This window comes from Labrys sp. F242, from assembly GCF_057813875.1.
The window spans coordinates 57,672-112,042 of record NZ_JBVASG010000009.1; the positions used below are offsets into that span (position 1 = coordinate 57,672).

Annotated in this window: 60 protein-coding genes and 3 pseudogenes (2 of these 63 cut by a window edge); 29 read left to right on the forward strand and 34 right to left on the reverse strand. The window is 61.2% G+C overall.

Annotated elements, in window-relative coordinates:
- Together ACZYTC_RS32570 and ACZYTC_RS32575 are read left to right on the forward strand one after the other, a co-directional pair.
- Window positions 1-590, forward strand: the 3' portion of a protein-coding gene (locus ACZYTC_RS32570) for a homocysteine S-methyltransferase family protein (protein WP_434960206.1). Its footprint begins 340 nt before the window's first position; 590 of the gene's 930 nt are visible here — the last part of the coding sequence; its start codon lies off the left edge, out of view; the stop codon is at window positions 588-590.
- Window positions 591-699: 109 nt separating this feature from the next.
- Window positions 700-1,368: pseudogene (locus ACZYTC_RS32575) on the forward strand (IS6 family transposase).
- Between the two features lie 240 nt (window positions 1,369-1,608).
- On the opposite strand, the gene ACZYTC_RS32580 reads toward ACZYTC_RS32575, so the two are convergent.
- The 18 genes from ACZYTC_RS32580 to ACZYTC_RS32665 all read right to left on the reverse strand — a co-directional run bounded on the left by ACZYTC_RS32580 (window position 1,609) and on the right by ACZYTC_RS32665 (window position 16,291).
- The gene (locus ACZYTC_RS32580) at window positions 1,609-2,373 is read right to left on the reverse strand and encodes an outer membrane protein (protein ID WP_488991546.1); all 765 of its coding nucleotides are present in this window, start codon (window positions 2,371-2,373) and stop codon (window positions 1,609-1,611) included.
- Window positions 2,374-2,726: 353 nt separating this feature from the next.
- Window positions 2,727-3,170 carry a ribbon-helix-helix domain-containing protein gene (locus ACZYTC_RS32585; RefSeq protein ID WP_488991547.1) on the reverse strand — a complete coding sequence of 148 codons (444 nt, stop codon included), beginning with the start codon at window positions 3,168-3,170 and terminating at the stop codon, window positions 2,727-2,729.
- A 3-nt stretch (window positions 3,171-3,173) separates the two neighbouring features.
- Window positions 3,174-5,162 carry a conjugal transfer protein TraG gene (locus ACZYTC_RS32590; protein ID WP_488991548.1) on the reverse strand — a complete coding sequence of 663 codons (1,989 nt, stop codon included), beginning with the start codon at window positions 5,160-5,162 and terminating at the stop codon, window positions 3,174-3,176.
- Window positions 5,163-5,207: 45 nt separating this feature from the next.
- The gene (locus ACZYTC_RS32595) at window positions 5,208-6,986 is read right to left on the reverse strand and encodes a relaxase/mobilization nuclease domain-containing protein (RefSeq protein ID WP_488991549.1); all 1,779 of its coding nucleotides are present in this window, start codon (window positions 6,984-6,986) and stop codon (window positions 5,208-5,210) included.
- A gap of 256 nt (window positions 6,987-7,242) precedes the next feature.
- The gene (locus ACZYTC_RS32600) at window positions 7,243-8,016 is read right to left on the reverse strand and encodes a lytic transglycosylase domain-containing protein (protein ID WP_488991550.1); all 774 of its coding nucleotides are present in this window, start codon (window positions 8,014-8,016) and stop codon (window positions 7,243-7,245) included.
- A 3-nt stretch (window positions 8,017-8,019) separates the two neighbouring features.
- The gene (locus ACZYTC_RS32605) at window positions 8,020-8,355 is read right to left on the reverse strand and encodes a DUF736 domain-containing protein (protein ID WP_488991551.1); all 336 of its coding nucleotides are present in this window, start codon (window positions 8,353-8,355) and stop codon (window positions 8,020-8,022) included.
- A 66-nt stretch (window positions 8,356-8,421) separates the two neighbouring features.
- Entirely contained in the window at window positions 8,422-8,967 is a 546-nt protein-coding gene (locus ACZYTC_RS32610) for a S26 family signal peptidase (protein WP_488991552.1), read from the reverse strand.
- Window positions 8,964-9,482, reverse strand: a complete 519-nt coding sequence (locus ACZYTC_RS32615; protein ID WP_488991553.1) for a DUF2840 domain-containing protein — start codon at window positions 9,480-9,482, stop codon at window positions 8,964-8,966. The genes ACZYTC_RS32610 and ACZYTC_RS32615 overlap by 4 nt, the downstream gene beginning before the upstream one ends.
- A gap of 65 nt (window positions 9,483-9,547) precedes the next feature.
- Window positions 9,548-10,705: a replication initiator protein A gene (locus ACZYTC_RS32620; protein ID WP_488991554.1), complete on the reverse strand. Its 1,158-nt coding sequence runs from the start codon at window positions 10,703-10,705 to the stop codon at window positions 9,548-9,550.
- A gap of 14 nt (window positions 10,706-10,719) precedes the next feature.
- Window positions 10,720-10,992 carry a helix-turn-helix transcriptional regulator gene (locus ACZYTC_RS32625; protein ID WP_488991555.1) on the reverse strand — a complete coding sequence of 91 codons (273 nt, stop codon included), beginning with the start codon at window positions 10,990-10,992 and terminating at the stop codon, window positions 10,720-10,722.
- A gap of 143 nt (window positions 10,993-11,135) precedes the next feature.
- The gene (locus tag ACZYTC_RS32630; protein ID WP_488991556.1) at window positions 11,136-11,804 is read right to left on the reverse strand and encodes a DUF2285 domain-containing protein; all 669 of its coding nucleotides are present in this window, start codon (window positions 11,802-11,804) and stop codon (window positions 11,136-11,138) included.
- Complete coding sequence (locus ACZYTC_RS32635) at window positions 11,695-11,964, reverse strand: transcriptional regulator domain-containing protein (protein ID WP_441774186.1); 270 nt, start codon at window positions 11,962-11,964, stop codon at window positions 11,695-11,697. The genes ACZYTC_RS32630 and ACZYTC_RS32635 overlap by 110 nt, the downstream gene beginning before the upstream one ends.
- Window positions 11,965-12,269: 305 nt before the next feature.
- On the reverse strand, window positions 12,270-12,500 hold the full coding sequence (locus ACZYTC_RS32640) for an AbrB/MazE/SpoVT family DNA-binding domain-containing protein (RefSeq protein WP_441774138.1): 231 nt from the start codon (window positions 12,498-12,500) through the stop codon (window positions 12,270-12,272).
- 335 nt (window positions 12,501-12,835) lie between these two features.
- Window positions 12,836-13,039 (reverse strand): hypothetical protein, encoded by a 204-nt coding sequence (locus ACZYTC_RS32645; RefSeq protein ID WP_441774139.1) that lies wholly within the window; start codon window positions 13,037-13,039, stop codon window positions 12,836-12,838.
- Between the two features lie 361 nt (window positions 13,040-13,400).
- Window positions 13,401-13,556 carry a hypothetical protein gene (locus ACZYTC_RS32650; RefSeq protein WP_488991557.1) on the reverse strand — a complete coding sequence of 52 codons (156 nt, stop codon included), beginning with the start codon at window positions 13,554-13,556 and terminating at the stop codon, window positions 13,401-13,403.
- A 621-nt stretch (window positions 13,557-14,177) separates the two neighbouring features.
- A complete protein-coding gene (locus ACZYTC_RS32655) occupies window positions 14,178-14,579 on the reverse strand; it encodes a single-stranded DNA-binding protein (RefSeq protein ID WP_441774141.1) in 402 nt (133 codons plus the stop codon).
- Between the two features lie 433 nt (window positions 14,580-15,012).
- Window positions 15,013-15,234 (reverse strand): helix-turn-helix domain-containing protein, encoded by a 222-nt coding sequence (locus ACZYTC_RS32660; protein ID WP_488991558.1) that lies wholly within the window; start codon window positions 15,232-15,234, stop codon window positions 15,013-15,015.
- A 205-nt stretch (window positions 15,235-15,439) separates the two neighbouring features.
- A complete protein-coding gene (locus ACZYTC_RS32665; protein WP_488991559.1) occupies window positions 15,440-16,291 on the reverse strand; it encodes a class I SAM-dependent methyltransferase in 852 nt (283 codons plus the stop codon).
- Window positions 16,292-16,493: 202 nt separating this feature from the next.
- On the opposite strand from ACZYTC_RS32665, the gene ACZYTC_RS32670 reads away from it, so the two are divergent.
- The 7 genes from ACZYTC_RS32670 to ACZYTC_RS32700 are packed head-to-tail and all read left to right on the forward strand — an operon-like array spanning window position 16,494 to window position 23,040.
- Window positions 16,494-17,180: a GntR family transcriptional regulator gene (locus ACZYTC_RS32670; RefSeq protein ID WP_488991560.1), complete on the forward strand. Its 687-nt coding sequence runs from the start codon at window positions 16,494-16,496 to the stop codon at window positions 17,178-17,180.
- Window positions 17,181-17,211: 31 nt separating this feature from the next.
- Window positions 17,212-18,321, forward strand: coding sequence for an ABC transporter ATP-binding protein (locus tag ACZYTC_RS32675; RefSeq protein WP_488991561.1), 1,110 nt, complete (start codon window positions 17,212-17,214; stop codon window positions 18,319-18,321).
- A 28-nt stretch (window positions 18,322-18,349) separates the two neighbouring features.
- Entirely contained in the window at window positions 18,350-19,420 is a 1,071-nt protein-coding gene (locus tag ACZYTC_RS32680; RefSeq protein WP_488991562.1) for an ABC transporter substrate-binding protein, read from the forward strand.
- Window positions 19,417-20,592, forward strand: coding sequence for an ABC transporter permease (locus ACZYTC_RS32685; RefSeq protein ID WP_488991563.1), 1,176 nt, complete (start codon window positions 19,417-19,419; stop codon window positions 20,590-20,592). The genes ACZYTC_RS32680 and ACZYTC_RS32685 overlap by 4 nt, the downstream gene beginning before the upstream one ends.
- The gene (locus ACZYTC_RS32690) at window positions 20,589-21,404 is read left to right on the forward strand and encodes an ABC transporter permease (protein WP_488991564.1); all 816 of its coding nucleotides are present in this window, start codon (window positions 20,589-20,591) and stop codon (window positions 21,402-21,404) included. Before ACZYTC_RS32685 ends, ACZYTC_RS32690 begins: the two co-directional genes overlap by 4 nt.
- Window positions 21,401-21,634 carry a hypothetical protein gene (locus ACZYTC_RS32695; RefSeq protein WP_488991565.1) on the forward strand — a complete coding sequence of 78 codons (234 nt, stop codon included), beginning with the start codon at window positions 21,401-21,403 and terminating at the stop codon, window positions 21,632-21,634. The genes ACZYTC_RS32690 and ACZYTC_RS32695 overlap by 4 nt, the downstream gene beginning before the upstream one ends.
- Before the next feature lie 44 nt (window positions 21,635-21,678).
- A complete protein-coding gene (locus ACZYTC_RS32700; RefSeq protein WP_488991566.1) occupies window positions 21,679-23,040 on the forward strand; it encodes an amidase in 1,362 nt (453 codons plus the stop codon).
- A gap of 15 nt (window positions 23,041-23,055) precedes the next feature.
- On the opposite strand, the gene ACZYTC_RS32705 is transcribed toward ACZYTC_RS32700, so the two are convergent.
- Both ACZYTC_RS32705 and ACZYTC_RS32710 read right to left on the reverse strand, forming a co-directional pair.
- The gene (locus ACZYTC_RS32705) at window positions 23,056-23,811 is read right to left on the reverse strand and encodes a GntR family transcriptional regulator (RefSeq protein WP_488991567.1); all 756 of its coding nucleotides are present in this window, start codon (window positions 23,809-23,811) and stop codon (window positions 23,056-23,058) included.
- A gap of 13 nt (window positions 23,812-23,824) precedes the next feature.
- Window positions 23,825-25,030: a M24 family metallopeptidase gene (locus tag ACZYTC_RS32710; protein WP_488991568.1), complete on the reverse strand. Its 1,206-nt coding sequence runs from the start codon at window positions 25,028-25,030 to the stop codon at window positions 23,825-23,827.
- On the opposite strand from ACZYTC_RS32710, the gene ACZYTC_RS32715 reads away from it, so the two are divergent.
- From ACZYTC_RS32715 to ACZYTC_RS32735, 5 genes are all read left to right on the forward strand, one after another.
- Complete coding sequence (locus ACZYTC_RS32715; RefSeq protein ID WP_488991569.1) at window positions 25,029-25,838, forward strand: maleate cis-trans isomerase family protein; 810 nt, start codon at window positions 25,029-25,031, stop codon at window positions 25,836-25,838. The two genes, ACZYTC_RS32710 and ACZYTC_RS32715, sit on opposite strands and share 2 nt — an antisense overlap.
- 8 nt (window positions 25,839-25,846) lie before the next feature.
- On the forward strand, window positions 25,847-26,533 hold the full coding sequence (locus ACZYTC_RS32720) for a GntR family transcriptional regulator (protein WP_488991570.1): 687 nt from the start codon (window positions 25,847-25,849) through the stop codon (window positions 26,531-26,533).
- A gap of 74 nt (window positions 26,534-26,607) precedes the next feature.
- The gene (locus ACZYTC_RS32725; RefSeq protein WP_441774142.1) at window positions 26,608-26,850 is read left to right on the forward strand and encodes a helix-turn-helix domain-containing protein; all 243 of its coding nucleotides are present in this window, start codon (window positions 26,608-26,610) and stop codon (window positions 26,848-26,850) included.
- 86 nt (window positions 26,851-26,936) lie between these two features.
- Entirely contained in the window at window positions 26,937-28,118 is a 1,182-nt protein-coding gene (locus ACZYTC_RS32730) for an ATP-binding protein (RefSeq protein WP_488991571.1), read from the forward strand.
- Between the two features lie 115 nt (window positions 28,119-28,233).
- Window positions 28,234-29,349, forward strand: a complete 1,116-nt coding sequence (locus ACZYTC_RS32735) for a LysR family transcriptional regulator (RefSeq protein ID WP_488991572.1) — start codon at window positions 28,234-28,236, stop codon at window positions 29,347-29,349.
- Window positions 29,350-29,364: 15 nt separating this feature from the next.
- Here ACZYTC_RS32735 and ACZYTC_RS32740 read toward each other — a convergent pair whose 3' ends face one another.
- The 11 genes from ACZYTC_RS32740 to trbB are packed head-to-tail and all read right to left on the reverse strand — an operon-like array spanning window position 29,365 to window position 38,892.
- A complete protein-coding gene (locus tag ACZYTC_RS32740) occupies window positions 29,365-29,604 on the reverse strand; it encodes a DUF2274 domain-containing protein (RefSeq protein ID WP_488991573.1) in 240 nt (79 codons plus the stop codon).
- 2 nt (window positions 29,605-29,606) lie between these two features.
- The gene (locus tag ACZYTC_RS32745; RefSeq protein ID WP_488991574.1) at window positions 29,607-30,749 is read right to left on the reverse strand and encodes a TraB/TrbI/VirB10 family type IV secretion system protein; all 1,143 of its coding nucleotides are present in this window, start codon (window positions 30,747-30,749) and stop codon (window positions 29,607-29,609) included.
- Window positions 30,746-31,732: a P-type conjugative transfer protein TrbG gene (gene trbG, locus ACZYTC_RS32750; protein WP_488991575.1), complete on the reverse strand. Its 987-nt coding sequence runs from the start codon at window positions 31,730-31,732 to the stop codon at window positions 30,746-30,748. The genes ACZYTC_RS32745 and trbG overlap by 4 nt, the downstream gene beginning before the upstream one ends.
- Complete coding sequence (gene trbF, locus ACZYTC_RS32755) at window positions 31,729-32,418, reverse strand: conjugal transfer protein TrbF (protein ID WP_488991576.1); 690 nt, start codon at window positions 32,416-32,418, stop codon at window positions 31,729-31,731. The genes trbG and trbF overlap by 4 nt, the downstream gene beginning before the upstream one ends.
- Complete coding sequence (gene trbL / locus ACZYTC_RS32760) at window positions 32,415-33,773, reverse strand: P-type conjugative transfer protein TrbL (RefSeq protein WP_488991577.1); 1,359 nt, start codon at window positions 33,771-33,773, stop codon at window positions 32,415-32,417. Before trbL ends, trbF begins: the two co-directional genes overlap by 4 nt.
- A gap of 3 nt (window positions 33,774-33,776) precedes the next feature.
- Complete coding sequence (gene trbK-alt, locus ACZYTC_RS32765) at window positions 33,777-34,064, reverse strand: putative entry exclusion protein TrbK-alt (protein ID WP_488991578.1); 288 nt, start codon at window positions 34,062-34,064, stop codon at window positions 33,777-33,779.
- A 19-nt stretch (window positions 34,065-34,083) separates the two neighbouring features.
- The gene (gene trbJ / locus ACZYTC_RS32770; RefSeq protein WP_488991579.1) at window positions 34,084-34,848 is read right to left on the reverse strand and encodes a P-type conjugative transfer protein TrbJ; all 765 of its coding nucleotides are present in this window, start codon (window positions 34,846-34,848) and stop codon (window positions 34,084-34,086) included.
- Complete coding sequence (trbE, locus tag ACZYTC_RS32775; protein ID WP_488991580.1) at window positions 34,845-37,292, reverse strand: conjugal transfer protein TrbE; 2,448 nt, start codon at window positions 37,290-37,292, stop codon at window positions 34,845-34,847. Before trbE ends, trbJ begins: the two co-directional genes overlap by 4 nt.
- A 9-nt stretch (window positions 37,293-37,301) precedes the next feature.
- Window positions 37,302-37,583 (reverse strand): VirB3 family type IV secretion system protein, encoded by a 282-nt coding sequence (locus tag ACZYTC_RS32780; RefSeq protein WP_488991581.1) that lies wholly within the window; start codon window positions 37,581-37,583, stop codon window positions 37,302-37,304.
- A complete protein-coding gene (locus ACZYTC_RS32785) occupies window positions 37,583-37,915 on the reverse strand; it encodes a TrbC/VirB2 family type IV secretion system protein (RefSeq protein ID WP_488991582.1) in 333 nt (110 codons plus the stop codon). Before ACZYTC_RS32785 ends, ACZYTC_RS32780 begins: the two co-directional genes overlap by 1 nt.
- Window positions 37,912-38,892, reverse strand: coding sequence for a P-type conjugative transfer ATPase TrbB (gene trbB / locus ACZYTC_RS32790; protein WP_488991583.1), 981 nt, complete (start codon window positions 38,890-38,892; stop codon window positions 37,912-37,914). The genes ACZYTC_RS32785 and trbB overlap by 4 nt, the downstream gene beginning before the upstream one ends.
- 441 nt (window positions 38,893-39,333) lie before the next feature.
- Between trbB and ACZYTC_RS32795 the strand changes: the two genes are divergently transcribed.
- Both ACZYTC_RS32795 and ACZYTC_RS32800 read left to right on the forward strand, forming a co-directional pair.
- Entirely contained in the window at window positions 39,334-39,528 is a 195-nt protein-coding gene (locus tag ACZYTC_RS32795; RefSeq protein ID WP_488991584.1) for a hypothetical protein, read from the forward strand.
- A gap of 276 nt (window positions 39,529-39,804) precedes the next feature.
- Window positions 39,805-40,747, forward strand: a pseudogene (locus ACZYTC_RS32800) (IS30 family transposase).
- A gap of 502 nt (window positions 40,748-41,249) precedes the next feature.
- On the opposite strand, the gene ACZYTC_RS32805 reads toward ACZYTC_RS32800, so the two are convergent.
- Window positions 41,250-41,507: a hypothetical protein gene (locus tag ACZYTC_RS32805; RefSeq protein ID WP_488991585.1), complete on the reverse strand. Its 258-nt coding sequence runs from the start codon at window positions 41,505-41,507 to the stop codon at window positions 41,250-41,252.
- 115 nt (window positions 41,508-41,622) lie between these two features.
- Between ACZYTC_RS32805 and ACZYTC_RS32810 the strand changes: the two genes are divergently transcribed.
- From ACZYTC_RS32810 to ACZYTC_RS32865, 12 genes are all read left to right on the forward strand, one after another.
- On the forward strand, window positions 41,623-42,261 hold the full coding sequence (locus ACZYTC_RS32810) for a DedA family protein (RefSeq protein WP_488991586.1): 639 nt from the start codon (window positions 41,623-41,625) through the stop codon (window positions 42,259-42,261).
- 134 nt (window positions 42,262-42,395) lie between these two features.
- On the forward strand, window positions 42,396-42,644 hold the full coding sequence (locus tag ACZYTC_RS32815) for a hypothetical protein (protein WP_488991587.1): 249 nt from the start codon (window positions 42,396-42,398) through the stop codon (window positions 42,642-42,644).
- A 255-nt stretch (window positions 42,645-42,899) separates the two neighbouring features.
- Window positions 42,900-43,577, forward strand: coding sequence for a winged helix-turn-helix domain-containing protein (locus tag ACZYTC_RS32820; protein ID WP_488991588.1), 678 nt, complete (start codon window positions 42,900-42,902; stop codon window positions 43,575-43,577).
- The gene (locus ACZYTC_RS32825) at window positions 43,564-44,934 is read left to right on the forward strand and encodes a HAMP domain-containing sensor histidine kinase (protein ID WP_488991589.1); all 1,371 of its coding nucleotides are present in this window, start codon (window positions 43,564-43,566) and stop codon (window positions 44,932-44,934) included. Before ACZYTC_RS32820 ends, ACZYTC_RS32825 begins: the two co-directional genes overlap by 14 nt.
- A gap of 100 nt (window positions 44,935-45,034) precedes the next feature.
- Window positions 45,035-45,637: a hypothetical protein gene (locus ACZYTC_RS32830; RefSeq protein ID WP_488991590.1), complete on the forward strand. Its 603-nt coding sequence runs from the start codon at window positions 45,035-45,037 to the stop codon at window positions 45,635-45,637.
- A 1-nt stretch (window position 45,638) separates the two neighbouring features.
- Entirely contained in the window at window positions 45,639-46,301 is a 663-nt protein-coding gene (locus ACZYTC_RS32835) for an ABC transporter ATP-binding protein (protein ID WP_488991591.1), read from the forward strand.
- Window positions 46,294-46,947 (forward strand): ABC transporter ATP-binding protein, encoded by a 654-nt coding sequence (locus ACZYTC_RS32840; protein ID WP_488991592.1) that lies wholly within the window; start codon window positions 46,294-46,296, stop codon window positions 46,945-46,947. Before ACZYTC_RS32835 ends, ACZYTC_RS32840 begins: the two co-directional genes overlap by 8 nt.
- Window positions 46,948-46,968: 21 nt before the next feature.
- Window positions 46,969-49,620 (forward strand): ABC transporter permease, encoded by a 2,652-nt coding sequence (locus tag ACZYTC_RS32845; RefSeq protein ID WP_488991593.1) that lies wholly within the window; start codon window positions 46,969-46,971, stop codon window positions 49,618-49,620.
- A 192-nt stretch (window positions 49,621-49,812) separates the two neighbouring features.
- Window positions 49,813-50,064 carry a DUF1344 domain-containing protein gene (locus ACZYTC_RS32850; protein WP_488991594.1) on the forward strand — a complete coding sequence of 84 codons (252 nt, stop codon included), beginning with the start codon at window positions 49,813-49,815 and terminating at the stop codon, window positions 50,062-50,064.
- Window positions 50,065-50,256: 192 nt separating this feature from the next.
- Window positions 50,257-51,006 carry a COG4705 family protein gene (locus ACZYTC_RS32855; protein WP_488991595.1) on the forward strand — a complete coding sequence of 250 codons (750 nt, stop codon included), beginning with the start codon at window positions 50,257-50,259 and terminating at the stop codon, window positions 51,004-51,006.
- A 55-nt stretch (window positions 51,007-51,061) separates the two neighbouring features.
- On the forward strand, window positions 51,062-51,460 hold the full coding sequence (locus tag ACZYTC_RS32860; protein WP_488991596.1) for a histidine kinase: 399 nt from the start codon (window positions 51,062-51,064) through the stop codon (window positions 51,458-51,460).
- 96 nt (window positions 51,461-51,556) lie between these two features.
- Entirely contained in the window at window positions 51,557-52,243 is a 687-nt protein-coding gene (locus tag ACZYTC_RS32865; protein WP_488991597.1) for a tyrosine-protein phosphatase, read from the forward strand.
- A gap of 624 nt (window positions 52,244-52,867) precedes the next feature.
- Here ACZYTC_RS32865 and ACZYTC_RS32870 read toward each other — a convergent pair.
- The gene (locus tag ACZYTC_RS32870) at window positions 52,868-53,320 is read right to left on the reverse strand and encodes an IS110 family transposase (RefSeq protein ID WP_488991598.1); all 453 of its coding nucleotides are present in this window, start codon (window positions 53,318-53,320) and stop codon (window positions 52,868-52,870) included.
- A 68-nt stretch (window positions 53,321-53,388) separates the two neighbouring features.
- On the opposite strand from ACZYTC_RS32870, the pseudogene ACZYTC_RS32875 reads away from it, so the two are divergent.
- Window positions 53,389-54,016, forward strand: a pseudogene (locus ACZYTC_RS32875) (IS630 family transposase); the annotation flags it as partial.
- 12 nt (window positions 54,017-54,028) lie between these two features.
- Here ACZYTC_RS32875 and ACZYTC_RS32880 read toward each other — a convergent pair.
- Window positions 54,029-54,371, reverse strand: partial view of a sensor histidine kinase gene (locus ACZYTC_RS32880; RefSeq protein WP_488991599.1) — the 3' portion only. 1,028 nt of this gene lie beyond the right edge of the window; the window shows 343 of its 1,371 coding nt (coding positions 1,029-1,371); its start codon lies beyond the right edge, outside the window — the gene reads right to left on this strand; its stop codon occupies window positions 54,029-54,031.

Sequence of the window (54,371 nt, forward strand, 5' to 3'; positions counted from 1 at the left end):
ATCGCCCTTGCCGTTTCCAGCCCAGCCGCGCACCCGCGATCCTGAGCGCGCTGGTCGAGGGGCTTGCGCCTCATATCGACTTCTGGCTGATCGAGACGCAAAGCTCGACGGCGGAGGCCTTTGCTGCCATCGAAGCCGTGCGCCCGACCGGTCTTCCCTATTGGGTGTCCTATACGTTGCGCGACGAGGATGGCCGCGAGGGGCCACCGCAACTGCGCTCGGGTGAAGCCGTCGGGCAGGCTGTGGCACGGACACTGGAACAAGGTGCGGCCAGCATCCTGTTCAACTGCAGTCAACCCGAGGCCATGACGCAGGCCGTCGAAGAGGCGAGCGCCGCCATTTATGCTTCCGGGAAGCAGGATATCGGCCTGGGCGTCTATGCCAACGCCTTTCTGCCCGAACCTCCTTCCGATACGCCTTATGCCGGCATCTCACGGATCCGCGACGACCTCGCCCCCGACAATTATCTCAAATGGACGCAGCGCTGGGTCGATCGCGGCGCGACGATCGTCGGCGGTTGCTGCGGCATTGGCCCCGAGCATATCGAGGCCATCCATCGTTTTCGCCAACATCCGGAAGCTGCATACTGATCTTGCCGGCTAGGCGTTTGCCTCATGCCTTCAATTACTCCGAGACACAGACGGCGGGCGCTATCACCTTAACTCGCCCGTCAGCGATTTTCGGGATAGAGGCGATGGCATGAACATGCCCGCCGTCAGCGATAGGCGCCATCGCTTCCCGCCACAGATCATCGCACGGGCGCTCTGGCTATATTTCCGGTTTCGGCTCAGCCTGCGCCTGGTCGAGGAAATGCTGCCGGAGCAGGGCATGGTGGTTTGTTACGAAACGATCCGCCGTTGGGCGAAGAAGTTCGGCCCCCGACTATACCCGTCGCTTGCCTCGCAAGCAGCCCAGCCGAAACGATATCTGGCACCTGGATGAAGTCGTCATCAGTATAGCCGGCAGGAAGCGCCGGCTGTGGCGGGCCGTCGATCAGGACGGAGATGTGCTCGACGAGATCGTTCGGAACCGCCGCAACACCACGGCTGCCAAGCGATTGTTGATGCGGCTGTCGAAGAAGCAGGGCGTCGCGCCGAAGCGGATGATCACCGACAAGCTGGGTTCCTATGGCGCAGCACGGAGGCAGGTCATGCCGGACGTCGGGCACCGATCGCACAAGGGTTTGAACAATCGTGCCGAGAATTCGCATGTGCCACTACGAAAGAGGGAGCGGACGATGCAGGGCTTCCGATCGCCGGGTGGCCTGCAGCACTTCGTCCCGCCCAGCTCAAACCGCTCTGCCCTCGCCATCCACCTTCATCGTCTGCGGCCATGGCGGAATGCAAGGCCGTGACTGTCGTCAGCTGAGATCGGCGCAAAAGTCTCATTGCATTCATAGGCAGATAACGTGACGTCGCCGGCAGCAGATATGGCTATCGATCTGATCAACGCAACACTCCATGATCGGACACACAGGAGGGCGGCGGTTCGCCCCCTTAACTGCCTTCAACGTCGTGTGCGGTCGAATCCGTCGGTGTCTCGTGAAATTTATGTTCGCCGGTGGAGGTGCCGCCGTCTGCTGGGCAGGAGGCGCTCAGCCACGCGGGATCAGAACTTGTAGTTGACGCCGAGACGTACCAATTGCCCGGTGACGTCTTGAGAGTACCGTTGAGAAAACGGCGGGTTCGCCGGGGCAGGCTGCGCAATATTCTTCACCTTGCCAAGGTCGAAATAGAGATATTCGGCTTTGACGGTCCAATTATCGGTGATCGCATATTCGAGGCCGGCACCGACCGTCCAGCCGGCTTTCGTCGTGCTTGTGGAAGCGCCGTAGTGGGTGAAGGTGAACTGTTCGCTATGTGCGACGTCAACTTTGCCGTACGCCAAACCGCCGGTGACGTAGGGCAGGAAGCGATCGAACGCATATCCGACACGAGGGCGGACGGTTCCAAACCATTTGATCGATGATGACTGACGATATGTGAATGGGTCGAAGTATCCGGCGGGAGATCGCGTCGTGGATTTATCCTTCATATCGGAATAGTTGAAGTCGGCCTCGATGCCGACAACGAACTGGCCGATTTGATAGTTGTACCCGACTTGAGCGCCGCCAACAAAACCGTCTACGGACAAGTCTTTCTTACCGAGCGCGACCGGATAGTAATCATCCCAAGCGGGACCACCAAGGCCATCTAGGGTCGCATCATCGTTATTCCAGCCATACCCGGCATTGGCGCCAGCATAAAATCCCGTCCAAGAGAAGGGAGCCGCTACCGGTGCAACCGGCTCGACAGCCGCCGGAGCGAGATCAGCGGCCATAGCCGGAACCGAGAGGCATACAAGAGCTGAAGAGGCGAGGAGAAGCTTGCGCATGGCTATGAACCTAAGGGGGTATTTCAATATTAATATCTTCGAAGTGGGACAAAATCTGTTGCCAATTAGCAACATTTTCAAAAACTTATCTGTACGATTGTTTGAACGCGCCTCTTTTCGCAAGGAAGCGTGCCAAGATATAAGAATATTTCTAGTAAAAATCTTAAATAAACCAAAATATAGCATTATATTTTTAATATATCTCGCAAGACTCAAGAGAAACTTCGCCCGGATAATATGAATATCCTGTTCGCGGCCTGTGTATTTCCTTCAATCATCCATTGAGAGGTACGAATGGCGAAAGCCAGGAGCCGCCCTGTGGGCGGTCAGCATGCAGTGTCAACATCGAGCGTTCATTCATTATTCTCCGCTTCATCCAACATAGGCGAGATATCACCGCCAACATCGTCCGGGATCTCGCGCAGAAAACTCTGCCCTTTCTGCAACCGCTTGCCGAGGATCTCGACAAAGCCCTCGAAGCGTTCGCGCCCCTTGGCCTGGGCGGCGACCTGCGCCTTGGCCGGCAACGGCGGGGTGATCGCCAACCAGAAGCGAACGAACAGAGCCAAGGTCTCGGCGGTGACGCCGACGTCGCGTTCGACGCGCTGTGTCTGGCGGGTGAGCCGGTCGAGGCGACGCGTGAACGCCGCTTCCCGCAGATCGGCATTGTCGGGCGAAAGGAAGGAGGCCACGGCCGCCTCCACGATAGCGGAGCGCGTCAAGCGCTTGCGCTCGGCAAGCTCGTTGATCCGGCCGATCAACTCGGCAGGCAGGCTCAGATTGAGACGGTCGCGCATGGCTCACAGCTCCATGCCGTCATCGGGATCGAGCGAGACCTGGCGCGCTAGTCCCACCGTCTTCCGGCGCAATGCCTGACGCTGGCGTGCAAGGGTCTCCGGCTCGTCATCGAGCAAGGCGGTAAACTCCTTGGCGGGCTTCTCCTCCTGCGTGTCCTTGACGATCGCGACATGGTCTTGCAGCTCCGGCTCGCGGCGCAGCCCTGCATTGGCCTCGTCCAGATTGGCCAAGGCCGTGGCCTTCAGCACCGGGTCGGGCACCTGCGGTTCGCACTGCGACCAGGCATCGACGGCTTTGGTTCGTTCGAACCGGCGAGGATCCGGCGCCGCCAGCAGGCGCGCACGAAAGCGCTCGTCCTCGTAGTAGCGCACTTTCCGCGCCCGGATCGGCGGCGTGCCGGCGAGCATGACGATCTCCTCGTCCGGCGGCAGTTGCATCACCTCGCCTGGCGTGAGCAGAGGACGAGCGGTTTCCGAGCGCGAGACCATGAGGTGGCCGAGCCAGGGCGACAGGCGATGGCCAGCATAGTTCTTCATCGCCTTCATCTCGGTCGCGGTGCCGAGCGCGTCCGACACACGCTTGGCCGTGCGCTCGTCATTGGTGGCGAAGCTCACCCGGACATGACAATTGTCCAGGATCGAGTTGTTGGCGCCATAGGCTTTTTCGATCTGGTTGAGGCTTTGGGCGATCAGGAAGCTCTTGATGCCGTAGCCCGCCATGAAGGCCAGCGCCGACTCGAAGAAGTCGAGACGGCCGAGCGCCGGGAACTCGTCGAGCATCATCAGGAGGCGATGGCGCTCGCCCGTGGCGTCGAGGTCCTCGGTCAGGCGCCGGCCGATCTGATTGAGAACGAGGCGGATCAGCGGCTTGGTGCGCGAGATGTCGGAGGGCGGCACGACCAGATAGAGCGTAGCTGGGTGCCGGTCGGCCGTGAGGTCAGCGATGCGCCAGTCGCATCGGCTCGTTACCGCCGCGACGACGGGATCGCGGTAAAGGCCGAGGAAGGACATGGCGGTCGAGAGCACACCCGAACGCTCGTTGCCTGACTTGTTGAGGAGTTCTCGCGCGGTCGAGGCGACGACGGGGTGAGGACCCTTCTCGCCCAGATGCTTCGTCGTCATCATCGCCAGCAGAGTCGCCTCGATCGAGCGCTGTGGGTCGGAGAGGAAGGCGGCGACGCCGGCCAGCGTCTTGTCCTTCTCGGCATAGAGAACATGCAGGATTGCGCCAACCAGAAGTGCATGGCTGGTCTTTTCCCAATGATTGCGCCTCTCGAGCGAGCCTTCCGGATCGACCAGCACGTCGGCAACGTTCTGGACGTCCCTCACCTCCCAGTCGCCCTGGCGCACCTCGAGCAAGGGATTGTAGGCAGCCGAGTCCGAGTTGGTGGGATCGAACAGGAGGACGCGGCCATGCCGGGCGCGGAAGCCGGCGGTGAGCCGCCAGTTCTCACCCTTGATGTCGTGGACGATGGCCGAGCCCGGCCAGGTCAGCAGCGTGGGCACGACAAGGCCAACGCCCTTGCCCGAACGGGTTGGGGCGAAGCACAAGACATGTTCAGCGCCGTCATGGCGCAGATAGGTACGCTCGTGCTGGCCGAGGACAACGCCGTCGGCGCCGAGCAGGCCGGCAGCGGCAATCTCCTTCCTGTCGGCCCAGCGTGCCGAGCCATAGGTCTCCACCGTCTTCACTTCGCGTGCCCGCCACACCGACATGGCAATGGCCGAGATGATCGACAGGATGCCGCCGGAGGCAGCGATGAACGCGCCTTCGTTAAAGGTGCCTGGCGCATAAGCATCGTAGACATACCACCACCAGAAGAAAGCCGGCGGATAATAAACCGGCAAGCCCAGCAGCCTGAACCAGGGTGCTCCCAACTGGCCCTGGAAGCCGAGTTGCCAGGCGACATATTGGGTGGCCGCCCATATAGCCGCGAGGACGATGAGGAAGACCACGGTGATCGGCACCCACAGGATCCGGGTCGCGGACATGGCAAGGTCCTTTCTGCTGGTGGGCATAAGAAGATTTGTGGGGTGTCAAAGGCCGAGCCCAAGGTCGCGCTTGCGGCCAAGGCTCCATTCGATGCCGCCTCCTTCCTTGGCAACGCCGGCCACGTGCTGGCCCAGCTTGTGGTCGAGCTCACGCGACCAGGGCACCAGCTGGAAGCCAAGACCGTCGTCGATCATGGCAAAGCGGCCCGAGGAGAGGCTGAGGCGCTGGCGCAACGTGCCGGCGATGGAAGCGCCTGCCTCACCCTTCACATGCGGCAGGCCCGTTTCTACCGAAAGCTGATTGCCGACGGCGTCGAGTTCACGGCGCCGCAGGGTCGAGAGCAGGTTCGGCTGCAGCGCCGGGCGCTGGCCCTCCCGCTGCGCCAGCCCCTGATCGGCCAGATGCTCGGCGCGCGCCAGCATGGCCTCCCGCACCTCCTGGCCGAAGCCGGTCTGCGCCATCGGCATAGGCTCACGCTCGACCAGTCGATGATCGAGCCAGGTGGCGCCGGGTGCCGTAACCTGCGCCGCAAGATCGAGATCGGAGCGCAGGGCAAGAACGAGGGTCGGTCGCCGGTCATCCGTTCCGCCGAAGCGGCGCACCTCGACAATGCCTCCATTGGCCGGCGCCTGCTCGAAGGCTTCGACGCCGTGGAAGCGGACATGGTGCGCCCGGCCATCCGTCCCGTCGATGACGGCATAGGCCTGCCCGGTCAGTTCATCGTGCAAGCCTCTGTCGACGAGACGGCCGATGATCGGCGAGCCATTGCCGACATCATCGATGACATAGTCGGCCACGCCACGCTCTTCGCGCTCCCCTCCCCGCTCGGCAAAGGCCCGGTGCATGGTCTTGATGATATCGCCGCGTTCCCCCAGATCGCGCAGCGTGCGCTCGGCCTCGAGCCCGACCAGCCATTCGCCTGACGCCGATTGAACGGCGAGACCCATCTTCTCGACATGCTGGAGGCGACCGATCATCAGGCGCCGCAGCTCGGGATCGGCGGGACCGGTATTGCCGGGGCGCAGGTCGATATAGCCGACCTCGTCGGCGGTGCGCTGGATCTCGGCATCGAGGCGGGTCCAGCGATCCGCCGAGATCTCTTTCTCAAGTGCATTACGGATCTCATGCTCGGGTTTGGGGCCGAGTTCGAGGGCAACCAGATCCTCGGCGCGTGAACGCAGGCCCCGGCTGACATAATCGCGCGCGATCACCAGATCCGCGCCGGCGTCGTCGACGCCGCGCACGATGAGATGCACATGCGGATTGTCGGTGTTCCAATGATCGGTGGCCACCCAGTCCAGGTGGGTGCCAAGATCGGCCTCCATCTGCCGGGCGAGATCGCGGGTGAAGGCCTTGAGGTCGCTCATTTCAGCGGCGTCCTCGGGTGAGACGATGAAGCGGAAGTGATGGCGGTCGTCCCGGCAGCGCTCGGCGAAGGCGAGGTCGTCGGCGCGGTCGGCGCTGGCGTCGAACATCACGCCCTTGCCGCCCTCGCGGCTGACGCCCTCCCGCTTGAGGTAGGACAGGTGCGCTGAGACCGGCGCCGAGCGGAAGGCCCGGCCCTTGTGTCTGATGATGCGGGCCTTCACCACAACACGGCGCGTGGGGGCGAACAGGCGTGAGCGGCCGAAGGCGGTGCGCCCTCGCCCAAAGGTGGAATGGCCGGGCCGGCCTCCCACCTTCGTTCCAGATCCGGCGCCGGGGATATGTCCAGCCCTCTGTGCGGCCCGCAGCACCTTGCTGATGAAGCTCTTGGCCTTGGGTCCCCGGGTGGAACGGATGCGGCCCGGCCGGATGCGGAGGTCGCTATCCTGCCCGCTCATGGCCAAGCCTCCAGCGGGATCGCCAACGGCCTGTGCATGCGGGCGTGTTGAAAACGTTGGAAAAAACCGGGCAGCATGCCCGCGACCGACCGGCATGCACCGGAAAAAGCAAGCCACGTCAGTGGCTTGGCGTATTCCGGGCAGGCGCTTTTATCTCGCCCTCCTCCGGTCGCCTCCCCTGGCCTCCCCCTGCGTTCCCTCCAACCCACGCCAGAGCCCGAGACAGCACGAAACCCCATCGGCACGCTCAGCGTCCTCATGGCGCCCTCCCTCCACCCGCCCGCTCCGCAAACAGGCTCGCCGAACGCGGCACGATGGCGGCGATTCTGCGTGCTTCGAGTGCAACCGATCTGTCATTTGAGCGACGATCGACCAGCGGACCCACGACCGCCGATTGACGGTCTAGCTGTGCAACGAAGAGCGGTGCGCGCTTCCAGGCCTTGGGATCGACCGCCGCAAGAGCGAAAGGGCGCAGGCGCTTGTCGATGCCGATGATCTGCGCGAGCATTGCGACATAGGCGCGGGTCTCGGCCGGCAAAGGGCGCCCGGCGAGATAGGCCTCATAGCGAGCCGGACCGGCATTATAGGCGGCCAGGAAGCCGGGCGAGCCGTAGCGGTCGTAGAGCTCGCGCAGATAGGCGGTCCCAGCCAGGATGTTGTCGCGCGGATCGAAAGGGTCGGGACCGAGGCGATGCCGTTGACGCAGTTCAGTCCAGGTCGTCGGCATGATCTGCATCAGGCCACGAGCACCCTTGTGCGAGACGGCGGCAGTCTCGCTGTCACTCTCGGCACGCATGACGGCACGGATCCAGGCCGACGGCAGACGGAAGCGCTGTGCGGCATCGGCAATATGCCGGGCATAGGGATCCCCTGGCGAGGGTCGATCGATTGCTGCCAGTTGGGCAATGGCTACGCCGGAAGGCACGGTCACGACAATCAGGCCGGTAAGGGAAAGGAGGAGCAGGCGTCGGGCGGTGCGGCACAGCCAAGGCACCGCCGACTTGCTCATCGGGGGACAGTGCGATGCCATCGCTCAGTCCTTCTCCGCGCGATCGCGCGGACGGTTCCAGTGCAGTGACCAGGAGGTTTTGTCGTCGCCGTTCTGGAACAGGTTGGCGCGGATCGGTTGCGGCAGGGCCGGATCGTCGATGATCAGGGAGATGAAGGCCCCAGCCTTCTCGCTGGTGCGTTTCCATCCGGCACCGATCTCGGGACCGTCCTCACCACCAACATGCAACCGGTAGTCAGGCGTATTCTCGGCTTCGTTCAGTTCGGCCGGAAGAATGGCCAGCTCGGTGTTGAGGAATAGCGTATGAATGCGTCCGGCGAATCCCTTCTTCTCGCGCGTGAACTGTCCGATCTGTGACATGTCGGTCTCCGTTTGGTGGTGGTTTGCTGATGGAAAGTTGACGACAGGCACGCCGCCAGCGACCGCTCAGCGCATCGGCGCGCGCCAGTGAAACCGGCCATCGCCGGCTTCGTCCGTTAGGAGTGGAATGGCCCGTCCGATCACGCTGTTCGCCGGCAGCACGCCGAAGTAGCGGCCGTCGAAGCTGTCGTGGACGTTTGGATTCATCACGAAGACCTCGCCATCGGCCAGCCGACGACAACCCTGCCAGGTGAGCAGTGCGCGGCCTTGCCGATCGCGGTCGAGCGCGTCGCCAATTGGGACCCCATTGACTTTGATGCTGCGGCCACGACGGCACACCACTTGTTCCGACCGTGCGGCGACATGTTTGAGGAGCGGGACGCCTTCGCCGACATAGCCGCGCTCGACCATGAAGCGGGCAACCGGCTCGGGCGGTACCACCGCGACAAGGTCGTCGGCACCGAGAGGGTCCGCCGATCCGATCAAGTACAGACCCACCGGCGTGCTGGCCGAGGCATTCCAAACGAACTTCAGCGGCATCGGGACAGCCGATGCGATGCCTATGCCGAGCGTTGCGAATGAGGTCGCGACGACATAGCCAAAGCGGGTCATCGTTCGATCTCCCGCCGCTTCAGCCAGGCGCGATGGCGCCCCAGCGTATAGGATCGCGGCGTCAAACCGGCACTCATCCGGTTGTGAACATGCTGCCAGTGATCAGGCGCGACGTCGGTCGGATCGATGCCGAGCGCTGCGATCGCATCGATGTGCCGAAGCACCTGCTCGACTTTGGGCCAACCATCGATCTTGAGCAGAATGTCACCCCCGCGCCACACGAAAGGCAGCGTCTGATAGGGCTCGTCCGGCTCGACCGCCCGCACGATGTCGATGCGGGACAGGATCGTTCCGTAGTCATTGGCGGCCCAGCGCAGGAACGCGAAAATGCTGCCCGGCCGGAAGGATAGAACGCGTCGGCGTTGATTGAGGACCCGCTCTTGGACTGCATGTCCGAAGCGGATCCAGTTCTCCATGCGCTTGTCGATCCAGGTCAGTTCGACATGCGTGAGAGCATCTTCCTGCGGGGTCGGCCGACGGTCGCCGCGCAAGCCGCGAGGGGCTGCGCCGGTCATGTTGGTTCTCCTGAGTGGGTTGGAAATGCGTCCGCAAGCGCGACGCACAAGCATGTCGGCGGCGGTCATCGCGTTCCCCCCGATTGGTCGTCGCGCAGGCATTGCCGTGCCTGCGACGCATCACCAGGGATGGAACTGTGCCTGCGGAATGTGGGAGCGTTTCCGCGCTTGCCCGTTCTCAGACCGGAGCTTTTGCCACCGTCATCGGCGGACTTTTCTACATCGCCGCATGCGCAACAGATGTTAGATTCTATGTTAGATTCTAAGTTAAGGGCGCGATTTTCGCTTTGTCCGCCGTGGGTTACATCCTGTTTGGGTGCCCGATAGCACGTGACGTCGGTTCCCGAAGGCACGTGTATGCGGGTTCCCGAAGGCACGTGCCCATCCACAGCTTTTCCACAGGACGTGGACGGCTCGAAGGAGAGCAGAGACTGGCCGCGACCGTCACGTTCGAGGAACAGCGTGTAGCCGGGCAGCGGCTGGCGCCGGACGATGTTGCGCAGTTCGAAGGCAAAGCGTTTGTAGGAGGATAGTCCACCGGATTTGATGTGCAGGTGCCGAAACTCGAAACACCAGCCGCCACGCTGACGGCCGCCATGCTTGCGCACCAGGCGGTAGAGCCAGCGCTCGAGCCCGCCCGTCAGATCGAAATAGGCCCGGTCGATAGTAAGCACGAAGGCATCGTCGAGCACGGCACGGTAGAACCAGTCGGGAAGGATGAGTTCGATGCCCAGGGGGCGCCCGCGCTGATCGGTGCGCTCCTGCCACTCGTTGATCCAGGAAAACCGATGTCGCCTGCCCTTTGCCGGCTGACGGATCGAGGTGCACACGGTGGTCGACTGCAGGCGGTCGAGCGCGGCCTTGAGACGCTGGTAGTCGCGCAGCGAGGTGCCGCGCCCGACGAAGCGCAGGATTTCGTAGGGCCTGGCAGCCATGAGGCGCGAGGTGCGCAGCCCGGCATCGCGGGCCTCGACAATCTGGCTCGCAGCCCAGATCAGGATGTCTGCATCCCAGATCGTGGCCATGCCATGCTCGGGCACGGCCTCGACCCGGATCGAGACGCCGCCGGCGAAGAAATCGATCGGCGTGACCCGATGCGACTTGGCGAGGGAAAAGAAGGGATAGGCCATGAGATCCTGGGCGTCTCGGGGGGCGACGTCACCGGGACGCGAGCGGAACAGGTCGAGCTGCCCGCGCTCCGAAGGCTGATGCCGCATCATCATGAACAAGCTGCCTGTCAGCGAGGAAAGCGGCTGGCGTGGAGCAACGGCGAGGCATGGCGCTTGGCTGGCAGGACCGTTCCGCGAGGATCACTGGTCGAGGTGACGGCGCCGCGGTCGGTCCAGGCGAGAAGATCGTCGACGGCATAGACGACGCGCCCGCCGAGCTTGCGATAGGCGGGACCGGTTCCGTAGGTTCGGTGTTTCTCCAGCGTGCGGGCGGACAGGCTGAGGAACTGGGCGGCTTGCTTGGTGCGCAAAAAGTGCGGCGGCAGGGGGTCGGGTCGCATGGGACATGCCTTTCATGGCGTCGGGGGGTCGGCGCTGACGAACAGCGGCGAACGACGACCACGATGGCGAAGTGACAGCGTCGAGATGCAGTGGGAATTTGGGAGTACCAAAATTCGCACACTCGGATCGACGCTGGATGCGGCTAGGATCGACGGCGATGATGAAGCAGTTTGCGATAGCCGCCAGCAATCATGCCCCGGGCATCCCGCAGCAGGGCCATGACGGCGTAGCGAGCCGAGGCAGCCTGCCAGTCATCGCGGCCCAGCGGCGCCTGGCGCAACACGACCCGCGCGATATCCTGCTGGGTGGCGCCGTAGTGCAAACCATCCCAGGCCTGCAGCATACGGCGAGCCCTGGCCCGTTGCTGCGCGGTCAGGCGGCTATCGGGCGGCACGCGCCGTCGATGCAACGCCGCCAGGAAACGGTAGAGCGCTTCGAGACGATCGAAGCCCTCCAGGCCGAGCGGCACGAGAGCGGCAAGGGCCCCTGCCCGCTCGGCATTGCCGTGGCATAGGAGTTGGACGTGTTGCCCATTGCCGAGATCGTAGCGTAAATGCGTGCCCAACTCGTCGACATGCAAATCGCGTCCGGAGATGTCCGGCTCGATATCATTCGGCTCAATCTGGAACTCGGCGGCCTGCGTCAACAGGACAACGCCAGTATCATCCCGCGGCGACCAGAATACGGCTGCCTCGGAGGCGTCATGCGAGGGATCGACCGGGAAATTGCAGCCCCCATCGCGCGTGGATTCTGGCCACGAGCGGACGAGGATCAGCGCCAGTCCTGGCGAATGCCATGTAATCGTGTCCATACGCCTCGATGCGGCGCAGCCATTCCCAGGCGAGATCGGAGGCGGTCAGACGTTCTTCGACATGATCGTAAAACGCGGAGGAGCGCCACTGGGATGCATCCGGCCTCATCGCGTTCCTCCCCACTGCTGGCGTTATCGAGAGGAGACAGGATTCCGGCATCGCTCGGCCTGGAGAAGTCAGAGAATGGACAACACGTGTTGCCGTTTCGGCATCACGATAACTGGCCACGTCCTCGTCATCGGCCCATTCGCGATCGCCATTGTGCCGTAGGCAAGAACGAGAACCCAGGCATATGTGTGAATTGCGGCGGCAAGGATTGCCGCTGCGCCCTGGCGCGATTCCAAGGAAGAGTCAGCGCGAGGCGCGGCGATCCGAACCTTTCTTGTCAGCTTTAAACCGCAAGAATTGAACTGGAAATCAGATGAGCCAGGATGAACATATCCAACTCATGCCGGGATCAGCACTTATCGCTTATTTGCTTCCTGGCGATCGAAAACAAAGTCCGTCGGCAATCGTCCGCGGAAGGCACGCAAGCTACGGATCAGGTCCTTGCGATCTTGTTCAGGGGCGATTTCTAAGTCGCGACGATTGGCGACGCGGATTTCGACCTCATCGCCAGCCTTCAGACCGAGGGCGTCAACGACTGCGGCGGGAATGCGGACCGCGAGGCTGGTGCCCCATCTGGCAACGCGCATAGCGCGCCTCCTTCAATAGTGACTGTCAGTATGTGTGGTGCCAGGCTGACAGGTCAAGTGTGTCTGCGGGGCGGCATCATCGCCCCCGCCGATGGTCCGCCATCGCATGATGGCCAACGCGGTGCCCCTAATCAACGAATGTGGAGCACCTTATAGCCGCACGAGGAAATCGAGGATGAACCCGCGCCTGATAGTACAAGGCACATGAAGAGGGATGTGTGACGGAAGAGGCAAAAAGCCTTTCCCCTCGTCAGGCCGCAAATGGCCTCGATGCCCGCGAGCGGCCTTGAGCAATAAAAAAGAGACAGGCGCATTCGCGCCTGTCTCCCGAAAGCTCAGAACGGGAGGCTTGCGGCCGGGACGGGTTCGGCCGGAGCGAGGAAGGAGACCCAGAAGCTCTCGGCTTCCTCGGCGGCGAGAGCCTCGCCAGCTTTCTGCAGCGCGTTCCAGATCGCCTCGCGTTCGATGGGATCGAGGTAGGCTTTGTACTCGGCGTTGAGTTCTTCGATGTGGCGTTCGAGAGTGAATTCGTAGGTCATGCTGTCCTCCTAGGTGTCGATGACGGGAGGCGGGCACGGACGCAGCGAAGACAGGGTCAAGGAGCGCGAAGCGACCGGCGGAGCCGGCGAGCGGGGGAGCCGAAATTCGCTAGAATTTTGGGGGAACCGCTCGTCCTTGAGGCTGGCTGAACGAGCCGTAGACTGGGGCGTCAGAGAGAAAGAGAGCGCGGCCCCCGAATAGCGCCGGCAGGCGCGGGGGCCGCTCCGTTCCGACTGGCAAGCCGGAGTACAGCGCGCAGAGTCTCGCATCCGGTAACGAGCAAGGCACCGCCGACGGACAACCACTGTGCTGGCGACTCAAGAGATGGAGGGCAACCGACGCCGCCCTCCCATAGATGCTTCACTCCAATTCATAGGGCGCGTAGTGAATGCCATCGAGATCTTCGCACCCGATATGCCAGCGCCGGTCGGACCAGATGGCCGGCATATGTGCCAGATCCGCACCGTAATGGGCGATGATGATCGCGTCCGGCTTGTGAAAGAGGCCGAATTCCACTTTGTTCTCTATCAGGGTGCAGTAGTGCCGTGGTCAGGAACTCTTTCGAGATCGTGACCGGCAGATACACTTCACCGTCGAAATAGGCCCGCACGGTCAAGCAATCAGCTTCGTTCGCCTCAATCGATACGAGTTCATTTTGTGTCATCGAAAATCTCCTTTGCGTTACTGACGCTCAGGAGCTCGCACTGGCGCTTCGAGGGGTCAGGGACCGCGAAGCGGCGAGCGGAGAACCGATTTTTCGAAAGCTTCGGCAGGGGTACGAAGCAAAAATCGGTTCTCCGCGATGTCCTTGACGCCACGGAGGCTGTGCGACAATGGGCCGTCAGTGAGAGAAGACCCACGGCGACGAGGGCGCCGTGTCCGCATCCGGCGAAACCGGCGTGGAGTGCAAGGGGTGCCCTCTCGCGACGAAGCCGACCGGTCTATGCGGCTGGCCTCGTCAACCACAAGGATCGTCACCGATATTGGCGAATACCGCATTGGAAACGATGGCAAAGCCTGCCCTCATTTGTCGTGACCCGACTCATGGCGAGATTTTTCGCGCGTAAGGCAAGCCCACGCTGAGCTCATCTGTGAGGCACCCCGGCGGCTCACGCCGCCGGGGTGCCAGTGCCTGGTTCAGAAGGGAACTTCGGAGTCCTCATCCTGCTGATCGTCACCGTTTTCGGTCTGCTTGGCCCGGTTCAGGAAGTCCACCGTCTCGGCAATGATCTCGCAGCCATAGCGGTCGACGCCCCCTTGGTCAGTCCATTTGGTGTAGTGGATGCGGCCGCGCACCAGGATCTTCATGCCCGCCTCGCAATATTGCTGGATCGTCTTGCCGAGGCCGTTGAAGGCGGTGATGCGATGCCATTCGGTGTCCTGGACCCTCTGGCCCTTGTCGTCCCGGACAACCCGGCCTTCCGAATAGCGGGGACGGGAGGTGGCGAGGGTGAAGTGGGTGATGTTGGTGCCACCATTGGTGGTGCGGGTTTCCGGGGCCTGGCCGATGTTGCCGGCGAGAATGACGATATTTTGCATGGTGTTTCTCCGTTGCTTCCCGGAGGGACCATTCCCTCCGATGAGACCCGGCCAAGGCCGCCGGGAGACGCCTGCATTGCCGCCTGGGCGGCAGCTTGACCCCCAAGGTCCGTAGTGGTGCGGGCAGGCGCTTTGCGCCAACACGGTGCGGAACCGCGGGGGTTGCGGTCGGAAACCGAACGGACTTAGGGGATCTGTCAGTCGGAGGGATTGGTGCTTTCGAGCGCGAGCATGGAGAACAACGGCAGAACCTTCACCCTTGCCGGCCGTAGTGATGCGTCTGGTCGCCCCGAAATCCCTGTCCAACACTGAGGGGCTCGCCTGTATTCCAGATCACGCCAACACCGCGACCAACAGCATGCCCAGCCAGACAAGCTTGCGCCAGAGCTTAACGGATATTCAGTTACGCGCGAATGTCAGCAGCTCTTGCGGTTTACGGCTCGTTGCTGGGGGGAAGAACGAGCTCAACATGACTGACCTCAAGGGCCTGCGCCAACTCATAGAGCGTGATGATGGTTGGGTTACGCTTACCACGCTCCAGATTGGAGAGATATTGCTGGCTGAAACCCGAGCGCGCCTCGACCTCTTCCTGCGTCAGGCCTCTATCCTGTCGCAGGCGAGCGAAGTTCTGCCCTACCAGCTTGCGCATATCCATGCGCCAATGGTTGGCGTGTAACGGCACGCATTTGTATCAACTATAATATGTAAATGCGATCCATCCCGAGCAATCTAGAGGTGTGCATACGGTGAAAAGCGGCGTCAATCGCCGTTCTGTCCACGGCTTTTTTGCGGGCAATTCATCTTGAGCAGCCCAAGCCTGACGCGGACTCTAAGGCATCGTGCTCCCGTTCCGTCGATGATCACGGCCCGTGACGTTGATCAGGCATTTCGTCTGGCGGGGTCGAAAGATAAAGCGAGGCATAGATGTAACCGGTCGTACGTTCGAGACGAGTGTCAAAGCCTCGATTCTGCATCACCTCGAGGAGGCCATGTTGCTCACTGACCGTGGAAAACCGACGCTGGCGGGCGGCCAGAACCTCCCTGGACTGCAGCCCATGGGATGCCAGAATGGTGGCTATGTCGGTGTAGGAATAAGGATGCATGACAAAGGCTGCCACCCATGGACACGATATCCTGGTTGCTGCGTATACACGCGCGAAGGTGCGCTCGGTGGCATAGCCGACACTTCCCGTGGAAATGATGATGTCAGCCCCTTCAAGCGCCCGCCATTCGGGAACGGTGGGTTCGGAGCGCTCAAGGTCGGTGGTCACGATGGCATCGACCAATCCAACGGACCGGGCATAGCGAGCAGCCCGTTCGCTGGGGTCGACGCCGACAATATGAAGGTCGGCTCCCACACTCCGGCTTTCAAAGAAGGCGCGATGGTCGGCGCTACGCCGAACGGCCAGAGGTCCGTCCTCAGCGGCATAAGCCGCGTAGAGGTCATCAAGGCCCATGTCGGTGCGTAGGAGTGCGGCATTGACGCCGTAGGAACAGCCGATATCGATGATCTTGAGCCGATCCTTTTGGCGCAGCGACCTGTAGCGATCGAAGATCGAGAGAAAGACGGGCTTGGCTCGATCGGGAATGATGTAATCCAACGCCAGATGCGCCTTCAGATAGCTGTGCGGCCAGTCCCGATTATAACTGGTCGAAAAGTCATGCTTCACCATCCGGATACCATCTGACGGGCTCGGGCCGGTCTTGGTCATCAGGAACCTCCCTGCGTGCCGTTTCTCGAGCCTGAGCTTGAGCGCCGCCGGGTGGGTTTGCAAACTACATTGCAGAATATATTCGATATACCAATTGGTTAGATCAAATTCGCTACCCGGTATACCGGTTTAGACAATCGGTATCCCATCGTTGACAATACATATTATAATATGTAAAAGCGATATATCGGGAGGTTGTTTCATGCCGTTGAGCATCGAACATCAGGCGCCATCGCCGCGTCAGCGTTTTGCCGCCATTCACCAGACGTTGCGCAATCGGATATGCCTGCTGATCTATGCGCCCGGAGCGGCGCTCAGCGAGGCGGAGTTGGCGCGCGAATTCGGGGTCAGCCGAACGCCGATGCGGCGAGTGATGCAGGCGTTGGAGAACGAAGGATTGATCGAGACCACGCCGAGCGTCGGCTCCATGGTCACGGCCGTCGACCTGCGAGCGCTGCGCGATGCCTATTCACTGCGCATCAAGCTTGCCGAGTTGCTCGGAGAGCTCAGCCCTGCGACGACGTTCACCCGCACGATTGCAACGCTGCGTGAACTGGCTGCCGAGTGCACACCCTTGGTGGTCGACCATGACGTCCAGGCGCTGGCGCAGATCAGCCACAGGCTTCAGGATGAAATCCTGCAACTGTCCGGCAACGCTGAATACCGGAACATTTCCGAGGTTCTCTACTACAAGACGATTCGGGCCTATCTACAAATCCTGCCCGAGCTCAACTGGTCGCCGGAGATCCTCTCTCAAGCCGAGGAGATCGGGGAGATCATAGCCTCGCTGGAAGCCTGTGACGTCAAGGCCGTCGGCTTCATCCGACGCAACCACATCGCTCGCACTCTCAACCGCATCACCAGCTTCATGCTCGGTGAGCGGGACTGATGGAGGAGAACCGATGACACCGGATATTGCCATGCCTGACCAGAGTCACACCCCGCTCCAGGCCGAAGCCGTCTTTTTGCGCGATGTCGACAAGAGCTATGATGGAACGTCGAATGTCGTCGAGGGGCTCAATCTCGAGGTCGGCGCCGGCGAGTTTCTCACCATCCTGGGGCCATCCGGCTCGGGCAAAACCAGCATCTTGATGATGCTGGCCGGCTTTGAGCAGCCCAGCGCCGGTTCGATCCGCATCGGCGACAGGGACGTTTCGCACCTGCCGCCCTATCGGCGCAACATCGGCATGGTGTTTCAGCACTATGCCTTGTTTCCGCACCTGACCATCGCTCAAAATCTCGCTTATCCTCTGCAGGCCCGCAGATGGCCCCGCATGGAGGTCAGCGCGCGCGTCGGCTGGGCGCTTTCCCTGGTTCGCCTGGGTGACATGGGAGAGCGATATCCCACGCAATTGTCGGGTGGACAGCAACAGCGCATCGCGCTTGCCCGCGCGCTTATCTACAACCCACAGCTGGTGCTGATGGACGAACCCTTGGGCGCTCTTGACAAGCAACTGCGCGATCAGATGCAGGACGAAATCACCCGCATTCATCGCGAACTGAGGCCGACCATCATCTATGTGACCCACGACCAGGGCGAGGCCTTGTCCTTGTCTGATCGGGTCTGTGTCTTCGAGGGCGGTCGCATCGCGCAGGTCGGCACGCCAACCGACCTCTACGAGGCCCCGACCAGTTCCTTCGTGGCTGGCTTTCTTGGAGAAAACAATGCCATCGCTGGCACGTTTCTGTCGTCGGATGGGGGCCGCTGCCACATAAGGCTCGCCGGCGGCGAAGTCGTTTGCGCACTCAACATGGGCAATGCCCACTACGGCGAGCTGGTTTCGGTCGCCATCAGACCGGAGCGCATAAGAACCGTCCAGGAGGGTAGTTGCAACGCTCTCCAGGCCGACGTGATCGATGCAATCTATCTCGGTGATGCGCACAGGGTGCGTCTGCGCACGAGCGATGGTGCAGAGATCATCTGGAAACTCCCCAACTGCGGCAGCCAGCCCCTGCCGGTACAGGGTGATACCATAAGACTGGGCTGGAGCACACAGGACGCCCGGGCCTTTCCAGCCCCTCGTTCCTGACACCCATTCCATCCATCCGGAGGTCGAAATGAACTGTCGCCTGACAGCATGCGCGTCCTATTGTCTGATGCTCCTCGCCACGACGGCGCCGGCGCGAGCCGCCGAGGCCCTCACCGTCGTCTCCTATGGCGGCCAATACACCGCGAGCCAGGCCAAGGCGCAGTACGAACCCTTCACGGCAAAGACCGGAATTAGCATTCAGTCGGTCGACTACAATGGAGGCCTGGCCGAACTGATCGCGCAGGTACGATCGGGAACGGTCAGCTGGGACGTAGTCGACGTCGAGCAGCAGGATCTCGAGCGAGGTTGCGCGGATGGCCTGTTTGTAAAAGTCGATCTGACCAGCCTGCCAGCCGGCAGTGACGGCGCGTCGGCGAAAGCAGACTTCCTTCCGGGGGCGCTGCAACCTTGCGGTGTCGGTTCGGTGGTGTGGTCGAACGTCATCGCCTTCAACCAGACCGCCTTCCCCGGAGCCAAGCCCAAGACGCTCGAGGACTTTTTCGATCTCAAGGCTTTTCCCGGCAAGCGCGGTCTTCCCAAACGACCCAACGCCCTGCTCGAATGGGCATTGATGGCCGATGGTGTGGCGGCCAAGGACGTCTATGCGACCTTGAGCACGCCCGAAGGGCTGGATCGCGCCTTCGCCAAGCTCGATACCATCAAGGATCAGGCCGTGTTCTGGGAAACCGGCGCCCAGATGATCCAGCTCCTGGCTGATGGCGAGGTGGCCGTTTCGGCAGCCTATAACGGGCGCATTCAAGGGGCGATCACCGATGACAAGAAGCCCCTTGTCATCATCTGGGACCGCCAGATCTGGAATGCCGACTATTATGCGATCGTTGCCGGCACCAAAAGACAGGACATTGCCAAGGCCTTCATTGCATTTGCGACCGGCACGGGACCGCTTGCGATGCAAACGCGCTATCTTGCCTACGGTCCTGTGCGTCGTTCGGCCCAGGCTCTGGTGGATCCCTCCCTGGCCGCCAGTTTGCCCACCGCCCCCGGCAATTTTCAAAGCGCGCTTTCCTTCGATGCCAAATGGTGGATGGAGCACGGCGATGCCGTCAATGAGCGCTACGCCGCCTGGCTGTCGCAATGACAATCGCCCGCTCCACGCAAACGGGCTGGCTTCTGGTTCTGCCCCTCTTCGCCTTCATCATCGTGGCCTTCATCGGGCCCATCGCGCTGATGCTGGCGCGCAGTGTGTATGACCCCGAACTCGCCGAACTGATGCCGCGAACACGGGCGGCCCTGTCGACCTGGAACGGGAATGGCGTGCCACCATCCTCCGCACTCGACAGCGCCCGAGCCGATCTGAGAGCAGCGGTCGAGCAGGGCAGCGCGGGACGTCTTGCGCTGCGCCTCAACCGGGAACGGTCTGGCTTTGGCATGCTGATCGACCGGACCACGACGGCCTTGAGCCTGCAGCCGACCGCGCGGCTGACTGACCTTGATCCACGGTGGGGCACGCCGGCGCTCTGGCAGATCCTCGCCAGCCGGACGCAGCCCTTCACCGCGTTGCACTTCCTTAATGCATTCGATCTCAAGACCGCAGCAGGCGGCGGCATCGAACTTCAGGACCAAAGCCGGCGGATCTATGTGGATCTATTCGTGCGCACACTCAGCGTGGCGGCAATCGTGACGCTTATTTGTGCGTTGCTTGGCTACCCTCTCGCCCATGCAATCGCCCGCTCCGGGCCACGGCTGCGCCTGCTTTTGCTGTTTGTGGTCATGTTGCCGTTCTGGACCTCGCTCCTGGTTCGCGCCACCGCGTGGATCGTACTTCTTCAGCGCAAGGGCGTTCTCAACGAAGCTCTCGTGGCCAGCGGGCTCCTTGGCGACAATCAACGACTGGAGCTGATGTACAACCTGACCGGCACCGTCATCGTCATGGTGCATGTGCTGCTGCCGTTCTTCGTCCTGCCCCTGTACTCGGTGATGACGGGACTGCCGGGCGCTTATGTTCGGGCTTCCGCAAGCCTGGGCGCGCGACCGTTCTATACGTTCTGGCGCGTCTATCTGCCCTTGACCTATCCGGGTATCGCATCGGGCTCGGTTCTCGTCTTCGTGCTGTCGCTCGGCTACTACGTCACGCCGGCCCTTGTGGGCGGGCGGACAGGCCAACTCATTTCCAATCAGATCGCCTTCCACATGCAAAAGAGCTTGAACTGGGGCCTGGCCGCGGCGCTCGGCAGCGTACTACTTGCCATCGTCGTCGTGATCGCACTGATCCTGCCTCGCCTGACCCAACGGGGAGGATTGCGAGCATGAATCGTCTGGGATCCATTGTCTTTTGGGCCTTCTGCGGTGCCGTCTGCGCCTTTCTGATCGGACCCGTGCTGGTCGTGATCCCGCTCTCCTTCAATCCGGAGCCCTATTTCTCGTTCACGAGACAGATGGTCACATTGGATCCGGCCGGCTGGTCACTGCGCTGGTACCGGGAGATCGCTCTCAATTCGCAATGGCAACTGGCGTTCCGCAACAGCCTGATCATAGCGGCCATCGTCACGCCAACGGCAACGCTCCTGGGAACGCTGGCAGCCCTTGGCCTGCGGCGCATGCCCGTCCGGCAAACGAGAACAGTCGCCATCGTGCTGTCCTCACCGTTGATCGTTCCCATCATCATCTTCGCGACGGGCAGCTATTTGTTTTTTGCGCCGCTGGGGCTGACGCAATCCTTCACCGGCATCATCCTCGCCCATACCGCACTGGCAGCGCCCTATGTCGTCGTCACCGTCGGAGGCGCTCTGGCGACCTTCGACGAGCGGCTTCTGCGCGCGGCTTCCATCCTCGGCTCGCGTCCTCTGGCAGCATTTTGCAAGGTGACCGTACCCTTGATGGCCCCTGGCATCATCGCCGGCGCACTCTTTGCTTTCATCACCTCCTTCGACGAGGCGGTCGTTGCCCTTTTCCTCGCCGGCTATGATCAGAGGACGGTGCCCCTACAGATGTGGTCTGGCATGCGCGACCAGCTCAGCCCCGCCGTGCTGGCTGCAGCGACGGTGCTGATCGTCGTGGTCGCGACGGCCATGGCCGTAATTGCCATAGTCCGCAGCGCCCTCTCGCCGATGAGGGCACGATGACCACCTCACCTTCGGCTCTGCAACTCGATTTTCTGGAGTCTGTATCGCTCGTCTTTGCCGGCTATGCATGGGAACGAGCGGACCTTGCCCGATTGACTGCCTCGGCCGGCAGTGGCCTGGTTTCTCCCGCCCAGGACCTTGTTTTTGCCTTGCAGACCCTATCCGACCTCGACTTTGGCGCTGTGACCATTCCGCGGCGCGCCGTTTTCTGCGTTTGCGAGCCCAAATGACAAGTGGTTCTCCCCCCTCTTCGCTGCGTGCCATGCGCAAGAACATGATGTCCGGCATCATCCGCCCCATCGATCTTGTGGAAACCTGCTTGCGCCGAGCCCGTCGGTTGCGCCGGCGTAGCCATGCTTACATCACCCTCGCGAACGATACGGCGCTCAAGGAAGCCAGGGCTCTGGAGCATCGTGAGCAACTTAGCCCCCTCGCCGGTATTCCCTACGCCTGCAAGGATGTCTTCGATACGATCGACCTGCCGACGACTGCCGGCTCGCGGTCGATGGCGGACTATCGCGCACGCGATGATGCCAGTGTTGTCCGGCGTCTGCGCGAAGCGGGAGCTGTCCTCATCGGCAAGACCAACCTGCACGAATTCAGCTATGGCATCACCGGCGAGAATGGCGTGTTCGGAACACCCCCCAACCCGCATGACGAAACCTGCATCGCAGGTGGATCGAGCAGTGGGTCAGCGGTAGCGGTTGCCCAAGGGAGCGCGGTTTTCGCGCTGGGAACCGATACAGGCGGATCGGTGCGGGTGCCCGCCGCCTTGTGCGGCCTGGTCGGATTGAAGCCCACAATGGGGCTGATCGACACCCAGGGTGTCATTCCCTTTTGCTGGTCCCTTGACCATGTTGGCCTGATCACGCGATCCTGTATCGACGCATTGGATGTGCTCGAGGTTTTGGCACGGCGGCAAGGAACAATCTCACAGCCGGCCGAACCATCGGCGACTGCAGGCCGTGGCTATGAGGCCAACGTGCTGAAAGGTCTGCGGATTGGCGTTCCGCGTCCCTATTTCTTCGACAATGCCGATCCCGAGGTCATCACCGCCGTCGATCGGGTCTTGATACGCTGTCAGGATTTGGGCGCGCGTCTCGTCCCTTTGCCTGCGCTCGACATGAACCATGTCCGCACTGCTTCGCTCGCGATCCAGCTCGTGGAAGCCTTCGCCTGGCACAAGTCTCGTTTGAAGACCCACATGTCGCTTTATGGCCAGGACGTGCGTGACGGCTTGTTGCAGGGTCAGTTCGTGCTCGCCGAGCACTATGTGCAGGCGCTGCGTTTCATGGAGGCCAAGAGGCTCGAGCTCGATCGCTTTTTTCGTAGCATCGACGTCATGATCACGCCGACGACGCCGATCGTGGCACCGCGGCTGGGGGCACGGTCGGTGGTCATCGGAGAGATCGAAGAACCTGTCGGCAATGCCTTGGCTCGCTTTACCTGCCTGTTCAACCTGACCGGCCATCCAGCCTTATCTGTCCCCATCGGCCGGCATTCCACGCGGCTCCCCATCGGTCTGCAGATGGTTGGCCGTCCGTTTGAGGATATGAGGCTGCTATCGATCGGTCACATGCTTGAAAGGATCGGGGCGGTGCGATGGCGGGCGCCGTCTCTTCGCGACGAGGCATGACGGTCAGGCCGCCTGTCACGCCGCCTCTTCCTCCCTTGTGACCCAATTGGCCAGATCCGTCAGCTCGGCCATATAGGCGGCAGCCAGCGCGTGGCTTACAAGGTAGGGCAAGGCCTGCGCAAAAAGCTGCGAAAACGCAACGAGCTTGTCTATGGCCGCCTCACGATCGCGCCGGCGCAATGCTCCGACCAACTCCGCAAAAGCATGGCGCAGCCTGCTACCGATGCGCCGGCTTTCAAAGGCACGCAGGCGAATATGATGAGTCTGTTCACAAAGACGATGGATGCATATTGGAATCGTATTCTCGCCCGTTGCGCGCCCGAGCGTCTCGAACAGCATTTCGGTCTCGCAGGTCAGGCTCAAGGCCGTGCCGCGTGTCTTGAGCTGGAGCGGCGGCATGACCCCATCGGCGTCCTGCCGCGGAGCCAAGCAAAGAGCAAGATCGGCTCCTTCAAGACAATGCCGAACGATCACGCAGAGCATCTCGTTAAACTCGACGATGTCCTGAAGACGCATTTCTCGGGCAAAGAACCCTTTTGCGGGTATAGCGTCAACCAGCCCCTCTGCATGGAGCCGCATCAACGCTTCGCGCACCGGCGTGTTTGATACTCCCAGAAGTTGGGCAATCACACTGATAGGAAGGTGCTGACCCGGCTTGAAGCGATAATGTAAAGCATGGGTCCGGAGTGTCGAGTAGACGCTGGTTCGGCGTTTGCCCCCGACGGCCCCATTCGCCATTGGCGCATGGGGCACGGCAGTCCACTTATTCATTCACTACAATCCGTCAAACAATTGAATTATCGCGCGGATAGGGGGTTAGCCAATCGTATCCCTCTTGCGTGACGACGATCGAATCTCCGATCCGCCCCCCTCCTTTTCCGGTCAATGTGATGCCGCCATCGACGGCGAAGGTCATGCCCGCCTCGATCAGGGCGCTTTCACCCCGCTTGAGCTCTGGAGCCTCCAGAAGAGAAAGGCCGACAGCGCGGCCGGTTCGATAACCGGGCTTGAAGCCGGCTTGAGCATAGGCTTCCTCGGCGGCCAGGTTCACCGCGTCACAAGTTACGCCTGGGCGGATCGCTCCCAAGGCAGCCCTCTGAGCCTTTACGGCCGCTTCCTGCACATAGAGCTGCTCGTCGCTCGCCTTACCGACAAAGAATTGGCGGTCGAAGCCGAGTTTGTAATTGCGAAACCGGACCATGCCACAAAAACACAGATAGACCGGATCACCGCTCTCCAGCCGACGCGTGGAGGCCCGACGATGGACCATGCAGGTGTCGCGGCCAGATTGCAGGATCTGCAGATCATGAATGAGCGGGGACACGAACCGATCGTCCGTCTCTTGAAGCAGTCCAGCTGCCTTGCGCGTTCCAGCGGCCATCGCCGCCAGCGCAATTTCATATTCCGGTACGCCAGGTCCGATCGCTTGCCGGGCGCCTTCCATCATCGCGACCGCAACCTCGCCGGCCTGGCGCATGGTCGCGATCTCCTGCGGTGACTTGATCTGGCGCAGGGCGCCGACGACGGGACCGATATCCTCGAACCGGCTTTGGGCCAGGAAATTTCGCAGCTCAGCCGACACGACATTGGGAATGAAACGCTCTTCCACGCCGATGCGCGCCCGTTCGGCGTCCGAGAGCAGATCCCTGAGAGGCCGTCGCCATTCCTCGCCGCCATCCGCCCAGGGCCTGATATCTTCGATCCAGCTCATCGAAGCACACATTTCGGCTTCCATGAGCGGAGTGATGATCGTCGGCTTGGAACCGGGATTCACGATCAGAATCGTCGGCCGCCCAAACTCCATGCCGAGATAATTCCAGTAGCCCGCAAAGTAAGCGATCGCATCGGGATGAGTCAGGATTGCGACGTCGGTTTTCACAGCGGCCATCGCCTCGCAAAGCGCGGACACGCGTCGAGCATATAGACTTCTCATTTTCCAACCTGTATGCAGCTTAGGTGACGTAGTCATTAAGTATGAAGGAAAACTCATGTCAAGTAACCAAATTTGCTCACAATACGGTGAAGAAATGAAATCGCTGCATACAGCAAGGCCTTCAGCTCCAGTGAAGATCGAATTTGATCGCGGGCGGCACGACCGGGCAAAGATCGGGTTCGTCCTGCTCGCCATGGAGCAGACGATCGAGGACGACATGTTCCGTTTGTGTCCTCCTGGCGTGGGCATCCACTTTTCGAGGGCGCCCATGACCAACCGGATCAGCGTCGCCACGCTCGGTGCAATGGCGGTCGGCATCGGGGACGCCGCCACCCATCTGTTGCCCGACGAGGATCTCGATGTCGTTTGCTATGCCTGCACATCCGGCAGCGTCGTCATCGGCGAGGAGCGCGTATTCGCCGAACTCAGACGCGGCAAACCCATGGCCAAGACAACATGCTTGATCTCATCGGTGATGCGCGCCTTGGAAACGCTCGGCGCGCGCCGCATCGCGATCGCCACACCCTATTTGGCGGAGGTCAATGCAATCGAAAAAGCCTACATGGCCGCACGGGGTTTCGATGTTGTCGGCATGCAAGGCCTTGGCATTGAAAACGATGCGGACATGGTCAAGGTCGCGCCTCGCACCATCCTCGAATTCGCCCAATCGGTCGACCATCCACAAGCAGAGGCTGTATTCATCAGTTGCGGAGCCTTACGCTCCATCGACATCATCACCGAACTGGAGGTAAGGTTGGGCAAACCCGTTATAACCAGTAATCAAGCGATGATGTGGGATTGCCTTCGGCTGGCCGGCGTTACCGACCGTCGCACCGATTGTGGAAGGCTCTTCCAAGATCATTAGGACGAGCGATGGAGCCTGCAGACAAGAGCGCAGTTACACCTGCCCTTCCCGCCCCGCGGGGGCAGGCTCCGGATATCTACCGCGTCTTGCGGGAGCGCATTTGCCTGTTGCGCTATCCGCCGGACATGCGACTGAGCGAACACGAACTCGCCGTTGAATTCGCTGTCAGCCGCACGCCGATACGCCAGGCCCTTCAGCGGCTCGAATATGACGGCTTGACCACCGCCCGCAACGGCGTGGGCACCATCGTCACGGGATTGGACGATCTTGCTTTCCAGGAGATCTACCAGTTTCGTCTCCGGCTCAGCGAGATGATCGGAGATTTCCCCGACGAAGCCGAGATTCCGGGCGCGCTCAATGACGTGAACCTCCTGCGCCAGCGCCTGCGATGCCTGGACAAAGACCGGGAACTGGAGGTCTTCTGGGCCCTCAACCACGGTCTTCACCATGCAACCAACCGTCTGATCGCAAACAAGGCCCTGCGCGAAACCCATGAGCGCTACTACTTTCAAGCCTCACGGATCTGGTACAGCGTTATTCATTCGTTCCTAAGCGAGCAGTTGGAAGATTTTGCCAGCGAACTTAACGAAACAGCGCGCGCCCTTGCCACCGGCGACGTGCGGGCGGTCGGTTATATTCAACGCAATCACATTGCCTTTGGCCTGTTGCGGGTCGAGCACGCACGCGGAAACTGATATGTGCGAAACTAAGCGCATTTACATGTTATAAGCGATTCCCATCGGCGATTGCCTTGCCGATGTTCGGTTCCATGGAACTGAGCAAGATTATCGGCCAGAATGCACGGCGGATGAGAAAGGCGTTGCGGCTGAATCAGGACGATTTCGCCGCAAAAGCTAAGCTCAGTCAGCAGCAGATCAGCAAGATCGAGCGCGGCTCTCAGAACGTCACTCTGAAGTCGATTGCAAAACTTGCAAAAGCCTTTGACGTCCCTGATATCGAACTCTTCCTGCCGCCCGACATGGAAGTACGCAGGAAACACGATACAAAATGATCGCAGGGAGAGCGGCGAGCCGGACAGGTGAAGATAAGCACCCATCTATCCTTGCAAATTAAAAAATCACACTTTAATTTGCAAGGATGTTGAATCGCCGAATCCATCCTGTCGTTCGTCAGGCCCTTGATCGTCAAGCTGCGGTTGCCCTCATCGGCCCCCGGCAAGTAGGCAAGACGACACTGGCTCTTGAGATCGCCGAGGAAACCGGCGCCCTCTACCTCGATTTGGAGATGCGCGCCGACCGCGCCAAGCTAACCGACCCCGCCTTGTTCCTGAAAGACCATGAGGACAAGCTGGTCATTCTCGATGAAATCCATCGTGCCCCCGAGATCTTCCAGGAGTTGCGCGGACTCATTGACCAGGGTCGTCGCCGCGGGCATCGCAATGGCCGCTTCCTTCTCCTGGGATCGGCATCGATCGACTTGCTACGCCAGTCTGGCGAAAGCCTGGCCGGTCGCATCGAGTATATCGAAATGACGCCGCTCGACGTTTTGGAAATTGCAGCTTCGCCCCCTTTCTCGGTTGCCAATGAACGGTTGTGGCTTCGCGGCGGCTTTCCCGACAGCTTTCTAGCGGGCTCCGACGCCGATAGTCTTGCCTTCAGGCGCAATTTCATCCGCACCTATCTGGAGCGCGATGTCCCCCAATTCGGCCCGCGAATTCCAGCCGTAACCCTGGAACGTCTGTGGACCATGCTGGCGCACAACCAAGGCGGCTTGCTCAATGCATCTCGGCTTGCCGCAGGCTTGTCGATCAGCGCTCCTACCGTCGCTTCCTATGTCGATCTCCTGGTTGACCTCCTATTGGTTCGCCGGCTGCAGCCCTTCCACGCCAATATCGGCAAACGCCTGGTCAAATCACCGAAAGTCTATGTCCGCGACAGCGGCATCGTGCATGCCCTGCTCGACATCGAGGACTCCAATGCGCTGGTGGGCCATCCCGTCGTCGGCCTCAGCTGGGAGGGCTTTGCTATCGAGAACATTTTGGCGGTGATTTCCTCGTTCACGCAGCCCAGCTTCTACCGCACCTCGGCTGGCGCTGAGATCGACCTGGTTCTGGACGGACCGAAGGGGCTGACCGCCATCGAAATCAAGCGCAGCCTAGCGCCGACTATCAGCAAGGGCTTCTATCAGGCGATCCAGGATATTCAACCCGCCCGATCATTCGTGGTCTATGCCGGCGACGAACGGTTTCCGCTCAAGCCCGGGATCGAGGCCATAGGGCTACAGCCGCTCCTCGGAGAGTTGTCGGCACTCGGCCGATAATCACCAAGGAAGCGTCTAGAGGCCCCGGCGACAGCAGGAACAGTTAACAAACACCGCAGAGCCAATCGAATCCATTCGACAATATAACTTGCCATCATGCGTTCGGCGCGGGCTGATGAATGCGGATGCCCCGTGCAATTTGGTTCAAAATCATGGGCTTCTCAATGAATCAGGGGCACCTTGCCTTGTTGGAGCGCTCCAAGGCGGGCAATGGCAGGCATGGTGGCGAATGCGCGATCGACGGTCGACGACCTTTATCGAGCGATGGCGATCCGGACGGAACTCGATCGATCTGCGCCAGCTTCGCTATGTCATCCTGGCGGCCGAGCATCGCAGCTTCCGGCGCGCGGCGGCATCGCTGAACGTCCAGCCTTCCGCGATCAGCCGGCGTATCCGAGACCTTGAATTTCGTCTCGGGACAGCGCTTTTCATACGATCGCCCTCCGGCGTCGAGATGACCAGGAAGGGGCGTGAATTTCTCGACCGCGCCCAACCCGTTCTGGAGGAGTTGGAGGCGGCCACAATGGCGATCTCGGCAGATGCCTGTCAGGCGTTGCGTATCGGGATATGTCCAACCACCAACCCGCGCCTGCTTCATGTCCTGCTGGATAGCCTCAGTTCGCGATATCCGGCAATCCGGGAGGTCCTGTTCGAAGGCGAGGAGGAAGAAAATATGGCGTCGGTGCGCTGCCGCCGCTTGGACGTCGCCATCGCCGCGGTAACCAACGTTCCCGTGCGCTACCATACGATCCGCCTATGGCACGAGAACGTCTTCGTCATCCTGCCTACCGACCACGGTCTGGCGACTCTTGGTTCGATCGGCATTCCTGATCTCCTCCACTATTGCCTTTCGATCAGCAAGGACGAGCCGGCCAGTCAGATCATCGACGCTCTGCGAGGGAAAGATGAGGAGACGGCCACGCCTGTGCCAATCGAGGTTTGTGACCTGGGCCGGCTTGCCCTCATAAGCCAGATAGCGCTGGGGCGACGGCTTGGTCTATGCGGTGAGGCGGCTACGGTCATGTCGTTTCCGGGGGTGACGTTTCGGCCGATCGCAAAGCTCTGTCCTCTCACCTTCAGCGCTATCTTTCTGCCTGACAACAACAAGCCGGCCTTGCGCAATTTTCTCCAGATCGCCCGATCACTCAGGCTCTTGCGGCAAGATCCGCACGGTTGGCCTCCCCTTGCTCCACCTCGTCGTTTCGATGCCGCCACCCGCGGCAAGACATAGTCGCAAGGGACGCCATCACCCCTTTAATGGCGCGGGCTTGGTTGCACTTTTGGCCTTGGCAAATCCGCGATCGGTCGCCATGAACCGTTCCAGCATGGGAATGATCAGCCTGACTGCATCGGCCGGCTTGCCTGCGCTCTCACGACCCAGGATTTCGGCATAAGCAACAAGATCGCGATGAAGGCTGGCCGGTAGATCCAGCGTCACCTTCACCGGCTTGTCGTCGGCAATCGGTCCGAGCTTCAGCTTGGTCATGGTCATCCTCTATAGGGTTCGAAGACAAGATCGCGTGTGACGATGACGCGAACCGGAAATCCCGGCCGAATAGTCAGCGTCGGCGCCACGTTGAGCTGGCGACGGATGATCTGCTGGCCGGCCTCGTTTATGGTGTCCTGCGTGCCATTGCGGATCGCGCGCAAAAGCCTGTTTTGATCATCGACTGCCAGTTCAGCCCCGACCGCGAGCAGCGTCGACAGGCCAGCGGCTTTGGCAAGATCCCACCAGTGGTAATCGACACCATCCTCAAGGCCGGCATAGCCTTGTGTATCGGCACCAGGCTGACGTTCCAGGACAATGGAGCGGCCACTGGGCAGGATGAGCCGGTTCCACACCAGCAGCACCCGGCGCTGGCCAAACTGGACACTGTTGTCATATTGACCAATGATCCGCGTGCCCTGCGGCACGAGCAGAATACGGCCGGTGGGACTGTCATAAATATTTTCCGTGACCTGCGCCGTGATCTGGCCGGGCAGATCCGAGCGGATCCCTGTGATGAGGGCGGCCGGAATGACGGCACCGGCCTGCAGCACATAAGGCGAAGCCGGCGGTGTAACCCGATCGGACGCAATGGTGCGCCGATCCGCGGCGGCATTGAGGAAAGCCAGCTGCCTGTCCTGGGCTGTTGATTGACCAGACTGACCCGCGAGATCAAGACCTGCAAGGCTTGGCGTCGACCCGCCGGTCATGCCTGCCACCGTCGATCCTGCCCGAGCCTGGAAGAAGACTGTGCTGGTACGGGCGGCCTCTTCCTCGGCCCGTCGGCGCTGTTCGGCTTCATCGATGCCCGGCGTGGGAACGGCCGGCGGCACGACGGGCTGCCCCTTGTTCTGCGCGTCCAGGATCGGACGGCCGAGGTCACCGGGTAGCGCCGGCCCCAGGATGGGGCCGGTATAGTCACGCGGCAGGCCGGAAAGACCATCGGCGGGCTGCCGATTGGCGGTGGAATAAAGCTCTTCGCCATTCTGTTCTCCACTGCGGTTTTGAAGAGCATAGATCAACGCGCCCCCGACGCCGAGCGATGCGACGATACCGATGCCAACCAAAACCTTGCGCGAAAGCCGGGTGACGCGCGGCGGCTCAGCGCGCAGACGCATGGCCGCGGCATTGTCGTTCTCACTCATGACGAAGGCCTCGCATCGGTCCGCGCGATCCTGACGGTCTGCTGGCGGTCGCCGCTGCCAAGACGCAGTTCGGCCGCGCCGAACAGGCGATCGACAATCAGAATGTGCTGGTAGGTGCGGGTGTTGACGATCTGGGCTTCGCCCTCCGGGCCGATGACGAAGAGGGGCGGCATTTCGCCTTGCACGATGCCACGCGGGAATTCGACATAGACGTGCCGGCCGTCATCATACACGGCAAGGGGTTTCCAGGGCGGATTGTCGCCGGTGAGGCCATATCGATAATTGCGCGCCGCAACCGCGGGGATCGCCGGTGCTGGGGGCACGGCTTGGCGCAGACCTCCCGACGTTCGCGGATAGGCCCAGGAAATGGCCGGCATGTAGGGTTTTTCGTCCGAACGCAGCTCGATCATATAGGTGCGACGGTCGGTGGTGATGACGAGGTTTGTGGCGATACCCGCGCGGCTGGGTTTTACCAGGACATGAACGCGTCGTGTCACCCCGGCTCCACTCTCGGTGTCACCGATGATCCAGCGAGCCGTGTCGCCGGCGGCGATCGGCCCCCCTCCGGTCAGGTTCTCGCCGGGCTCGAGAGCGATATCGGTGATCTGCCCGGGGGCCGCATAGACCTGATAAAGCGCGCCTTCCGACCAGGGATAAACCTGGATGGCATTGTAATAACCTTCGCGGCGCGGCTGGACGCGGGCGGCGGCATTGGCGTTCTCGACGCGAGCGGTCGGCACCGTCGCAGTTGCGCCGCCGCGCGCCGGCGACCAGGCCGGGGGACTGTGCAGCGGCCGCGGCCGGTCCTCGGCAACTGCGGCCGGCATCGCGGCAAGCGGCGGCACGTCTTTGTCATAACGGATCTCAGGGGGCTTTTGCGTCGTGGCGCAGCCAGCCAGCAAGCCGCTTGAAAGCAGAAGAACCGCAATTGCGGATTTACCCAAAACCAAATTGCCGTCTCTGCGGATCATTAGCCGCCTCATTGGCTCATCTCCCGTGACCAGTTGATGGCATTGACATAGATCCCGAGCGGATTGGCCTTGAGCCGGTCGGCATCGCGTGGCGGCTGGATGGCGATGGTGAGAATCGCGGTCCAACGCTCGGTCGCCGAGAGCTTGCCGTCTTCATAGCGTCGCTCTATCCAGGCAACGCGGAAGGAATCCGGCGAGGCGCGAATGACCGACGATACCTCGACGGCGATCTGCTGCTTGCCGACCTTGATGAAGGGGTCATTGGCACGGGCATAGTCGTTGAGTGCCCCGGCGCCGCGATCCGTGGTCCAGTCGTAGGCCCGCAGCCAGTTCTGGCGGACGATGACCGGATCGGCGGGAATGGAGCGAACCTGCTCGATGAAGCGGGCGAGATGCCAGGCGATCTGCGGATCGGTCGGGCGATAGTCGGCTTCAGCGGGCGCGACCGCCTGCGCCTGGCCAAGATTGTCGACCTGAACCACCCATGGCACGACCGTGCCGTTGGCCGACTGCCAGACCAGTGCCGCGGCAAAACCTGTCGACAGGATCAACGAGCCGAAGGCCATGTACCGCCAGTTCCTGGCCTGAACGCGGGATGATCCGATACGCTCATCCCAGACCTGCGCGGCCTTCTGGTAGGGAGTTTCGGGTTCGGGAGTCTTGCCGTAATGCGCGGCATGCCGCCGGAAAAGGTTCATGAGCGGTCACTTTCGGAGAGATTGACGGAGGAGCCGGCGCCGTGGCTGTCGCCGGCGCGAACGGCATGGGCCGCGGTCTGAACGGCGTCTCCTGTATGGATGGATCGGCGAAGGCGCTGCGTCCGGCCTGAGGGGGCATCCGCAGGCCTGGTCTGTGCAGGCGATGTCTCGGCCCCAGCGCCAATCGTCCCCTTGGTCGAGGAGCCGCCGGTTAAAGTGAAGCCGGATTTGAGGCCTTCGGCATAACTGGACTTGCCGCTCGCAGCGGCTCTGCGAAGTGGGGAGACCGCCGCGCTGCCGGCCGCGCCTCGCGCTGCACGTGCCACACCGCCGAGACCCGAGGCGACGCCGGCCGCTCCGGATGTTCCCACGGCGCCCAGCGAATAGGCCGCGTTCGCCGAGCCGGCTGCGGTCGCGCCGGCACGAATGGCAGCGGCTCCGCTGGAAAGCGCCGCGGCCCCTCCCCTCGCAGCCAGCATCGCGCCACCACCAACGGCGAGGGCCGCCCCACCGGCAAGGAGCCCCGTGCCAACGGCGGCACCAGCGCCAAGCTGCGGCCCTCCTGAGACGAGGCCATTGGCGATACCGGGACCGAAGATGCCAAGGCCGAGGAGCGACAGCGCGGCAAGAACCACAGCCATGGCGTCGTCGATGGTCGGCGTCTGCCCGCCAAAGCCGCGGGTGAACTGATCGAACAGGGTCGAGCCGATGCCGATGACGACGGCGAGCACCAGGACCTTGATGCCGGAGGAGATCACATTACCGAGCACGCGTTCGGCCATGAAGGCGGTCTTGCCGAACAGGCCGAAAGGGATCAGCACGAAGCCGGCCAGTGTGGCGAGCTTGAACTCAATCAATGTGACGAAGAGCTGGATTGCCAAGATGAAGAAGGCGAGGATCACCAAGGCCCAGGCAAAGAGCAGGCAGGCGATCTGGATGAAGTTCTCGAAGAACGCCACCCAGCCCATGAGGTCGGAAATGGATTCGAGTAGTGGACGGGCCGCGTCGAGGCCGGTTTGTGCGACCATGCCGGGGCGCATCAAGTCCGCCGTCGAAAAGCCGGTGCCGCTGGCCTTGAGGCCAAGGCCCGCGAAGCTATCGAAGACGATCTTCGCCAGATTGTTCCAATTGGAGATGAGATAGGCAAAGGCGCCGATGAAAAGCGTCTTTTTCACCAGTCTGGCGATGATGTCGTCATCGGCACCCCAACTCCAGAAAAGCGCCGCCAGTGTCACGTCGATGACGATCAGAGTGGATGCGATGAAGCCGACTTCGCCGCCTAGCAGCCCGAAGCCGGAGTCGATGTAGCGGGTGAACACCCCGAGGAAGTTGTCGATGACGCCGCTACCACCCATGCGTCACCGTCCTTCGCTCGAGGGTGAGGAGAACGGCTCGGAGGCCCGACCGAGGAAGCGATCGCGCGTCTGGCTCCAGACACGCAGGCACTCGGCATCCTCAAGAGCTTCTTGTCCAAGCTGCCGGCAGCGGCGCTGCCCTTCACGCAGCGGATCGCTATCGGATGGGATCAGGCGCACCGGCGAAGTCGGTGATCTTTTCTGCTTATCGGTCAACTCGATCACCGTCACCGTAATGGCGACAGCGACGAACACGATCGCGCCGAGGCGCGCAAACGTCTTGCCATCCATGACGATCCCCCACCCCGCCTCAGTTGCCGGTGTTGAACATCTGCGCATTGCCGGGCTGGTAGCTTGTGCCCGGCGTCAGGAAGCGGCGACGCTGCTCGCGTCCCTGGTCCGCTGCGGCGGCACGCTCGGCCTCGCTGAGCGTGCTTGCCCGCCCATTGGCGGCGAGAAGTGCGAGCAGATCGGAGAGCTGCTGGGATTGCAGAGCCAGAATCTGATTGCCGGCCTGGGCTGCCTGCAGCGCACCGGTCGCGCCCTGGCTCTGGTTGACCAGGGCCGACATCTGCGTCCGGTTCGCATCGATATTGCCGACGACACCGGCCTGTACCCGCATGGCATCCTGGAGACCGCCAACCGTGTTCTGCCAGCGCGAGCGGGCATCGGCGACGAGTTGCCGGTCGCTCGCAGACAGCGAGATATTCGCGTATTTTTGCTGGAATATCTGGTCGACCCTCTGGACGTCGAAGGCGATGTTCTGTGCCTGATTGAGAAGTTGCTGCGTCCTCTGGACTGACTGCTGGATCTGCTGAAGCGAAGAGAACGGCAGGCTCGTGAGGTTGCGCGCCTGGTTGATCAGCATCTGGGCCTGGTTTTGCAGTCCGGTGATCTGATTGGTGATCTGCTGGAGCGAGCGCGCGGCCGTCAGGACGTTTTGCGTGTAGTTCGATGGATCGAACACAATATCCGCGCAAGCCGGCGGCACCATGATCGGCGCCAATGCCAGGGACGCAGAAAGCAGGGTCGTCGCCAGAACGGCAGCGTGCGGTCGGAGATGGCGAGCTCTCATGACTGGGTCTCCTGTTGGGGTGAGGGGATAAGAGGTGGAATGAGATCGATCGCCCAGCCGGCATTGCGGGCCTCGAGCCAGGCTTTGAGAAAGCCCTCGTGGCCGTGCTCGGCGAGCAGGTTGCCAATGAGCGTCTGATCGGATTTGGAGGATGCGGCGCACAGCGCCAGGCCGACTTCGGACAGGCCAAGCTCGAAGAGGCGATTGCCGCGCCGTGACTGGCAATAATAGTCACGCTTGGGTGTTGCCCGCGCGAGGATCTCGATCTGCCGGTCGTTCAGCCCGAACCGGCGATAGATCGCCGTGATCTGCGGCTCAATCGCGCGCTCATTCGGCAGGAGAAGCCGGGTCGGGCAGCTTTCGATGATTGCCGGCGCGATCGCCGAATTGTCGATGTCGGAAAGCGACTGCGTGGCGAAGATGACGCTGGCGTTCTTCTTGCGCAGCGTCTTCAGCCATTCGCGAAGCTGGCCGGCAAACCCCTCATCGTCCAGCGCCAGCCAGCCCTCATCGATAATGAGCAAGGTGGGTCGGCCATCGAGACGGTCGCCGATGCGATGGAACAGATAGGACAGCACGGCTGGCGCCGCGCCTGTGCCGATCAGTCCCTCGATCTCGAAGGCTTGCACGTCGGCGCCCCCGAGATGTTCGGCTTCGGCATCGAGCAACCGACCATAGGGACCGCCGATATAATAGGGTCGAAGCGCCTGCTTGATGCTGTTTGACTGGAGCAGGACCGCCACGCCCGTGATGGTACGCTCTTCGATGGGGCCGGAGGCGAGAGAGGTCAGCGCCGTCCAGATATGGTCCTTGACCTCCGGAGTTACGGGTACACCCTCGCGCGTCAGGATCGCGGCGAGCCAGTCAGCCGCCCAGGCGCGTTCATAGGTATCGTGGATGCGACCCAGCGGCTGAAGCGCGACGGAGGCGTCGGAGCCTTCGGTCAGGCCGCCGCCGAGATCGTGCCAATCGCCGCCCATGGCGAGTGTCGCGGCTCGGATGGAACCGCCGAAATCAAAGGCGAAGACCTGGGACAGCTCGTAACGCCGGAACTGCAGGGCCATCAAGGCGAGCAGCACGGATTTGCCGGCACCGGTCGGGCCGACAACGAGCGTATGACCGACATCGCCGACATGAAGGCATAGCCGGAACGGGGTCGAGCCTTCCGTTCTGCCGTAAAGCAGCGGGGGCGCATCGAAATGCTCGTCCCGTTCCGGCCCCGCCCACACGGCGCTGAGGGGGATCATGTGGGCGAGATTGAGCGTCGAGATCGGAGGCTGGCGTACATTGGCGTAAGCGTGTCCGGGCAAGGAGCCGAGCCAGGCATCGACGGCATTGACGGTCTCGATCATGGCGGTGAAATCGCGGCCCTGGATGACCTTCTCGACCAGGCGCAGCTTTTCGTCGGCAAGGCGTGGGTCGGCGTCCCAGACTGCGATGGTGGCAGTGACATAGGCCATGCCGGCGAGGTCTTGCCCGAGTTCTTGCAAGGCGAGGTCGGCATCACCAGCCTTGTTCGCCGCATCCGTATCCACGAGGACGGATGCCTCGTTGGTCATGACTTCCTTGAGAATCGCGGCGATGGATTTTCGCTTGGCAAACCATTGCCGCCTGATCTTGGTCAGCAGCCTGGTGGCATCGGTCTTGTCGAGCAGGATGGCACGCGTCGACCAGCGATAGGGAAAAGCCAGCCGGTTGAGGTCATCGAGCAGGCCGGGCGTGGTCGCGGTCGGGAAACCGACGATCGTGAGAATGCGAAGGTGCTGATCGCCCAGACGCGGTTCCAGGCCGCCAGTCAATGGCTGATCGGCCAGCAATGCGTCGAGATAGATCGGCGTCTCGGGGACCCGGACGCGATGGCGTTTGGTGGAAACGCACGAATGCAGATAGGTCAGCGTCTCGGCGTCGTCGAGCCAGCCGCATTCCGGCATGAAGCCATCGAGCAGGGCCAGAATGCGGACGGTGCGATCGGCAAAGTCTCGCAGGATCTCCGACGGATCCACGCCGGCCCGTTCCCTGCCCTCATAGAGCCATGTTTCGGCGCGTGCCGCTTCCTCGGCCGGCGGCAGATAGAGCAGGGTCAGGAAATAGCTTGAGATGAAATGGACGCCCTGCTCCTCAAAGTCGGCCTTGCGCTCGGCATCGACGAGACCAGAGGCCGGATCGGGAAAGATGCTGTCGGGATAGGTCGCCGCTTCATGACGCTGCGCCTCGACGAAGATGCTCCAGCCCGAACCGAGGCGGCGGAAGGCGTTGTTGATGCGGCCGGCGACCGCGACCAGTTCAGCCGCAACGGCCGAGTCCAGATCGGGCCCGCGAAAGCGCGCGCTGCGCTGGAACGAGCCATCCTTGTTGAGCACGATGCCCTCGGCCACGAGCGCAGCCCAGGGCAGATAGTCGGCAAGACGTGCGGCGGAGCGGCGATATTCGGCGAGGTTCATCATGGCCGCCGCTCACACCGACAGATGAGCGGGAATGTGCAGATGCCGGCGTCCAACTTCGATGAAGAGTGGATCGCGCTTTGCGGCCCAAACCGCCGCAAAATGCCCGATGGCCCAGATCAACAGCCCGACGAGCCACAGACGCAAACCGAGGCCGACCGCCCCTGCCAGCGTGCCGTTCACGATGGCGATGGAGCGCGGTGCGCCGCCGAGCAGGATGTGCTCGGTCAGCGCACGATGAACCGCAACCGTGAAGCCCGGCACGGCGTCGAGTTGCTCAAAAGCCATCGCCATCAGACCAGCGCTCCGCCGCCGAAGGAGAAGAACGACAGGAAGAAGCTCGACGCTGCAAAGGCGATGCTGAGGCCGAAGACGATCTGGATCAGCCGCCGGAAACCACCCGACGTATCGCCGAAGGCGAGTGCCAAACCGGTGGCGATAATGATGATCACGGCGATGATCTTGGAAACCGGCCCCTCGATTGACTGAAGGACTTTCTGAAGAGGCGCCTCCCACGGCATGGACGAACCGGAGGCAAAAGCGGCCGGAGCGAGGATGAGATTGACGTAAGTAAAGGCCGCCGCGGTCGCGACCGTGCGACCGATGCGCGTGGTGACAAGGATCATGGGAGATTTCCTGCGTTCGAGGTATCCTGGGTAATGCGGTAGTCGCCGTCCGGGCCGAGCCCTTCGACGAAGGCGAGTTCGACCAATCGCCGCGCAGAGCCGCGGCCGGATAAAACGGCGACGAGATCGATGGTCTCGGCGATCAGGGCACGGGGGACGGTGACGACCGCTTCCTGAATGAGCTGTTCGAGCCGGCGCAAGGCGCCGATGCCGGAACCGGCATGGATGGTGCCGATGCCGCCCGGGTGCCCCGTCCCCCAGGCCTTCAGGAGATCGAGCGCTTCTGCACCACGGACCTCTCCAATGGGAATGCGGTCCGGCCGCAGGCGGAGCGACGAGCGCACGAGATCGGATAATGTGGCCACGCCATCCTTGGTGCGCATGGCAACCAGGTTGGATGCCGCACATTGCAGCTCGCGCGTGTCTTCGATGATGACGATGCGATCGGCGGAATTCGCGACTTCCGCGAGCAAGGCGTTTATGAGCGTGGTCTTGCCGGTCGAGGTCCCCCCCGCAACCAGGATATTCGCGCGCGAAACGACTGCTGCGCGCAAGGTCGCGGCCTGGCGGGCAGTCATGATGCCGGCATTCACATAGTCGCCGAGCGTGAAGACGGCGACAGCGGGCTTACGGATGGCAAAGGTTGGAGCAGCGACAACGGGAGGAAGCAAGCCTTCAAAGCGCTCGCCGGTCTCCGGGAGTTCAGCGGAAACGCGCGGTGCGCGCGCATGAACTTCGGCGCCGACGTGATGGGCGACCAAACGCACGATGCGCTCGCCATCGGCCGCCGATAATGTCTTGCCGGTGTCGGCCAGTCCCTCAGAGAGACGATCGACCCAGATGCGGCCATCGGGGTTCAGCATGACCTCGACGACGGCGGGTTCCTCCAAAAAACGGGCAATGGCTGGGCCAAGCGCGGTGCGAAGCATGCGCGCGCCACGTGCAAGGCCGTCTGAGTTGTAGTGCGAAGCCACCATGCTCCCCCGATTCCAGCGGGGCGGACACGGTCCTTCCCCTGACGGGGATGATTAAAAGAGCCAGATTCCGCGCTGCTTCAACGAGAAATCGAGGACGCCGTAGTGTGGCGTAAAAATACAGGAGATCGGCGGTTTCGTGCTTTTGAGATCCACGAAGGAGCGGGTGCGCATGGGGTATTCGAAGCCGCAGTCAATGCTTCGAGTGCCTAACCGTGATGGCGGTCGTACATGCGAATGTCGCCTGCAACAGGGTCAAGAAGACCACAGCGCAATGGTCAGGTGCGGACCAAAGACGCCAAGAAGATAAGTTTTTCTGATCAGAAACAGAAGATAATGCGATTAGATCTGATGAAAGAGATAATTTACTGAGCGGATTAGATCGGCAGCGGCGAAGCGTCATGCAGTCGCTTTGCCTCATCACCGAACAGATGGAGACGAGCCATGAATTCCGCCCAATCGGCCGCAATCGACCCAATTGGTGAAATCTACACGGAAGCGACGGTACAAGCGCTCAACGCCGCTCTCGCTCAAGAAAATATCGATGCATCTGCGGTAATTGCAGTCTTGCCCGTCCCCAGCAGGACGATGGCGACGATTTCCGGCCCACAATTCCGCATCCTGTTCCGGAAGGCTTAATGCCAGAAAGTGTGGCTAAGTCGTGGTTGTCTGGTAGGTGATCGATCCTGGCAGGTCCTCGCCAATCTCCTGTCGTAACTTTGGCTTCTTGGCCAGCCGACAACCGAACTCGATAACGAAGGAATCCAACTTCTCGCTAAGTTTTGCGCGAGTGGCTGCCAAGTTTTGCGCAAGTGGCTTACGCAGTGGTGCGTTCTATCTCGAAGTGCGACTTGCTAGCGATGTCAAAGGCCTATCGTTATTTCAGGTCCCCTCATGAAACGCACCTACTCCTAGATCAGTTTGGATGAACGACGTAAGATCGAGCGCTGGCGCCATGCAGGCGTGAGTGTCGACGTCATCGCGGAAAAGCTCGGGCGGCACCGCTCAACGATCTTCCGGGAGTTGCGACGCAATCTGTTCAACGACAGCGAACTGCCCAACGTGTGCGCTTTGCAAGCTGTTGCGCTTGCCGTCACTGAGTTCGGCAGTCGAGGAGCGACTACGCCATGGTTGGTCGCCCGAACAGATCGCCGGCCGGCTCGAGCACGACCGCAGCCGCAGCCGCAGCCGCACGCGTGTGTGCCATGAGACCATCTATCGCTTCGTGCATTCCCGCGAAGGACGCGAGCAGAAGCTGTGGCACCACCTGCCCGAAACTCCTGCCCGGCGGAGGCCTCGACACGCCGGTAGGCGACATGGGCGCCGCTTCAGCCTAGAACTGAGCATTCTCCACCGTCCAGACGTCATGCGCGAACGCCGCCAACTCGGCCATTGGGAGTGCGATCTCATCCAGTTCCAGCGGAAGTCCGGCAAGGCCAACGTCCCCTCGCTAGTCTAACTCGTCAGCCGCTTCACCGTCCTCGCTCGCAACAATGACAGGCAATCGCGCCCTGTCATGCAAGGCCTGATTGAGTTGCTCGCTCCCCTACCCCGAACGGCGCGCCGTTCGATCACCTTCGACCGTGGTACCGAGTTCACCGACTGGCCCTATCTGCAGGCCGGGCTTGACGTCCAGACCTGGTTCTGCGATCCCCAATCGCCCTGGCAGAAGGGCACCATCGAGAACACGAACCGACGTGCGCGCCGATGGCTACCGAGTGACGTCGATCCTCTGTCCCTCGACGAGCCTCTCCTTCGCCAATGGTGCCATCACCTCAACTCGACACCCCGCAAATGCCTGGGCTTTCGAACACTCGCCGCGGTCTTCCGCAGAAAGCTGATGGCAGCCCGGCGATGAAGCAGCTATCCTGCGCCTGCCCGCTGTCGCACTTCGGTGAGAACTCACATGTCAGTGACTTGTCATGTCCGAGGTTGAATCTGTAGAAATGGCTCAGTGGTCGCTATGCTGGCGAAACCCGTATACAGAGTCGCCAGGTCCACGTGTCTTGGCCTCGTCCCTCGTCCGGCGGGTCCAGCCATGCCCTGAAGAGGTGTCGGCCTTGTGGGACCTGATGCGTATATTCGAGCGCTTTTCAACCTGGCCCTGCACCGTTTATCGCATTCTGCTCGGCGTCGTCGTGCTCTGGATCGCCTATCACTGAGGCGAGTTGAAGAGCCCTACCGTGTCCCCTGGCCGCCAAGCCGGCTCCCCGCCTCACCACAAGGCACCGGCACGGCCTGGTCGGTCCGTTCGGGTGCGCCGATACGGCCGAGGGAAGTTGTTATCGAGAGGCGCAAGTTCAGCGTGGACCGTGCCGGCTAAGTTCCGGCACGGCTTTGCTTATCAGGGCGTGGTCCGGTTATTGCGCCGGCACCGGCTTGACTGTTGCCGCAGGACGCGCCTGTTGTTGCTGCTGGAGCTTCTTGGCTTGCAGCTGCTTCTTATGAAGTTGATGCCCGGCCACGCAGCCTCCAACTGCGCCAAGCACGGCATGATGGCCGGCATAATGTCCAGCGACACCGCCGGCAACCGCCCCCGAGATGCACCCCACGGCATGGGCATGGGTGCTCATTCCTACGGCGGCAACGACCGCCACTGCCAGTCCGAGTTTCTTCATGTTCGCTTCGCTTTCTCGCCCCACAGTTATATGTAACGTTGGGTAACATCTTGGCGCGAGCAAGGCGGATAGCGAGCCTACGTTGTCGCGCGGCAATCGGGATGATGAGGTCGTCTTGTTCGACATTGTTTCTGCTTCCTGGATGCAGGACTCGATGCAGGCTTATGGTCTTTGGGTCCTGTTTGCCGTGGTGATGGCCGAAAGCATGGGTGTCCCCCTACCCGGAGAAACCGCCTTGGTAACAGCCGCTCTGTACGCAGGCTCGACGCACCGGATCAGTTTTCTGGCTGTGGTCGTGACGGCGGCTTCAGCGGCCATCATTGGTGACAATATCGGTTATTTGATCGGCCGGTCGATCGGACTTCGGTTGATCCTTCGATATGGCAGATATATTCGCCTTGACGAAACGAGGGTCAAAGTCGGCCAATATCTATTCCTCAAGCACGGCGGCAAGATCGTCTTCTTTGGGCGATTTATTGCCTTCCTGCGCGCCTTTGCGGCTGTGCTTGCCGGCGCAAATCGTATGCGTTGGCCGCATTTCCTGCTGATGAATGCCTGTGGCGGTCTTTGCTGGGCCACGCTCTTCGGCGGTGGAGCTTATCTGTTTGGCGAGCAGATCAAACGGGTCGCAGGTCCGGTCAGCTTGTTGCTGCTGGCGATTGCAATTGGTGTTGCCATTTTGGGTATCTTATTCTTCCGGCGCCATGAACAGGAGTTGGTGGATCGTGCAAATGCCGCTCTCCCGAACGAATGAAGCAGCGGCTTCCTCAAGTGCAGCCAGTACCGTTAGCCCTGCTTGATGACGCTCACAGGTCGCTAAAGAATATCTCGACCATGACGTCTCGCCGGGGCATTCTGCTACTCGTTTGGGGGCGAAGGAGAATCGCCATGGTGCGAATAATTGCTGCAGTTCTTCTATCAACCTGCCTCGCCGGAAATGCCTTGGCCGCTGGCGCCACCTGCAAGGCTCAGGCAACCGATAAGAAGCTGGCGGGAGCCGCCCTCACCGCCTTCACCAACAAGTGCTCGAAGGATGCAGGCAGTGCCTGCGATGCCCAGGCGGCAACCAAGAAGCTCGCGGGTGCAGCCAAATCGAGCTTTGTCAAGAAGTGTACGGCAGACGCTGTTGGCGGTTGAGCGGCAGTGAAGTGAATGATAGGCGCGCCTGGATGGCGGCCTTCCACTACGGTGGGAGGAGAGCCCCTGCGAGGGCTTGCGGGCGCGCCGATACTGCTTAGGCGAGACGTTTCAAGAGGTGATAACGCATCGCATGTGAAGCGACAGTAAGGAATTCTACTGGACAAAGGAAGCATGCCCGCAGCCGACTGAAACACACGGCTGGTGTGTTAAATTGCAAACGAAAGACCGATTGGTAAGGGTGGCAGACCATCGATGCGACTTCTCCTTGTCGAGGATGACCGCAAGACGGCAGAGTATATTACTCGTGGGCTGACGGAAGCGGGACACGTTTGCGACGGCCTCACGGATGGTCGCGATGCCCTGTTCGCTGCGACGCGTGAGACCTATGACATCATCGTCGCCGACCGGATGATCCCCGGCATCGATGGTCTGTCGCTGGTCAAGGCAATGCGGGCTGCCGGCGTGCGCACACCGGTGCTGTTTCTCACAGCCATCGGCGGTATTGACGACAGAGTCGAAGGTCTCGAAGCCGGCGGCGACGATTATTTGGTCAAACCCTTCGCATTTTCCGAATTCCTGGCACGCATCAATGCGCTCAACCGGCGCACGCCTGCTTACGATCAGAAACGTGTCCTGCGCGTCGCCGATCTCGAAATGGACCTGATCAAGCGACGGGTGGTTCGGCAGGGACAGGTGATCGAGCTCCAACCGCGCGAGTTCAGGCTTCTTGAGGTGCTGATACAGGCGGAAGGGAGGGTCGTCACCCGCACCATGCTGCTGGAACGCGTTTGGGATTTCAATTTCGATCCGAAGACCAGCGTCGTCGAAACCCACATCAGCCGGCTGCGGACGAAGATCGACAAGCCCTTCAAGACGCCGCTCCTCCACACAGTCCGCAACATGGGCTACAGCCTGCATGCGCCGACTTAGTCTGCTGCGCAGCACGCCCTTCCGGCTGGCACTCACTTTCGCACTGCTGTTCGTCGTCGCCTTCACGCTGTCTGGGGCGGTCGTCTATCAACTCATGCGCAGCAACCTGTCTGACCGCCTTGATCAATCCGCGAAGGAGACGTTCGCCGTCGTTGCTGCCACCTATGCTGGCGCCGATCTGGAGGATCTCGTCGCAACGGTGAATAGCCATGCCAAGCTGGCTTCCCCAAGAGAACAATTATTCTCCCTGACGGATGCGAATGGAGCTCATCTTGCGGGCAATTTCCTTGCAAATGACAGTCCGGCCGGCTTTTCGGTCATCGAGGAAGGAACATCCGGCGTTCCCAAGGGCAATGCCTATCGTGTCTTCTCCGGCAGGGTCGGAACCAACAATCTGGTCGTTGCATTGGGTCTGTCACAAACACGGGATCTAGAACGGATCGTCCTCATAGGGTTCGGCTGGGCGACTCTACTTGTCGCGGTCCTCGCCCTCGGTGGGGGAACATTGCTTGCATTGCGAGTCCAGCGCCGGCTCGATGCGATCGCGGCGACCATGGGCGATGTCTCCCAAGGCAGGCTTGCGGCCCGTATTGAGCTGATCGGCAACGGCGATGATATCGATAGTGTATCTGCACAGATCAACGCGGCGCTCGATCGGCTTTCGGCATTGGTGGAGGGCATGCGGCAAGTCTCCAGCGACATTGCCCACGATTTGAAGACGCCGCTCAATCGCCTGCAGATGATTCTTGAAGCTGCCGGGGAGAAGGCTGCAGCCGGAAAAGATATCGACCGTGAGCTGCTCGACGCTCGCGCTGAAAGCGGACAGATCAACGAAACCTTCGACGCATTGCTGCGCATCGCCCAAATCGAGGCCGGCGCGCGCAAGGCTCGTTTCACGGACCTCGATCTCGATAGGGTGGTTGAAACGATCGCCGAAATTTACACTGGTGTCGCGGAAGATAGCGGCATGTTGCTATCGATGCGCAAGACCCTGCAGGGACCGGGCGGGCGCATCCACGGCGATGCCGAACTCCTTACCCAGTTGTTCGCCAATCTCGTCGAAAACGCTCTTCGGCATTGCCCGCCTGGAACGTTCATCGAATTGTCGGTCACACAACAGGGCAATAGCGTCGTCGCCACGGTCGCTGACGACGGCCCCGGCATCCCTGAGCCCGAGCATGACAAAGTGTTCCGTAGACTATATCGGCTCGACAAGAGCCGCAGCACATCCGGCAGTGGCCTCGGGCTGAGCCTGGTCCACGCTATTGCCGATCTTCACGGCGCCAGGATTGTGCTCAAGGACATGTCTCCAGGGCTAGGCGTCGTCGTCAGCTTTCCTGCAGTGCACGGGACCTGATCTACGATCTGGCTTACCAATCCGTATTGTTACGGCGAACTGCCCGTAAACAATGCGGCTTAAACTCGGTGCATTCTGTCCTTCATGGAGAATTGCACCGATGAAAACAGTCCCGCCCATCGCCCTGAGGACCGGCGTTCTGGCCATCGGCGTCGCAATTGCAGGCTTCGGCACCGCGTCGCTTCCCCTCGCCGTCCCTATGGCCTCTTCGGCCGAGAAGCCCGCTCCCGCTGAAAAGAATCCGCCGGGCGACATCCCCGATACGCAAGTCTTTATCGACTATGTTTCGCCCGCGGGATTCACGCTCAAGGTGCCTGAGGGCTGGGCGCGTTCGGACCGAGCAGACGGCGTCAATTTCGTCGACAAGCTGGACGGCGTCATCCTTTCCGTTGCGAAGGCAGACACAGCACCGACCGTCGAGAGTACGAAGAAAGACTATCTGCCCAAGCTGGAAGCGGCCGAGCGTGCGGTGACGGTGGCCTCAGTGAGCGCCGTCAAGCTGCCGGCAGGCAGTGCCATTCGCATCGTCTATACGTCGAACTCCGAACCTAACGCAGTCAGTAGCAGGCAAGTTCGCCTCGAGAATGAACGTTATCTCTATTTCAACGGCGGGCGGCTTGTTACACTCGGGCTCTATGCCCCCAGAGGCGCCGATAATGTCGACCAATGGCAATTGATGTCACGCTCATTTGGATGGAAGTGACATGCCGGCGTTGGACGCCTACGAGCTCTACAGGTTTTTCCATGCGCTCGAGGAGGAAACATTTGCTCTGCGCGGCGTCAATCTCAGCCTATCGTCGGGCGAGTTCGTTGCCCTGATCGGACCATCGGGCAGCGGCAAGACCACATTGCTGTCATGTCTGACGGGATTGGACGAGCCGGACGGTGGTCATGTCGTTGTTGGGGGCGAACGGCTCACGCGACGAACGGAGGCGAGTCGAGCGAAGATCCGCGCGACGCAATTCGGCATCCTCCTGCAGTCCAGTATCCTGTTTCCGCATTTGAACGTTGAACAGAACATCCATTTCCAATTGCTCCTGGCCGGTAAGGTCGAAAAGGCGCGCATCGGCCACCTGATCGAGATGGTCGGTCTGGAGCGCCGCGCCAAGGCCTTCCCCACCGAGCTCTCGGGCGGCGAAACCGCTCGCGCGGGCCTGGCGGTGGCTCTGGCTGCCGATCCGCCGATCCTTGTCGCTGACGAACCAACCGCAGAAGTCGATCGAGACACCGAAGCCCGCCTGATCGACCATTTCGAAGCCAGGCGCCGGGCCGGCCTGGCGACATTGCTTGCGACACATAGCGCGGCGCTGGCGCAAAGGGCTGACCGCATCATCCGGCTGCGGGATGGGAGGGTCGTCGATGTCTGAGATGCTGGTCGTCGGCACTGGTGTTGGCCATGCATTTGTCGGCAAGGAGAACTGCGTCGAGGTCTTGCACGATGTGGACTGCGGCATCTCATCGGGCGCCCGCATCGGGCTCGTCGGTCCGTCCGGCTCTGGCAAGACCACCCTGCTGCATATTCTCGGCGGACTCAACAAGCCGACCCGCGGGAGGATCGATTGGCCTGGTCTCGGCCATGCCACACGGCTCAGGCCACGACGGATCGGCCTGGTGTTTCAATCACCAAGTCTGTTTCCTGCACTGAGCGTGGTGCAGAATATCGAGTTGCCGGCTCTTCTCGTCGGCGAAATCCCGGACCGCGACAAGAGCCTCAATCTGCTTTGTGCCTTTGGCCTCGAGGACCTCGCGGATAAATTGCCGGAGGACCTGTCGAGCGGTCAGGCCCAAAGGGTGGCAATCGCGCGGGCGTTGTTCCTGCGCCCCCAGCTTGTTCTCGCCGACGAACCGACCGGGCAACTCGACAGCGCGACGGCAGGCCGCGTGATGGAAGCGATTTTGAATCACCTCGAGGGCAGCAACTGCGCATTGCTCGTTGCTACGCATGACGAAAACGTCGCCGGTCGTCTGGCAATGCGATGGACAATGAACCATGGGCGATTGGCAATCGGCTGATCTGGCAACGGGATGATATCCATGCTGTGGCTGTGGATGCGCGGCGTTCTTGTTCACCGCTCTGCCCGAGTGGCAGGCGCAATGGCGGGAATTTGCCTCGCCGTCGCGCTGCTGGCGGCCCTGGCGTTGTTTTTTTCCGCTGCGCAAAGCAGCATGACGGCCCATGCCGTCTCGGCAGTGCCGATAGACTGGCAGGTGAAAATCGTCCCGGGCGCCGATCCGTCGGCACTCAGGCAAGCACTACAGCAGGCTGCCCCCCTACAGGCCGTGCACGAAGCTCGCTATGCTGGTGTTGACGGTTTCGAGGCAAACGCCGGCGGCACCACCCAAACAACGGGCCCAGGCCAGGTCGTTGCAGTTGACGACCGCTATTGGCGGGACTTTCCCGCCGAGATGCGGTTGCTGTCGGGCACGGCGGACGGCATTCTTGTCGCGCAGCAGACCGCTGCCAACCTTCACATCGCACCGGGCGATCGGGTGGCGATCCGGCGGATCGGCCAGCCACCAATGACGGTGCCGATCGCCGGTATCGTCGACCTTCCTGACGCGGACGCGTTTTTCCAGGCGATCGGCCTGCCACCGCAAGCAGCACCGCAAGCACCGCCCGACAATGTGCTGATCGTGCCGTCGGCCGACTGGCAGCGCCTGTTTGCCTCTCAACAGGCTGCCAGGCCCGACAGTCTGCAAGTGCAATTACATGCGCGGCTTTCTCGCGAAGCGCTTCCCGCCGACCCCGTCTCTGCTTTTGCCTTTGTGAGTGGCGCCGCGAGGAATTTCGAGGCGCGAGCAGTTGGACAGATTCTGATCGCCGATAATCTCGCATCGCGCCTCGACGCCGTGCGCGAAGACGCAGGCTATGCCACGGTGTTGTTCCTTTTCTTGGGGCTTCCGGGTATCGCGCTAGCGCTGGCGCTGACATTCGCCGTGACGACATCCGGCGGCGCACGCCGCAACCTGGAGCAGGGATTGCTGCGCGTGCGCGGCGCGTCTGTGCGAATAATCCTTGCCTTGGCATTTGGAGAAGCCGTCTTTGCGGCAACCGGCGGTGTGGTGCTCGGCATTGGGCTGGCTCTGGCATTTGCGCGACTCATACCGGGAATGGCCGTAATATCGGGTCCTAATGCGCAGCCGCTGATGCTCGCCGCGCTGATTGGCCTCTCGGCTGGCTTCATCGCCTATGCCTACCCGGCCTGGCACACCACTCGACGGCTTACGGTCAACGCCGCACGTCGGGTAATAGCGCCGGGCGGTACGCCCCTGTGGCAGCGGCTGTGGTTGGACGCGCTGCTGCTCCTGGGGGCTGCCTTGTTCTTCTGGCAAGAAGCAAGCGCCGGCTACCAGATCGTACTCGCTCCTGAGGGGGTGGCCGCAACAGCCGTGGACTACAAGGCGTTCATCGCGCCGACCTTGTTCTGGGCGGGAATAGCGCTTGCGACGCTGCGCCTGTCAGACAATGCCATACGTCGCGGTGGAGTTCTTCTCAGCGCTGCCGTCTGGCCGGTAGCTGGCGCACTGACGCCTATCGTCATCGCAGCCCTGTCCCGGCAAGCGCCACGGCTGACGGCGGGGATCGCCATGATGGCGCTGGCAATTTCCTTTGCAACATCAACCGCCATCTTCAATGCCACCTATATGGCGCAATCGCGGGTCGACGCCGAACTGACGAATGGCTCCGACGTCACCGTGTTTGGTACTGCCGACAGACCGGCAGGGACCCATTTATCGATGCTTGCAGGCCTTCCGGGCACGGGTGCCGCGGAGCCGATGCAGCACCGCTTCGCTTATGTCGGCTCCGATCTACAGGACCTTTACGGAATCAATCCTGTCAGCATCGATCGCGCGACAAGTCTGTCGGACGCCTATTTCGACAGCGGCAACGCGCGAGCGAGCCTTGCGAAACTCGCGTCGATCCGCAACGGCGTGCTGGTGTCCGAAGAGACGGTCCGGGATTTTCAGCTCCAGCAAGGCGACACCATCAACCTGCGGCTGCTGAATGCGAAAGATCACCAATATCATCCGGTGCCGTTCACCTTCATGGGGATCGTTCGCGAGTTCCCGACTGCGCCGAAAGACTCCTTTCTGGTCGCCAATGCCGTCTATGTCGCCGACATGACGGCTTCGCCAGCCTCTGAATATGTGTTGATGCGAGCCAGGAGCGATCCCGCCGCCTTGGCGCGGCAGGTCTCGTCGGCACTAGCAGCGGACCCTCGAATGAAGATCTCAGATATCGGCCAGGCCGCGCGTCTCATCGCATCGAGCCTGACGGCAATCGACCTTGTCGGCCTGACGACCATAGAGCTCTTTTTCGCCGTCGTCATGGCTACCGCCGCTGGCGGACTCGTTTTAGCGCTGGGCTTTATCGAACGGCGAAGGGACTTTGCTGTCTTGACCGCAATTGGAGCCACAAAGGCGCAACTCGCGGCGTTCCTGTGGAGCGAGGGTTTTCTCATCATTGTCGGTGGCTTTGCCTTCGGCATCGCCTCCGGCATTGCGATCGCCTGGATGCTGGTAAAACTGCTAGCCGGCGTTTTCGATCCGCCGCCCGAGGCTCTTACGATCCCCTGGAGCTACCTGGCAATCGTATTCTTGCTTGTCACCGCCGCTGTCGCCGCAGCGGTCCTGGCCACAGTCTCGCGATCGGGCCATGAGGCCGAGAATCTACGGGATCGCTAAGCCCGATTTCTGACAGCATCAGGGAGACACCATAAGGACGCCGTCAGCTTACGGATTTGTATGGTCGCGGCAATGTGGCGGCAAATTACGCCCTTCAAGGTCCGTCCATTCTCCGACACTGGGAACCACTGGCGCCGCCCACGCAGCGAAAGCGCCTAGCACCTGAGAGTTCAAGCGAATGGGAGCTTCCACATGAAAAATGCAACCGCTCTCCTCACGACGGCGCTGGTCGCTATTTCGACGGCCGCTTTCGGGGGCGAAATAACCGGCACCGTAAAGACGGTCGATAAAAGCCATGATGCCATCACGCTGACCGACGGCAAGAGGTTCACTCTGCCAGAGGGGATCGAGGCAGAGGCTCTCAAAGTCGGTGAGAAGGTGAAGATCGTCTACTCGACCAAGGCCGGCCGGACCGTGGTAACGAGCATCAAGGCCGCTCAATAATCCCCCTTCAGTCAAGGACCGCGCCGAGGCGAACCCCCTCAATTTGCATCAATCGCCCCAACGGCGAAATCCTTCAACAATCTTGGTTTCCAAGGCCCGGCTTAATTTAGTGCACGGAATATGCCGCGCACGTCGGGTCGAACTCGAAAAGGTTGCGTAGTGGCGGTCACGACACAGACATTTCATGCTTCAATGTTCAACAAGGTGCCAGAGGTCACGCTGATCTTCTGGATTGTCAAAATCCTCTCGACAACCGTTGGCGAGACGGGGGCGGACTACCTGGCGGTCCATGTCGGCCTCGGCACGATGACGACCGATATCGGCATGACAGCGTTCCTTGTCATAGCCCTGCTCTTGCAAGTGAGAGCCCGCAGATATGTCCCGTGGATCTATTGGCTGACGGTGGTGCTGGTCAGCATCGTCGGCACGCAGATCACGGATCTTCTTACCGACAAGCTCGATATCAGCCTCTACAGCAGCACGACCGCGTTCAGCTGCGCGCTCATGGCGACTTTCGCTGTCTGGTATGCCGTCGAGCGCACGCTGTCGATCCACACCATTGTCACGACCCGGCGAGAGTTGTTCTACTGGACGGCCATCCTGTTCACCTTCGCTCTAGGGACGGCCGCCGGCGACCTGGCGACGGAAGCCCTGGGCATGGGCTTTCAGCTCGGCGTGATCATATTCGGAGCGCTGATCGCCGTGATCGCCGTGGCCTTCGCTCTCGGTGCCAATCCGGTTCTGACCTTCTGGCTCGCCTATATTCTGACGCGCCCGCTCGGAGCATCGCTCGGCGACCTGCTCTCGCAATCGCGCGAATATGGCGGCGTGGGCCTTGGCACGATCTACACCAGCATCGCCTTCCTTACCGTAATCGTGGCGCTCGTGATGTGGATCACCGTCACCGGCGAACACGGCAAGAGGCTTCGCTCGGCCGAATGAGGGCCTGTTCTTTAGAAAATTCCCAAACAATCTCTCACAAGAAAGAAATGCGTGCATGAAGAAGGTCATTCCGGCAATCGTCATTGGCGCCTTGGCAATGGTAGCCGGTGAGCCGCTCCTGAACGGCGATATGCGGGCTCCATTCCTGTCCCATGCGTCGGCGGCTTCCAAGCTCGGCGAGCTTGCCTCGTTCCGCACCATTGTCATCGACGTGTCGACATTGGTCGACCGGGGCGACCTCGCTGGCGCCAAGACCCGCATCAAGGACCTTGAAACCAAATGGGATGAGGAGGAAGCCGGCCTCAAGCCTCGCGCCGCCACCGACTGGCACAGGATCGACAAGGCCATCGACAAGGCTCTCGACGCGCTGCGGGCCGATGCGCCTGATCCGGCAACCTGCGAGCAGGTGATGGCGGACCTATTGTCGACGATGGATGCGGTGACCCATTCCTGAAAACCCTGCGTCACATCTATTTTCTCTCGCGACTCCACGATGGCCAGAGAAAATTTCATCTTTTACTCGACGAAATATTGGACAAAGGAGCGCGTCATGACCTCGGTGGCTCGAAGGGTAGTCGCATCTTTGCTGCCAGCGCTTTTGGCGCGAGAGAACCTTATTTCCTTAGTTGCCTTGGGCGGTCTTGTCCTCTTTTCCGTTCTCGGTGGGCTGTCCGGCTCAGACGATTCAAGCCACGCTATCTATGCCTATGGTGCGGCCTCACTGGCGGCGGCCCTACTGTTTCTTGAAAGGCTGAGGCAACGCGCCCGGCTCAGAGCCAGCCCCATCGAGACGAGGGTGTCGCAAGGTCGCGATCAAGCCTTTTTACGCAAATGGCGCGTGTGGCTCGTGGGTGCCGTTGGCCTAAGTGTCGCCTTTAGCACCGCTTATGTCGGCAACGCCGTCTTCACAGGCAATTTCGGACAGGTCGTCGCTGGACAGGCCTATCGGTCGGGTCAATTAAGCAAGCATCCGCTGCGATATTATGTTGGGCGCTACGGCATCAAGACGTTTCTCAACTTGCGGGGACCCAATCCGGAGCAGGCCAGGTACGACAACGAACGCGTGAACGCCGACGCGCTCGGTGTGCGGCACATCGACTTCAGGATGTCGGCGAAGCGGATCTTGCCTCCGGACCAGGCCGAAGAGCTCATTGCCATCATGGCAACCGCTCCCAAGCCGATCTTGATACACTGTGCCTCGGGGGCGGACAGAACGAGCCTAGCCGCCGCGCTGTAGCTGGCAGCGATTGCCAAGTCGAGAGAAGCCAAGGCTGAGGCGCAGATTTCATTGCGCTATGGTCATATTCCACTGCCCTTCCTGCCGAACTATGCGATTATAAGCAGTTGGGAGCGGCTGGAACCACTGCTGGGTTACGATCACGATGAAACCTAGCGCTTGCCTTGCCGCTCTGCCCGTCTTGGCAAAGACGGCTGCACGGCAACTCCGCCATTCATCGACCAGGCGTCGTACAGCCGGTGCTGTTGCCTGCGCTCCGCCCACGGTCGGCGCCACTTCCTCCCACGCCGATCCCGGCGGCATACTGAGAGCTGGAATCATGTTTTAGATTTGGAAATACAATTCGATTAAAAATCGATTGCAATACAAAATATAACGCATTTCAACGTATATTATTGTATTTCTTGAAATATTTTTACCGAAAATAACTGCTAAATAATTATCAGAATTTTTATAATTCTGTGATCTCACATTGCTAACCACGCGTCGCTTTTACTCAATGAGTTATGGATAAATCGATGACGCGTTTCCTGAGATCCTTCCTGCTAGGATCACTGTCGATCGTGCCGGCGCTTGTCGTTCAACCGGCTTCGGCCGAGGTTGCCTACAAGCATGTGCTGCTGATCAGCGTGGATGGCTTGCATGCGATCGACGTTTCAAACTATGTCGCCGCGCATCCGGGATCAGCCGGTCTCGCGATCGGTGAAGCGTCTGCATGTCGAGCTGCTCCTGGCTCTTGAGTTCGACAAAACGCATCGTCGGCCGCGTCGCCGCCTCCGCGATCCCCTCGGCGTCCCGATCGTCATTCTTCTGCGCCTTGACATAAGGCCGTACATATTCGGGCGACATCAGGCGGACGTCGTGACCGTGGGCCGCGAACACCCGGCCCAGATGATGCGCACAGCAGCTGGCCTCCATCCCAACGGTGCATGAGGGCAGTTTCTCCGCCATGACGACAAGTGTCTCGCGCTTGACCTTGCGCCGCATCACCACCGCGCCCGACCCATCGAGGCCCACCACGCTGCACACGTTCTTTCCAAGATCTATCCCCAGAACAGCAATTGTCGTCACAGCCATGTCCAATTCCTCCTCCTGAACCACCGGCGACACTACGGCACCGGAAGGAGGGGCGGGCCATTCCATAAAAGTCCGCACATGCACTGGAGCAGGATCGGCCCGACATCCTGAAACGCGGCCAGGCTTGGTTCGACGGTCAACTCGATCTCGATCCGGCAAAGCTAGTGTTCATCGACGACCCGAAGAGCAGCGCGGAGCAGCAAGACGGGACTGTCGACGAAGATGGCACGCTTGCGTGGAAGAGCGCTCCGCGGCGAGCGTTGCCGGGCCGGCGTTCCCCACGGTCATTGGAAAACGACAACTTTCACCGGAGCATTGCGGTTGACGGGCATGACGGCTCCCTTCGTCTACGATGGCGCCATGAACGGCAATGTATTCCTTGCCTATGTCGAGCAGGTGCTGGTCCCGCCCCTTGGACTCCACGACGTCGTCGTGATGGACAACCTGCCAGCCCACAAGGCCGCCGGCGTGCGCAAGGCGATCGAGGCAGCAGGGGCGAGCCTGCTCTACCTGCCGCCCTACAGCCCCGACTTCAACCCGATTGAGAATGCATTCTCCAAACTCAAGGCGCTGCTACGGGCAAAGGCCGAAAGAACCATCACCGCCCTGTGGGGCGCGGTTGGTTCGATTGTCCACCTCTTTACCCCAACCGAATACGCAAACTACTTCCAGGCCGCCGGCTATGAACCAACTTAAACGGGATGCGCTCTAGGACATCTTAAATGTCAGTGAGACACGCAAGCCGCCCAGGGGGCTTCGCGCGAGCTCAATCGTACCAGCGTGGAGCTCGATCAATTCCTGCGCGATCGCCAGTCCGAAGCCATCTCCCCTGACGACAGTATCAAGCCTTTCGCCTGGTCTGAGGACGTCGACAAGCTTCGCGTCGGGAACGCCGCAGCCATCGTCCTCCACACGAACTACCACCCGGCCCGGATTTGCATGAGCGGTGATCGCAATCCGTCCTTTCGCCCATTTGCACGCGTTCTCAAGAACATTGCCGACAATCTCATCGAAGTCACGGTGTTCGCAGATGACCCTGATCTTCTCATCG

Bases quoted from the DNA above. Each gene is read 5' to 3' on its own strand.
- ACZYTC_RS32580 (WP_488991546.1), bottom strand. From the start codon at position 2,373: ATGCGCAAGCTTCTCCTCGCCTCTTCAGCTCTTGTATGCCTCTCGGTT.
- ACZYTC_RS32585 (WP_488991547.1), bottom strand. From the start codon at position 3,170: ATGCGCGACCGTCTCAATCTGAGCCTGCCTGCCGAGTTGATCGGCCGG.
- ACZYTC_RS32590 (WP_488991548.1), bottom strand. From the start codon at position 5,162: ATGTCCGCGACCCGGATCCTGTGGGTGCCGATCACCGTGGTCTTCCTC.
- ACZYTC_RS32595 (WP_488991549.1), bottom strand. From the start codon at position 6,986: ATGAGCGGGCAGGATAGCGACCTCCGCATCCGGCCGGGCCGCATCCGT.
- ACZYTC_RS32600 (WP_488991550.1), bottom strand. From the start codon at position 8,016: ATGGCATCGCACTGTCCCCCGATGAGCAAGTCGGCGGTGCCTTGGCTG.
- ACZYTC_RS32605 (WP_488991551.1), bottom strand. From the start codon at position 8,355: ATGTCACAGATCGGACAGTTCACGCGCGAGAAGAAGGGATTCGCCGGA.
- ACZYTC_RS32610 (WP_488991552.1), bottom strand. From the start codon at position 8,967: ATGACCCGCTTTGGCTATGTCGTCGCGACCTCATTCGCAACGCTCGGC.
- ACZYTC_RS32615 (WP_488991553.1), bottom strand. From the start codon at position 9,482: ATGACCGGCGCAGCCCCTCGCGGCTTGCGCGGCGACCGTCGGCCGACC.
- ACZYTC_RS32620 (WP_488991554.1), bottom strand. From the start codon at position 10,705: ATGATGATGCGGCATCAGCCTTCGGAGCGCGGGCAGCTCGACCTGTTC.
- ACZYTC_RS32625 (WP_488991555.1), bottom strand. From the start codon at position 10,992: ATGCGACCCGACCCCCTGCCGCCGCACTTTTTGCGCACCAAGCAAGCC.
- ACZYTC_RS32630 (WP_488991556.1), bottom strand. From the start codon at position 11,804: ATGGACACGATTACATGGCATTCGCCAGGACTGGCGCTGATCCTCGTC.
- ACZYTC_RS32635 (WP_441774186.1), bottom strand. From the start codon at position 11,964: ATGCCGGAATCCTGTCTCCTCTCGATAACGCCAGCAGTGGGGAGGAAC.
- ACZYTC_RS32640 (WP_441774138.1), bottom strand. From the start codon at position 12,500: ATGCGCGTTGCCAGATGGGGCACCAGCCTCGCGGTCCGCATTCCCGCC.
- ACZYTC_RS32645 (WP_441774139.1), bottom strand. From the start codon at position 13,039: ATGACCTACGAATTCACTCTCGAACGCCACATCGAAGAACTCAACGCC.
- ACZYTC_RS32655 (WP_441774141.1), bottom strand. From the start codon at position 14,579: ATGCAAAATATCGTCATTCTCGCCGGCAACATCGGCCAGGCCCCGGAA.
- ACZYTC_RS32660 (WP_488991558.1), bottom strand. From the start codon at position 15,234: ATGGATATGCGCAAGCTGGTAGGGCAGAACTTCGCTCGCCTGCGACAG.
- ACZYTC_RS32665 (WP_488991559.1), bottom strand. From the start codon at position 16,291: ATGACCAAGACCGGCCCGAGCCCGTCAGATGGTATCCGGATGGTGAAG.
- ACZYTC_RS32670 (WP_488991560.1), top strand. From the start codon at position 16,494: ATGCCGTTGAGCATCGAACATCAGGCGCCATCGCCGCGTCAGCGTTTT.
- ACZYTC_RS32675 (WP_488991561.1), top strand. From the start codon at position 17,212: ATGCCTGACCAGAGTCACACCCCGCTCCAGGCCGAAGCCGTCTTTTTG.
- ACZYTC_RS32680 (WP_488991562.1), top strand. From the start codon at position 18,350: ATGAACTGTCGCCTGACAGCATGCGCGTCCTATTGTCTGATGCTCCTC.
- ACZYTC_RS32685 (WP_488991563.1), top strand. From the start codon at position 19,417: ATGACAATCGCCCGCTCCACGCAAACGGGCTGGCTTCTGGTTCTGCCC.
- ACZYTC_RS32690 (WP_488991564.1), top strand. From the start codon at position 20,589: ATGAATCGTCTGGGATCCATTGTCTTTTGGGCCTTCTGCGGTGCCGTC.
- ACZYTC_RS32695 (WP_488991565.1), top strand. From the start codon at position 21,401: ATGACCACCTCACCTTCGGCTCTGCAACTCGATTTTCTGGAGTCTGTA.
- ACZYTC_RS32700 (WP_488991566.1), top strand. From the start codon at position 21,679: ATGATGTCCGGCATCATCCGCCCCATCGATCTTGTGGAAACCTGCTTG.
- ACZYTC_RS32705 (WP_488991567.1), bottom strand. From the start codon at position 23,811: ATGAATAAGTGGACTGCCGTGCCCCATGCGCCAATGGCGAATGGGGCC.
- ACZYTC_RS32715 (WP_488991569.1), top strand. From the start codon at position 25,029: ATGTCAAGTAACCAAATTTGCTCACAATACGGTGAAGAAATGAAATCG.
- ACZYTC_RS32710 (WP_488991568.1), bottom strand. From the start codon at position 25,030: ATGAGTTTTCCTTCATACTTAATGACTACGTCACCTAAGCTGCATACA.
- ACZYTC_RS32720 (WP_488991570.1), top strand. From the start codon at position 25,847: ATGGAGCCTGCAGACAAGAGCGCAGTTACACCTGCCCTTCCCGCCCCG.
- ACZYTC_RS32725 (WP_441774142.1), top strand. From the start codon at position 26,608: ATGGAACTGAGCAAGATTATCGGCCAGAATGCACGGCGGATGAGAAAG.
- ACZYTC_RS32730 (WP_488991571.1), top strand. From the start codon at position 26,937: ATGTTGAATCGCCGAATCCATCCTGTCGTTCGTCAGGCCCTTGATCGT.
- ACZYTC_RS32735 (WP_488991572.1), top strand. From the start codon at position 28,234: ATGAATGCGGATGCCCCGTGCAATTTGGTTCAAAATCATGGGCTTCTC.
- ACZYTC_RS32740 (WP_488991573.1), bottom strand. From the start codon at position 29,604: ATGACCAAGCTGAAGCTCGGACCGATTGCCGACGACAAGCCGGTGAAG.
- ACZYTC_RS32745 (WP_488991574.1), bottom strand. From the start codon at position 30,749: ATGAGTGAGAACGACAATGCCGCGGCCATGCGTCTGCGCGCTGAGCCG.
- trbG (WP_488991575.1), bottom strand. From the start codon at position 31,732: ATGAGGCGGCTAATGATCCGCAGAGACGGCAATTTGGTTTTGGGTAAA.
- trbF (WP_488991576.1), bottom strand. From the start codon at position 32,418: ATGAACCTTTTCCGGCGGCATGCCGCGCATTACGGCAAGACTCCCGAA.
- trbL (WP_488991577.1), bottom strand. From the start codon at position 33,773: ATGGGTGGTAGCGGCGTCATCGACAACTTCCTCGGGGTGTTCACCCGC.
- trbK-alt (WP_488991578.1), bottom strand. From the start codon at position 34,064: ATGGATGGCAAGACGTTTGCGCGCCTCGGCGCGATCGTGTTCGTCGCT.
- trbJ (WP_488991579.1), bottom strand. From the start codon at position 34,848: ATGAGAGCTCGCCATCTCCGACCGCACGCTGCCGTTCTGGCGACGACC.
- trbE (WP_488991580.1), bottom strand. From the start codon at position 37,292: ATGATGAACCTCGCCGAATATCGCCGCTCCGCCGCACGTCTTGCCGAC.
- ACZYTC_RS32780 (WP_488991581.1), bottom strand. From the start codon at position 37,583: ATGGCGATGGCTTTTGAGCAACTCGACGCCGTGCCGGGCTTCACGGTT.
- ACZYTC_RS32785 (WP_488991582.1), bottom strand. From the start codon at position 37,915: ATGATCCTTGTCACCACGCGCATCGGTCGCACGGTCGCGACCGCGGCG.
- trbB (WP_488991583.1), bottom strand. From the start codon at position 38,892: ATGGTGGCTTCGCACTACAACTCAGACGGCCTTGCACGTGGCGCGCGC.
- ACZYTC_RS32795 (WP_488991584.1), top strand. From the start codon at position 39,334: ATGAATTCCGCCCAATCGGCCGCAATCGACCCAATTGGTGAAATCTAC.
- ACZYTC_RS32805 (WP_488991585.1), bottom strand. From the start codon at position 41,507: ATGAAGAAACTCGGACTGGCAGTGGCGGTCGTTGCCGCCGTAGGAATG.
- ACZYTC_RS32815 (WP_488991587.1), top strand. From the start codon at position 42,396: ATGGTGCGAATAATTGCTGCAGTTCTTCTATCAACCTGCCTCGCCGGA.
- ACZYTC_RS32820 (WP_488991588.1), top strand. From the start codon at position 42,900: ATGCGACTTCTCCTTGTCGAGGATGACCGCAAGACGGCAGAGTATATT.
- ACZYTC_RS32825 (WP_488991589.1), top strand. From the start codon at position 43,564: ATGCGCCGACTTAGTCTGCTGCGCAGCACGCCCTTCCGGCTGGCACTC.
- ACZYTC_RS32830 (WP_488991590.1), top strand. From the start codon at position 45,035: ATGAAAACAGTCCCGCCCATCGCCCTGAGGACCGGCGTTCTGGCCATC.
- ACZYTC_RS32835 (WP_488991591.1), top strand. From the start codon at position 45,639: ATGCCGGCGTTGGACGCCTACGAGCTCTACAGGTTTTTCCATGCGCTC.
- ACZYTC_RS32840 (WP_488991592.1), top strand. From the start codon at position 46,294: ATGTCTGAGATGCTGGTCGTCGGCACTGGTGTTGGCCATGCATTTGTC.
- ACZYTC_RS32845 (WP_488991593.1), top strand. From the start codon at position 46,969: ATGCTGTGGCTGTGGATGCGCGGCGTTCTTGTTCACCGCTCTGCCCGA.
- ACZYTC_RS32850 (WP_488991594.1), top strand. From the start codon at position 49,813: ATGAAAAATGCAACCGCTCTCCTCACGACGGCGCTGGTCGCTATTTCG.
- ACZYTC_RS32855 (WP_488991595.1), top strand. From the start codon at position 50,257: ATGTTCAACAAGGTGCCAGAGGTCACGCTGATCTTCTGGATTGTCAAA.
- ACZYTC_RS32860 (WP_488991596.1), top strand. From the start codon at position 51,062: ATGAAGAAGGTCATTCCGGCAATCGTCATTGGCGCCTTGGCAATGGTA.
- ACZYTC_RS32865 (WP_488991597.1), top strand. From the start codon at position 51,557: ATGACCTCGGTGGCTCGAAGGGTAGTCGCATCTTTGCTGCCAGCGCTT.
- ACZYTC_RS32870 (WP_488991598.1), bottom strand. From the start codon at position 53,320: ATGGCTGTGACGACAATTGCTGTTCTGGGGATAGATCTTGGAAAGAAC.